The organism is Streptomyces sp. NPDC002785 (assembly GCF_040295565.1).
Classification (GTDB): Bacteria; Actinomycetota; Actinomycetes; order Streptomycetales; family Streptomycetaceae; genus Streptomyces.
Map to the genome: position 1 here is coordinate 1 of NZ_JBEOVN010000039.1, position 44,994 is coordinate 44,994.

General features: G+C 70.0%; 47 protein-coding genes and 1 pseudogene. 21 read left to right on the forward strand and 27 right to left on the reverse strand.

What is annotated here, in order from left to right; translation table 11 throughout:
* Positions 1 to 1,127 precede the first annotated feature (1,127 nt).
* Positions 1,128 to 1,688 carry a hypothetical protein gene (locus ABTZ94_RS12610; RefSeq protein ID WP_351200290.1) on the forward strand — a complete coding sequence of 187 codons (561 nt, stop codon included), beginning with the start codon at positions 1,128 to 1,130 and terminating at the stop codon, positions 1,686 to 1,688.
* A complete protein-coding gene (locus tag ABTZ94_RS12615) occupies positions 1,685 to 2,155 on the forward strand; it encodes a helix-turn-helix transcriptional regulator (RefSeq protein ID WP_351200292.1) in 471 nt (156 codons plus the stop codon). The genes ABTZ94_RS12610 and ABTZ94_RS12615 overlap by 4 nt, the downstream gene beginning before the upstream one ends.
* Before the next feature lie 498 nt (positions 2,156 to 2,653).
* Here the strand turns inward: ABTZ94_RS12615 and ABTZ94_RS12620 are convergent, their stop codons facing one another.
* Entirely contained in the window at positions 2,654 to 3,439 is a 786-nt protein-coding gene (locus ABTZ94_RS12620) for a hypothetical protein (protein WP_351200294.1), read from the reverse strand.
* Between the two features lie 198 nt (positions 3,440 to 3,637).
* Between ABTZ94_RS12620 and ABTZ94_RS12625 the strand changes: the two genes are divergently transcribed.
* The 4 genes from ABTZ94_RS12625 (at position 3,638) to ABTZ94_RS12640 (ending at position 6,384) form a co-directional block, all read left to right on the forward strand.
* The gene (locus ABTZ94_RS12625) at positions 3,638 to 4,156 is read left to right on the forward strand and encodes a hypothetical protein (RefSeq protein WP_351200296.1); all 519 of its coding nucleotides are present in this window, start codon (positions 3,638 to 3,640) and stop codon (positions 4,154 to 4,156) included.
* A 405-nt stretch (positions 4,157 to 4,561) separates the two neighbouring features.
* Positions 4,562 to 5,119 (forward strand): hypothetical protein, encoded by a 558-nt coding sequence (locus ABTZ94_RS12630; protein WP_351200298.1) that lies wholly within the window; start codon positions 4,562 to 4,564, stop codon positions 5,117 to 5,119.
* Between the two features lie 155 nt (positions 5,120 to 5,274).
* Positions 5,275 to 5,781, forward strand: coding sequence for a hypothetical protein (locus ABTZ94_RS12635; protein WP_351200300.1), 507 nt, complete (start codon positions 5,275 to 5,277; stop codon positions 5,779 to 5,781).
* 114 nt (positions 5,782 to 5,895) lie between these two features.
* Positions 5,896 to 6,384: a hypothetical protein gene (locus ABTZ94_RS12640; protein WP_351200302.1), complete on the forward strand. Its 489-nt coding sequence runs from the start codon at positions 5,896 to 5,898 to the stop codon at positions 6,382 to 6,384.
* Between the two features lie 111 nt (positions 6,385 to 6,495).
* On the opposite strand, the gene ABTZ94_RS12645 is transcribed toward ABTZ94_RS12640, so the two are convergent.
* The 5 genes from ABTZ94_RS12645 to tap form a co-directional block, all read right to left on the reverse strand.
* Complete coding sequence (locus ABTZ94_RS12645; protein WP_351200304.1) at positions 6,496 to 6,756, reverse strand: hypothetical protein; 261 nt, start codon at positions 6,754 to 6,756, stop codon at positions 6,496 to 6,498.
* The gene (locus ABTZ94_RS12650; protein ID WP_351200381.1) at positions 6,753 to 7,058 is read right to left on the reverse strand and encodes a DUF6247 family protein; all 306 of its coding nucleotides are present in this window, start codon (positions 7,056 to 7,058) and stop codon (positions 6,753 to 6,755) included. The genes ABTZ94_RS12645 and ABTZ94_RS12650 overlap by 4 nt, the downstream gene beginning before the upstream one ends.
* Positions 7,059 to 7,134: 76 nt before the next feature.
* On the reverse strand, positions 7,135 to 7,698 hold the full coding sequence (locus ABTZ94_RS12655) for a hypothetical protein (RefSeq protein WP_351200306.1): 564 nt from the start codon (positions 7,696 to 7,698) through the stop codon (positions 7,135 to 7,137).
* A 14-nt stretch (positions 7,699 to 7,712) separates the two neighbouring features.
* Positions 7,713 to 8,270 (reverse strand): telomere-protecting terminal protein Tpg, encoded by a 558-nt coding sequence (gene tpg / locus ABTZ94_RS12660; protein ID WP_351200308.1) that lies wholly within the window; start codon positions 8,268 to 8,270, stop codon positions 7,713 to 7,715.
* Positions 8,271 to 8,275: 5 nt separating this feature from the next.
* A complete protein-coding gene (tap, locus tag ABTZ94_RS12665) occupies positions 8,276 to 10,390 on the reverse strand; it encodes a telomere-associated protein Tap (RefSeq protein ID WP_351200310.1) in 2,115 nt (704 codons plus the stop codon).
* A gap of 310 nt (positions 10,391 to 10,700) precedes the next feature.
* On the opposite strand from tap, the gene ABTZ94_RS12670 reads away from it, so the two are divergent.
* Complete coding sequence (locus tag ABTZ94_RS12670) at positions 10,701 to 11,054, forward strand: hypothetical protein (protein WP_351200312.1); 354 nt, start codon at positions 10,701 to 10,703, stop codon at positions 11,052 to 11,054.
* 109 nt (positions 11,055 to 11,163) lie between these two features.
* Here the strand turns inward: ABTZ94_RS12670 and ABTZ94_RS12675 are convergent, their stop codons facing one another.
* Complete coding sequence (locus ABTZ94_RS12675; RefSeq protein WP_351200314.1) at positions 11,164 to 11,787, reverse strand: zinc finger domain-containing protein; 624 nt, start codon at positions 11,785 to 11,787, stop codon at positions 11,164 to 11,166.
* 304 nt (positions 11,788 to 12,091) lie between these two features.
* Between ABTZ94_RS12675 and ABTZ94_RS12680 the strand changes: the two genes are divergently transcribed.
* The gene (locus tag ABTZ94_RS12680; RefSeq protein ID WP_351200316.1) at positions 12,092 to 13,888 is read left to right on the forward strand and encodes a hypothetical protein; all 1,797 of its coding nucleotides are present in this window, start codon (positions 12,092 to 12,094) and stop codon (positions 13,886 to 13,888) included.
* A gap of 35 nt (positions 13,889 to 13,923) precedes the next feature.
* Complete coding sequence (locus tag ABTZ94_RS12685; RefSeq protein ID WP_351200317.1) at positions 13,924 to 14,322, forward strand: GNAT family N-acetyltransferase; 399 nt, start codon at positions 13,924 to 13,926, stop codon at positions 14,320 to 14,322.
* Between the two features lie 59 nt (positions 14,323 to 14,381).
* Here ABTZ94_RS12685 and ABTZ94_RS12690 read toward each other — a convergent pair whose 3' ends face one another.
* The 3 genes from ABTZ94_RS12690 to ABTZ94_RS12700 form a co-directional block, all read right to left on the reverse strand.
* Positions 14,382 to 14,756 (reverse strand): hypothetical protein, encoded by a 375-nt coding sequence (locus ABTZ94_RS12690; protein WP_351200319.1) that lies wholly within the window; start codon positions 14,754 to 14,756, stop codon positions 14,382 to 14,384.
* 50 nt (positions 14,757 to 14,806) lie between these two features.
* Complete coding sequence (locus ABTZ94_RS12695; RefSeq protein WP_351200321.1) at positions 14,807 to 15,196, reverse strand: hypothetical protein; 390 nt, start codon at positions 15,194 to 15,196, stop codon at positions 14,807 to 14,809.
* 176 nt (positions 15,197 to 15,372) lie between these two features.
* A complete protein-coding gene (locus tag ABTZ94_RS12700) occupies positions 15,373 to 16,263 on the reverse strand; it encodes a DciA family protein (protein ID WP_351200323.1) in 891 nt (296 codons plus the stop codon).
* Between the two features lie 440 nt (positions 16,264 to 16,703).
* Here ABTZ94_RS12700 and ABTZ94_RS12705 point away from each other — a divergent pair, with 440 nt between their 5' ends.
* Both ABTZ94_RS12705 and ABTZ94_RS12710 read left to right on the forward strand, forming a co-directional pair.
* Positions 16,704 to 17,030, forward strand: coding sequence for a hypothetical protein (locus tag ABTZ94_RS12705; protein ID WP_351200325.1), 327 nt, complete (start codon positions 16,704 to 16,706; stop codon positions 17,028 to 17,030).
* Positions 16,985 to 17,338 carry a hypothetical protein gene (locus ABTZ94_RS12710; RefSeq protein WP_351200327.1) on the forward strand — a complete coding sequence of 118 codons (354 nt, stop codon included), beginning with the start codon at positions 16,985 to 16,987 and terminating at the stop codon, positions 17,336 to 17,338. Before ABTZ94_RS12705 ends, ABTZ94_RS12710 begins: the two co-directional genes overlap by 46 nt.
* A gap of 126 nt (positions 17,339 to 17,464) precedes the next feature.
* On the opposite strand, the gene ABTZ94_RS12715 is transcribed toward ABTZ94_RS12710, so the two are convergent.
* Entirely contained in the window at positions 17,465 to 17,758 is a 294-nt protein-coding gene (locus ABTZ94_RS12715; protein ID WP_351200329.1) for a hypothetical protein, read from the reverse strand.
* A 201-nt stretch (positions 17,759 to 17,959) separates the two neighbouring features.
* Between ABTZ94_RS12715 and ku the strand changes: the two genes are divergently transcribed.
* Entirely contained in the window at positions 17,960 to 18,865 is a 906-nt protein-coding gene (ku, locus tag ABTZ94_RS12720) for a non-homologous end joining protein Ku (protein WP_351200331.1), read from the forward strand.
* 106 nt (positions 18,866 to 18,971) lie between these two features.
* Here ku and ABTZ94_RS12725 read toward each other — a convergent pair whose 3' ends face one another.
* From ABTZ94_RS12725 to ABTZ94_RS12775, 11 genes are read right to left on the reverse strand one after another with little or no spacing between them, the layout of a single operon-like run.
* Positions 18,972 to 21,014, reverse strand: coding sequence for a phosphotransferase enzyme family protein (locus ABTZ94_RS12725; protein ID WP_351200333.1), 2,043 nt, complete (start codon positions 21,012 to 21,014; stop codon positions 18,972 to 18,974).
* Positions 21,011 to 22,093: a glycosyltransferase gene (locus ABTZ94_RS12730; RefSeq protein ID WP_351200335.1), complete on the reverse strand. Its 1,083-nt coding sequence runs from the start codon at positions 22,091 to 22,093 to the stop codon at positions 21,011 to 21,013. The genes ABTZ94_RS12725 and ABTZ94_RS12730 overlap by 4 nt, the downstream gene beginning before the upstream one ends.
* Before the next feature lie 60 nt (positions 22,094 to 22,153).
* On the reverse strand, positions 22,154 to 22,921 hold the full coding sequence (locus ABTZ94_RS12735) for an SDR family oxidoreductase (RefSeq protein WP_351200337.1): 768 nt from the start codon (positions 22,919 to 22,921) through the stop codon (positions 22,154 to 22,156).
* Between the two features lie 58 nt (positions 22,922 to 22,979).
* Positions 22,980 to 23,741: a 5-deoxy-glucuronate isomerase gene (locus tag ABTZ94_RS12740; protein WP_351200339.1), complete on the reverse strand. Its 762-nt coding sequence runs from the start codon at positions 23,739 to 23,741 to the stop codon at positions 22,980 to 22,982.
* Positions 23,738 to 24,841: a Gfo/Idh/MocA family protein gene (locus ABTZ94_RS12745; RefSeq protein ID WP_351200341.1), complete on the reverse strand. Its 1,104-nt coding sequence runs from the start codon at positions 24,839 to 24,841 to the stop codon at positions 23,738 to 23,740. Before ABTZ94_RS12745 ends, ABTZ94_RS12740 begins: the two co-directional genes overlap by 4 nt.
* The gene (locus ABTZ94_RS12750; protein ID WP_351200343.1) at positions 24,838 to 26,028 is read right to left on the reverse strand and encodes an N-acetylglucosamine-6-phosphate deacetylase; all 1,191 of its coding nucleotides are present in this window, start codon (positions 26,026 to 26,028) and stop codon (positions 24,838 to 24,840) included. The genes ABTZ94_RS12745 and ABTZ94_RS12750 overlap by 4 nt, the downstream gene beginning before the upstream one ends.
* Entirely contained in the window at positions 26,025 to 27,260 is a 1,236-nt protein-coding gene (locus ABTZ94_RS12755) for a glycosyltransferase family protein (protein WP_351200345.1), read from the reverse strand. The genes ABTZ94_RS12750 and ABTZ94_RS12755 overlap by 4 nt, the downstream gene beginning before the upstream one ends.
* Entirely contained in the window at positions 27,257 to 28,003 is a 747-nt protein-coding gene (locus tag ABTZ94_RS12760; protein WP_351200347.1) for a polysaccharide deacetylase family protein, read from the reverse strand. Before ABTZ94_RS12760 ends, ABTZ94_RS12755 begins: the two co-directional genes overlap by 4 nt.
* Complete coding sequence (locus ABTZ94_RS12765; RefSeq protein ID WP_351200349.1) at positions 28,003 to 29,019, reverse strand: NAD-dependent epimerase/dehydratase family protein; 1,017 nt, start codon at positions 29,017 to 29,019, stop codon at positions 28,003 to 28,005. The genes ABTZ94_RS12760 and ABTZ94_RS12765 overlap by 1 nt, the downstream gene beginning before the upstream one ends.
* Entirely contained in the window at positions 29,016 to 30,335 is a 1,320-nt protein-coding gene (locus ABTZ94_RS12770) for a nucleotide sugar dehydrogenase (RefSeq protein ID WP_502967232.1), read from the reverse strand. Before ABTZ94_RS12770 ends, ABTZ94_RS12765 begins: the two co-directional genes overlap by 4 nt.
* Positions 30,336 to 30,392: 57 nt before the next feature.
* Positions 30,393 to 30,905, reverse strand: coding sequence for an ATP-binding protein (locus ABTZ94_RS12775; RefSeq protein ID WP_351200353.1), 513 nt, complete (start codon positions 30,903 to 30,905; stop codon positions 30,393 to 30,395).
* A gap of 323 nt (positions 30,906 to 31,228) precedes the next feature.
* On the opposite strand from ABTZ94_RS12775, the gene ABTZ94_RS12780 reads away from it, so the two are divergent.
* The 4 genes from ABTZ94_RS12780 (at position 31,229) to ABTZ94_RS12795 (ending at position 32,957) form a co-directional block, all read left to right on the forward strand.
* Complete coding sequence (locus ABTZ94_RS12780) at positions 31,229 to 32,098, forward strand: helix-turn-helix domain-containing protein (protein WP_351200355.1); 870 nt, start codon at positions 31,229 to 31,231, stop codon at positions 32,096 to 32,098.
* Positions 32,095 to 32,319, forward strand: coding sequence for a DUF397 domain-containing protein (locus ABTZ94_RS12785; RefSeq protein ID WP_351200357.1), 225 nt, complete (start codon positions 32,095 to 32,097; stop codon positions 32,317 to 32,319). The genes ABTZ94_RS12780 and ABTZ94_RS12785 overlap by 4 nt, the downstream gene beginning before the upstream one ends.
* A 162-nt stretch (positions 32,320 to 32,481) precedes the next feature.
* The gene (locus ABTZ94_RS12790; RefSeq protein WP_351200359.1) at positions 32,482 to 32,658 is read left to right on the forward strand and encodes a hypothetical protein; all 177 of its coding nucleotides are present in this window, start codon (positions 32,482 to 32,484) and stop codon (positions 32,656 to 32,658) included.
* Positions 32,655 to 32,957 carry a hypothetical protein gene (locus tag ABTZ94_RS12795; protein ID WP_351200361.1) on the forward strand — a complete coding sequence of 101 codons (303 nt, stop codon included), beginning with the start codon at positions 32,655 to 32,657 and terminating at the stop codon, positions 32,955 to 32,957. The genes ABTZ94_RS12790 and ABTZ94_RS12795 overlap by 4 nt, the downstream gene beginning before the upstream one ends.
* Positions 32,958 to 33,070: 113 nt before the next feature.
* On the opposite strand, the gene ABTZ94_RS12800 is transcribed toward ABTZ94_RS12795, so the two are convergent.
* Positions 33,071 to 33,604 carry a hypothetical protein gene (locus ABTZ94_RS12800; RefSeq protein ID WP_351200363.1) on the reverse strand — a complete coding sequence of 178 codons (534 nt, stop codon included), beginning with the start codon at positions 33,602 to 33,604 and terminating at the stop codon, positions 33,071 to 33,073.
* Between the two features lie 39 nt (positions 33,605 to 33,643).
* Here ABTZ94_RS12800 and ABTZ94_RS12805 point away from each other — a divergent pair, with 39 nt between their 5' ends.
* Positions 33,644 to 33,796: a hypothetical protein gene (locus tag ABTZ94_RS12805; RefSeq protein WP_351200365.1), complete on the forward strand. Its 153-nt coding sequence runs from the start codon at positions 33,644 to 33,646 to the stop codon at positions 33,794 to 33,796.
* Positions 33,797 to 33,900: 104 nt separating this feature from the next.
* On the opposite strand, the gene ABTZ94_RS12810 is transcribed toward ABTZ94_RS12805, so the two are convergent.
* On the reverse strand, positions 33,901 to 35,469 hold the full coding sequence (locus ABTZ94_RS12810; protein ID WP_351200367.1) for an ISL3 family transposase: 1,569 nt from the start codon (positions 35,467 to 35,469) through the stop codon (positions 33,901 to 33,903).
* A 179-nt stretch (positions 35,470 to 35,648) separates the two neighbouring features.
* Here ABTZ94_RS12810 and istA point away from each other — a divergent pair, with 179 nt between their 5' ends.
* Both istA and istB read left to right on the forward strand, forming a co-directional pair.
* Entirely contained in the window at positions 35,649 to 37,196 is a 1,548-nt protein-coding gene (gene istA, locus ABTZ94_RS12815) for an IS21 family transposase (protein ID WP_351200369.1), read from the forward strand.
* Positions 37,196 to 37,987: an IS21-like element helper ATPase IstB gene (istB, locus tag ABTZ94_RS12820; protein ID WP_351200371.1), complete on the forward strand. Its 792-nt coding sequence runs from the start codon at positions 37,196 to 37,198 to the stop codon at positions 37,985 to 37,987. Before istA ends, istB begins: the two co-directional genes overlap by 1 nt.
* 140 nt (positions 37,988 to 38,127) lie before the next feature.
* Here the strand turns inward: istB and ABTZ94_RS12825 are convergent, their stop codons facing one another.
* The 3 genes from ABTZ94_RS12825 to ABTZ94_RS12835 all read right to left on the reverse strand — a co-directional run bounded on the left by ABTZ94_RS12825 (position 38,128) and on the right by ABTZ94_RS12835 (position 42,375).
* Positions 38,128 to 39,696 (reverse strand): ISL3 family transposase, encoded by a 1,569-nt coding sequence (locus ABTZ94_RS12825; RefSeq protein WP_351200367.1) that lies wholly within the window; start codon positions 39,694 to 39,696, stop codon positions 38,128 to 38,130.
* Between the two features lie 394 nt (positions 39,697 to 40,090).
* Positions 40,091 to 41,212, reverse strand: coding sequence for a ParB/RepB/Spo0J family partition protein (locus ABTZ94_RS12830; protein WP_351200373.1), 1,122 nt, complete (start codon positions 41,210 to 41,212; stop codon positions 40,091 to 40,093).
* A complete protein-coding gene (locus ABTZ94_RS12835; RefSeq protein ID WP_351200375.1) occupies positions 41,206 to 42,375 on the reverse strand; it encodes a ParA family protein in 1,170 nt (389 codons plus the stop codon). Before ABTZ94_RS12835 ends, ABTZ94_RS12830 begins: the two co-directional genes overlap by 7 nt.
* Positions 42,376 to 42,725: 350 nt before the next feature.
* Between ABTZ94_RS12835 and ABTZ94_RS12840 the strand changes: the two are divergent.
* Together ABTZ94_RS12840 and ABTZ94_RS12845 are read left to right on the forward strand one after the other, a co-directional pair.
* A pseudogene (locus ABTZ94_RS12840) lies at positions 42,726 to 43,223 on the forward strand (transposase); the annotation flags it as partial.
* A gap of 764 nt (positions 43,224 to 43,987) precedes the next feature.
* Positions 43,988 to 44,994: MFS transporter (locus tag ABTZ94_RS12845; protein WP_351200379.1), on the forward strand; the 1,007-nt coding region annotated here is incomplete at its 3' end.

Sequence of the window (44,994 nt, forward strand, 5' to 3'; positions counted from 1 at the left end):
ATATCCCGCTCCGCGGGATATGCCCCGGCTTGCCGGGGCATAGAGCGCGAATTGCGCAAGCGCAATTCGAATTCCGGCGCAAGCGCCGGAATTGAATTCCGCAAGCGGAATTCAAAAGGCAGGGCATTCGCGCAAGCGCGAATTGGAGGCGACCGCGCAAGCGCGATCACCCGGGCTGGCTACGGGGGAAGGTGCATCACGCGCGAGGCTGTGTAGGGCTTGGGAATCCCAGCCACCACCCCCGCAACGAGAGTGACGGACCATCGGGCCGCATGGGTACCGGCCTCGCCGCAGCGAAGGGTTCCGCTGCGCTCCACCCTGACCCCTCCCCCACTCCCGAACTTGCTCGCTCGCGTTCACCAATACCCCGCCAGCATACACGCCAACCGGCCACCGTGGGACAGAATCCGACGAGACGTCACCTGAGGGGGCGAACATGCTAAGTAGGCGATGCATCACGTAAATGCACTGTGTAGCGTTTGGGTCCGTGCCGCGCCACCCCTGCCCCGGCCAATCAACTTCCGGTTGAATTCAGAATTGCGCGGCCCGAAATAGTTCAGCCACGGAAAGGACGCTCCGATATGGGACCGGTTGAATTCGACGTGCGGAGGTACCGGAGCCGATCGGCCGCTAGGCCGGGCGGCGGAACCGCCTACCGGCACCAGCCACGCTTCCTTGGTTTTGATCGTCGCGGCCGGTACCACCCGAGACTCAGAGCCGCTGCTGCCGCCTACAGTCCGCCACCGGTCCCGCGCAGCCGCGCGCGAAGCCGCCTCAGCCCCGCTCGCGAACCGACGCGCAGCAGCTGGTGGGCCGCCGCCGGATGGAGATCCTGCGGCCTTGCCCGGCTGGTCGCAGCCTCGCCGCTACATGCAGCGGTTGGAGGGCACAGTCGCGGTCGTGGGGGGCGCGCCTCTAACTACCAGATAGGCGCGAAGCTGTGACCTGCGGAAACGCGAAAGTTGTATTCCCCTGCACGCATAGATCGCGGTCGACCGGCCGGAGATCTATGCGGCCTAGCCGACTAGATCTCTCCTGGCTAGGGACACGTCGAAAGTGAATGGATCTCACGCATAACATCACTCGTGAGGTATGTTATGCGCCTCAGTGATCATGAAGGAGAGTCAGTGGCTCAGCGCGTGAGAAGCAGTGCGTCGGTGCCGTCGAGGACGACGCCGCTGGCTCCTGTCCCGGAGCCGGAGCGGGATTACGTCAACGGTCTCGAGTCCGCTGCGGCCCTGCTCACCAAGTTCAAGGAGTTGTCCAAGGGCGGGACGCTCACCTACGACCGCAAGCGCCGTCCCTACGCGTTTTACGGGACGAACCACCACAGCGTCTCGGACGTGCTTCAGGCGAACCTGTGGAAGTTCCGGCTGACGACGGTGGCCCGGGACGTGCTGGACTACATGGTCACGCACCATGACAAGAAGGGCTTGGTGGCGACCACCCAGGCGAAGCTGGGCGAGCACTTCTGCTGCTCACAGACCAAGGTCAGTAAGGCCATCGGAGAGCTGAGCCGCCACAACTTCACCTGGAAGGAGAAGCGCGGCGTGTACCAGCTCAACCCGCTCTACGCTTTTAGGTGGGGCAGCGACCGTCACCGGGAGCTGGTCGTGGGGCTGCAGGACGTATTGCTGGAGCACCAGATCGAGATTCCGACGGTTGGGAAGAAGGAGACTTCGCGATGAGCAGCACGATTGCCGGATTCCGCGACCCGCAGATGTACGAGGTCCTGCCCAACGCGTGCCTGTCGTCGACGGCCCGCGACATTTTTGACGTGCTCACCGCTCGCCAGGAGCCCGGCGGCCTGGTCCACATCCGTCAGCAGGAACTCGCCGAGCGCCTGGGCCTGTCGCAGTCCGCGGTCTCCCGCGCGATCGGGCAGCTGCGCGACAAGGGCATCATCAGCGAGCGCCAGCGCAAGGGCACACTGCTCATCCACCCGCTGCTGGCCAGCTACGAGTCGCTCGCCCATATGATCAACCACATCGAGGCCCCGGACACCCACGTGTGGCCCATCAACTTCCCCGTCGGTGACATCCGCCCGCCCCGCGTACGGGACGGGCGCACCGGCACCGACTTCGACCCCGACCCGGACGGCGGTGAGGACGCGCCCGCCCCCGACGTGCGGCCCGCCCTCCGGCTAGCCGGCTGAACCGCCGCCGTACGTCGCGCACCACCACGGCGCCCCCCGATGCCAGGAGGGCGCCGTCGTCGTTCCCGGCCGGGACAGGGCAGCGCCGGTAGCACCAGATAGACCGGATCGTTCTGGAGCAGCAGAACAACCAGCAGCCAGCCGGACCGCAGGCACTGCATGCAGCAGGGCGAGCAGCGTGCAGCAGCTGGCCGTGCTGCACCGGCCGGGGCCGGCCTGCTACCCGTGCAGCACCCGTGTGCCGCCTGGCCCATGCAAATGCTGCGCTGCACCCGCGACACCACCCTGCTGCACCCCGACGACCACCACCAGGACGACGGCTACCACCCCCGCTACCCATCGAGCAGCACCCGCTGTGCACCCTGGCGAGCAGCACGGCCAAGAGCAGCGGCATCCTGTTGCCGCAGGCCCTCGACTCACACCTCACACCCTCACAGCGCGCCTCGCCCACCTGGGGAAACGGGCTGTGTGCCACGCAGGAGCGCCGGGGTGAGTGGTCTATAGGACGGTGCCGTGCAGGGCGCGGCGGTCGCCGGACATTGCGTAGCGGCGGGCGGCGAGGCCGTTGTCGAGGTTCTCGCCGATCTGCTCGCACAGTGGCGCCAGGACGTCGGCGGCCGCGGCGTCGGACAGGTAGGCCGGGGCGACTTCGAGCATCAGCTCACCGAGCTGATGGGTGTGGGCGGCGAGCTCGTCGACGACGCGGCGGAGTTCGACGAGCGCGGGATCAGCCGGCGGATCGGCGGGCGGCGGAGGCGGGGCGGTGCGGAGGTCGCGGACGGCCTGGAGGACCACGGCGCGCACGGTGGGCTCATCAAGGGCCGTCAGGCCGCTGTGAGCGAGCGCGACGAGTCGGCGGGTGATCAACTGCGCGACGGTGTCCGTACGGCCGGAGACGGCGATCAGGGCGCGTTGGGACAGGCCGTAGTCGAGCGCGGCTGCGGCGGCCGGGTCGCTGTCTCGCGTGCGAGACGTCCCGGGGCCGGCTGCGACGGCGTCGTGGATCGCGGCCAGGGCGCGGGCGACGTCGAGCAGCCGGTACGCGTGGGCGCGGCTGATGCCGAACTCCGTGGCGCAGTACGACTCCCACGAGGTGAAGCCCAGGGGGAGCCAGACCTTGGCGGCGTGCGCGGCGCGGACCCGGGCGGCGAGCACCGCGACGGAGCGCCGGACGTCGTCCATCGCCGCGCGCAGCCCGGCCGTCATGTCGCGGGCCTGCGTCGTGGTCAGCGTCGGCCGTGCCGGTTCGGCGACGTCGTCCTGGTCCTCGTTGTGCTCGCCCATGACTCCATCGTCCTCCGCGGCGCCGGGCCCGAATAGGGCGTGCGGAAGCACCGGCGCGAGCCCTGTCTCACAGCCTCACAGCTCAGCGCGTCCACCTGGAAAACGCCCTGTGAGGCTCATAGACCTCACAGGGCGGGGCTGTGCGTGACTCCGGTGCCGGTCTTCGCGGATCAAGTCGTCTCGCCTACGGTCGCCTTCATGAGCAGCGACGGCGTAGTGGTGGATGAGGCGGTCCGTGCGGCATGGAACACCTACCGGGTCCTGGAGAAGCGGACGCCCGCCAAGGAGCGCCAGGAGGCGCAGCAGCGGGTGAAGGCGGCGATGGACTCCGTCGGGCGTGAGGAAGTCTCCCGGGGCACGGTGTTCCTGGTGGGGGTGCTGACCGGGTACTTGATCGCTGAGCCGCCCGGGGGCGGGGAGCAGCTCGATCCGCTGAACGACCTCATCCCTGCCGTGATCCGGCGGCTGCCCTCCTTCGAGATGGCCGACCCGGAGCAGGTGCCGATGGTGACCGGAGTCCTCATGGCCGCCGCCATGGGCATGGACACCGTGGCCTGGCGCGACCGGTTCGGGACGATCGAGCCGAAGGAGGCCATGGTCCACGGCTTCGTGCTGTGGCTGCTCGCGGACCTCTTCGACTCCCTGGTCGACAAGCCAGGAACCATAGACGAGCTGATGCGCGAAACCTTCGGGACCATGGGCACCTTGGAAGGCTGACGTAGCACGAACGGCGGTCGGCGTAGCTCTGGTGGGCCGGGCTCATTGAGCAGCGGAAGGCGACCGTGACGTCGCCCAAGCCGTCGACCGAGCTGTGGGCGCGGGCTCCTGGTTCCCGGTGTGCTCGCCCACGACTCCATCGTCCTCCGGAACGGAGGGTGTGCCACCAGGGCGTGCGGCAGTGAGCCGACGAGTCGGTCTCACGGCTCTGCTGATCAGCGGTTCACCGGATCGAGGGGTGGGCGTGCTGGATGCTGACGGAGGGGAGGGTGACGATGCATCGCCGGGATGGACCTCACAGGCTCATAGCCTTACAGGTCAGCACGTTCACCTGGGGAAACGGGGTGTGAGCCTCACACATGGCAGGTGGCTGAGGGGCGTCAGCACCGTCCTACGATCCGCGTCATGAACAACGAGACCGACGCGGTCCGGGTGGACCCGCGACAGTTGCCGCCTGACAGCTTCACCGACTCCGACGTCGTCAGGATCGAGCTGGTGAGCTCGGCCGCATCCATCGCACGCCGCCTCGTCCGCTACGTGCAGATGGTGGGCGAGGACCAAGCACAGGCGGGTGATTACGTGCGTCTGGCGAAGGTCCATTACGCGAATGACTCCCTGATGAAGGAGGCGGTGGTTGCCGAGCGGGTCCGCGGTACGAGCTGGGAGGTTCTCGCAGAGGCTCTTGGGGTGACTCCGGAAGAGGCGGAGAAGGAGTGGGGCGGCGCGGAAGCGAGATGGCGTCGCGAGACCCCCGTCACCAGCGTCTATCGCAAGGACCCTGGGTATTTCGCGGCAGCCGCCGACGAGTACATCACCACGGACAACCCGGGGCGGATCGGCCCCGCCGGGGGCCGGCCGTTGTCAGCTTCCCTGGACGCGGCAGCTCACGTCACCGGCCGGGATATCGCCGCAGCGGATCAGGCGTTCGCAGGCGCTCCTGTCTGCGCGCACTGTTCCCGCTGAGCCCTGCCTCCCTGTCGTACGCCTTCATTTGCCGGGCAGGCGCTGTCGGTTCTTCTCCTTCCCGGCCGCCTTCCACACCTGGGCGCATGAGCATCCGGCCGCACTGTAGGCCCTGTGGTGGGCGCTGACCGCCTTAGCAACGCGAACGAGGACCGATGCCGAAGAAGCCACCGCACGATTTGACGTACGGCTACAACCCGGAGACGAAGACGGTCCGGGTCGATCAGCACGACCTGGCGCGGCTGCTGTTGATGTTCCGCTCGCTGATGCGCGAGCGGAAGCCTGACTCGTGGGATCACATGAGGGACTACGACCTGTCCTTCGAGCGCCTCGCGGACGCGGTTGATGCCAGCTCGCAGATCCGGTACGGCAAGCGCTGGACAGGGCCTGATCTGCGGATGCGCTGCACCACGACCGAGGCGGTCTACGACTGGCCGAACGGCGCCCCGTACAACGGGGAGGCGACGTTCACCTGGCTGGTACCGGGTTACGGCTCGCACGCCACCAAGGACGAACGCTTCCGGGGCGTCACGCACCAGGCGCTGTGCGGGTTCAGCTGGGCGAAGGACGACAGGCCGCGCCGGGTGGAGGGTCCGCCGGACTGCCCCGAGTGTCGACGCGAGGTTCAGCTTGGTGCCGACCGCCCCCGTGGCAACTGGTGACTACTGGGCGGATATGCGTTGCCGCCCAGGTGGCACCTGGTGGATACGGCCCCTCGGGCTGCGGGTTCCCCGGCACACTCGGCCCACCAGCCTGCGTGGACGAGGAGAAGTGCGATGCCCAAGAAGACCGCCCCGGACGACGCGTACGACCCCCAGAGCAACACGGTCCGCGTCGGGCGGCACGACCTGGAGCGGCTGTTGCTGGAGTTCCGCTCGCTGGAGAGCCAGCAGGCGCCCGGCAGCTGGGAGCACATGGGTGACTACGACTTGTCCTTCGAGCGGCTGGCCGACATCGTCGACGCCGCCGCTCAGGCCCGTCAGGGTGCCCGCTGGGAGGGTCCTGACCTCCGGATGCGCTGCACCACGACCGAAGACGTCTACGCCTGGCCGGAGGGCGCGCCCTATGAGGGCGGGACGACGGCCACGTGGAACGTGCCGGGCCATGGTTCCCACGCCACCGATCCCACCGAGGATCTGACCATGTCGCTGTGCGGCTTCAGCTGGGCGGAGGGGGAAGGGCGGGGTGTGAGCGGCCTGCCGGACTGCCGCGAGTGCCGACGGGAGGTACAGCTCGGTGCCGACCGCCCCCGCGGCACCTGGTGACCCCGGCGCGGATCCACGGTCCCGTCCAGGTGGATACGGCTGCGGCTACGATGCGGAACGCCACGACCCCGGCAGTTGCGATGCCGGGGTCGTGGCGTTGTCACCGGGTGGCTATCCGAGCCAGACGATGTTCAGCACGGTCAGCCGGCGCAGCGTCCGGTTCACCCAGTAGGTGAGGGAGAGCTGGCCGACGGACGCGTAGCGCACGTCCTCGCCCTCGAGGTCCTCCGCGTTCCACTGGCCGAAGCCCCACGGGTCGCCGGCGGCCGCGCCCAGGATGTTCCACACGGTGTCTTCGACGTGCTCGGGCAGGGTGTCGAGGACCTTGGCGGCCGGTGCGGAGAAGCGGACCGCGTACGGCTGTCCGCTCACCGGCGCCTTCCCCGCAGCTCCGCCATGTCGATGGCCTCGCTGTCGTCGTAGCCGGAGGCGACGAACGCGTCGACGGCCGGGGCGTGGGCGAGTCGGCCCTGCCAGTCCTGGACGACCGCGTACAGCCCGCCGAGGGAGAACGTCCGGCGGGACTCCTCCAGTGCCGCCGCCCACTCCCGTTCGAAGGCCGGCACCCACTGCGGAGCGCGCCGGTCGGCGCGCAGCTGGGCGAGGAGTTCGGCTGGAGCTCCCGGGGCGGGGGCGTACGGCGTGACGGGGGCGTGGTCGGGCTGCGCGCTCATCTGGTCCTCCCGGCGGGTCGTCACCTCACCGTACGCGCGCCGGGTGGCCGTGGAAGCGGACATGCGGTGATCCCTCCTACCGGGTGCCCAGGGCGCGGGCGACGGCCTGGGCGTGCTGGCGCAGCGCCAGGTCCTGCTTCTCCCATGTGGCGGCCACGTAGTTGAGCAGTCCGGCCGTGGCGCGCTCTGAGTCGCTTGGGTCGCTGGTCAGCAGCCGGTCGGCGGCGTACGAGACGTCTTCGGCCGGGGTGGGGTAGTCGTCGGCGTCGGCGTCCGGGTCGACGTCCAGGACCAGGAGGTAGCGCACGCCGCCGCGGGTCTGGACGGTGATGGTGTCCTCGCGCGGGGAGTCCGGCGTGGCAACGTAGAAGTCGGGGTGGTTGAGGATCGCTGCGGCGAGGGCCTCGGTGAGCGCCGGCGCGGGCAGGATGTCGTCCGTGGTCGGTTCGGCGTCCTGCAGGGTGAGGTCGAAGCCGTTGCCCGCGAGCGTGGTGAAGGTGACGCGGTCGGAGCCGGGTTCGGCGTGGGCACCGAGGATGTGCGGGCTGCCGCGCAGCGCGTCGGCGATGCGGACCGGGTCGTGGTCGGCGTCGAGCAGCGGGCTCTTGTCGTGGTCGATGGCCGGGAATTGAGCGGTCATGCTTTCGCTCCTCATTAGTAGTCCAGGTCCAAATAGTCGATGTCGGAAATGGAGACTTCCGAGAGTCCCATAGCCCGGCCTCCGCCGTCCTGGAAATACACGTCTTTCAGTCCCTCGGCAATAATTTCGCGCATCTGCTGGTCGCTGGCCCCGGCGTCGCGGGCGTCGAACAGGCGCTGCGCGTACACCGGAGGGAGGTGCACGGTGAGTCGCCGGAAGCGGCCGTCGTCGGTCGTGCCGACCGGCGCGGTGTAGCCGAACCGGGCCCGCGTCTCCACCGTGACCCCGCCCGTGGCGGCCGCCTGCTTGCGTCGACGCTTGCGGATCAGCGGCTGCCAGCGGGAGCGTACGGTCGCGTCGATCTTCGCGGCGATGCCCTTCGGCGGGTGCTTGCGCTCGCCCTTGCGGTAGCGCTCCACCGACCGCTGGCTGATCCCGAGCTCCGCCGCGACGGCCTTGGTCGTCTTGAGCTGCTTCATCAGGAAGTTGATGCGGCCCTGGAGGGTCTTGGGCGGCTCCTTGGTGAACGCTTCCCGGTCGGCGCGCTCGATGGCGTCTTCGATCTCTCCCACGGCCTTTACTCGCCTTCGTCCAGGACGGCGTCGTGGCCGTCGCCCTTGATGTGCCGGGCCGGGTTCAGGCCCCTCTCCATCCAGTCGACGGCGAGGGCCATCTCCTGCACTCCCTCCACCTTCGCCAGACCCGGCGTGGGCCCGAGGCGGAACCCGCCGGGCTGCGGCTTGCCGGACGCGGCGTACGGCAGGAAGTCCAGCGGCGAGGCGCCCGGCGAGGGATAGACGACGCAGTCCGAGAGCACGGCGAGGGGGTACAGGCCCGTCATCGACGCCATGTTGCGCAGCTTGCGGTGCATGTTGACCCGGGCCTTGCTGATGACGGCGGCGCGGATGTCCGGACGCCAGGTGGGCCGCTCCAGCGCCGGCCACCGCTCGCCCTCCTTGTAGTGCTTGCCCTGCGGGCGCTCGCGGAGCTTGCCGACGCCGCCCTTCACCGTGGCCTTGATGGCGGACAGGACGGCGGCCAGGGCCGGGTCGACCTGCTTGTGCTGCTCCATCGCCGCCAGGAACTCCGTGTCGGTGAGGTCCTTGGTGACGCCGAGGTCGGCGAGGGTGTCGACGTAGGCGTTCTTGAGGCGGTCGTGCCACGGGTCCAGGTACGCGCCGGTCTCGCGGCGCAGGTACGCCTCGATCGGGTGTACGTCGTGCCCGAGCTCCTGGGCGTAGGCGACGGTGTGCGTCTGGTACCAGGCCGGGCCCGTCGGACGGGTGCCGTCCGGGGTGAACGGCGACGGGAGGCGCGGGTCCAGCTCGATGTGGGAAAGGTCGACCAACCAGCTTCCGGGGATCTTGGGGTTGAACTTCGGGGCGTGGAAGTGGTCGGGCGCGGACAGGCCGACGACCAGGCGGGCCGCGGCGGCGAGGAAGGCGGTGTTGAGGTCCAGGCCGACCGCGAAGGGCAGCATGCACTCCTCATCGGTGAGCGTGTCCACCGACCGCACCCACTGGTACGCCTCCTCGTTGAGGAAGCCGCCGGTCCAGCCGCTGTTCACGACGACGGGGTGTTCCGGGGTGGCCTCCGGCGGTGCCGGGTCCATCGGCTTGGTGCCGAGCGAGCCGGGGTTGTGGCCGGACACCCAGTTGCCGGTCTCCGGGTCCTGCACGGCCTTGGTCGGCGGGCGCAGCGCGGTCATCAGCTCCAGGCCGGAGACAGCGGTGGAGCCGCGCGGGGTGATGACCCGCTGGGCGTACACCCCGAGGACGCGGGCGATGTCGGCCGGCTCCATGTCGGTGACGCCGGGCCAGGACCGCTCATCGAGGGCGTCCCAGGACAGGATCGCCAGCTGCACGCACTGCCGGTCGCGGCCCTGCGCCTTGCGGTAGATCCGCGCCCACGGGCCGAAGCCCCGCTGGGTGAGCTGCCACTTCGCCTTGGCCACCTGCTTGACCACGGGGTGGTCCTCCGGCAGGCGCAGGGAGCGACGCTGCTCGTGGCCCTCCAGGCGCTCCGGCAGCCCGAGCTTCACCGCGGCCGCCGCCGTGAGCACGATCAGCGGGTCGCTGTCCTTGCCGTACCGGTTGAGCTTCGCGGCACCGAGGCCGGACTCCTTGAGGGTCCACTCCACCAGCTCCGGCACCGTGGTCGCCGGGCAGTCCAGCACGATGCCGTCGACGCCGTACGCGGAGCCGTCACCGTCCAGAACGGCGAGCGGGCCGTGCGGAAAGCGCGGGTCGACGGCGGGCTTGGCGGCCTTCTTCGCTGCCGGACGCCGCGATGTCGCCGGGCGCGCGGGACGCTCGGGCGCGGCAGCGGCGGCCGGGGCCTGTGCCGGGTCGACCGTGTCGGTGGCCTCGGGCGCGGTCGGACCGGTGAACGTCTTGGGCACCGGAGCGGGCTGCGGCACGGAGGCCGGAGCGGAAACAGCGTGCGCGGGGTACTTCGCGGCCCACCCGTTCAGCAGCCGCTGGTACGCCGACAGGCGCGGCTCCTTGGGCTCGCTCCGGCCGTTCTCGTAGTTCTTCACCGTCTGCACGGTCGACTTCAACGCCTGCGCGAGGCGGGCCTGCGTGATGCCGGCGGCCTCACGCAGCCGGGCGCGCTCTGCCGGGGGCGGGAGCTGCGGCTCCTCCTCCAGCAATGCGTCGATGTTCGCAAACAGCTCTTCCTCGGATGCCATGTGGAGCTCCTTTCGTACCGCCACCCTAGCATCATTTACCCTAGTCTTTAGCCCATTTTTTTAACCCGTTCGGATTCCCTGGAGGGTGGGGGTGGACATGCAAGAAGGCCGCCCAGCGGATGCCGGACGGCCTTCGATGAAGTCTGAACCCTGGGCGTGTGGCCTGCCCCTTTCGGGGCTACCAGGGACAAATCCAAGGTCTTCCCCAACAGCGTACTCGCGCAGTGCGCCCGCCCGCAGGGGGATGCCCGCAGAAGCCGCGCGAGCGGCGAGTCACGCAAGAGCCCGCTGCGCAGGTGGCCGTCATTCCTTGGGATTCAGGGCGTGGCTCGACATCATCGAGAGCGTCTGCACCGACGTCATCGGCCCCGGCTACCGCCAGGAGCACGGACCCGTCGCCCACCCCGCCGAAGGCCGGGACGACGCCCTCGCCCGTTCCGCGTTCTCCCGCATCGAGACAGCCCGCTGGGACCAGACCTTCACCCGCACCCTGGACGAGCTCGTCGGCCTGCAGTCCTCCTTCTCCTACTCCAGCCCCGCCGTCCTCGGCACCCGGCAGGCCGCCTTCGAAGAACGCCTGCGCCGCGAGCTCACCGCGTTCAGCCCGAACGGCACCTTCGAGAACACCGTCCCCATCGAAGCCGTCATCGCCACCAGGCCGTAGCCGTCCGGCCGGTTGAAGAACCGCCGCCCGCCGCCCCCCTCTGCCCGCGACGCACGATCGGGCAGGCCGGCCCGCGGCGGGGAGCGGCCGACTGGGGTGACACCGGCCTTCAGTCCTCTGGCGTCGCCTGTTCGCTCTCAAGATCGGAAAGGAGGCGCTCAAGGCGCTGGTGGGCGCGGGCGTACGAGATCTGCTTGGTCACCGCTTCGGTGTACGCCGCGTCGGGTGCTTTGGGGTTCGCGCCCTTCAAGAGGCTCGCGAGCTGCCCGGCGAGGACGGTGACGATCTCCGTACTGCCCTCGGGTCCGCGGGCCAGGAGCAGCGCGCGTACCTCCTGGTCGTAGTGGTCGAGGACCTCCTCGCTCACCGTTTCCTGACCGGCCCGGTCGGCCAGGAAACGGCGGACCAGCGCCACGGCGTCGCCGAGGGGCTGGTCGACCCGGAACTCCTGCTGGGCCGCCTGCGCGGCCTGGGTGAGGGCCGTGGCCGGGCGCGGCTCCGGGGTGTTGATGAGGCCCTGGGCTCGCCATTCCTTGTAGGGGGGAGCTCCGGCGGCGGCGCGGCGGGCCTTGTGGTGGTTGGTCGGGTAACCGCCGGCGCTCCGGCACGCCCGGCCGACGACCGCACCACACGCCGTGCACTCCACCCGCCGGAACCAGCTCTTGGTCAACTCGGTCAGCTGGCCCGACTTGAGTTGCGGCCGCCAGTACCCCCAGCTCTCCTGCTGCGTCATGAGCCCTCCCCTCGCTCCGCTCCATCCTGGTCCGCCGGGCGACCGCCGTGCAGGCGAAACGACGGTTCCGGCCACGGCGAGGAAGACTCGCCGGTCTTCCGCCGGGCGGGCGACCTGGAAGCGGCGGTGCGCGCCCAGACTGTGCGGCCCGGTCCGTACGCCGCTTCCCCGCCGCCCCGGACTGGGCACGAGGCGAGGCGACTTCGCGGATCGCGCCCCGCTCGGGCCCGGCTGCGCCGTACGGTCGTTCCACGGATGGCGACCAGGCGGTGACGCCAGGTCAGGAATGGGAGGGGATCCGAGGATGGTCAACGCCCGTACGTACCCGCTGTGGCGGGAGCTCGCGATGAGCGAGGACCTCCCCAAGGAAGCCCTCAAGACGGTGATCGAGGCTCTGTGCACCCCGGCGACGACGCCGAACGGCTTCGACTCGCGCGCCGACCGGTGGCGGGAGGAAGCCCTCACGGCCGCACTGCCCGCGCTGCTGTCCCGGACGTCGGCCAAGCGGCTGCGCGGCCGGCTCCTGATGCACGCCGACGAGAAGACGCTGGCCGCCCTGGCGGCCGCGGGCACGGTGACCGCCGCCGACGTGCCCGCCATCCTGCGGCACCGCCGGGCCTGGGCCGGGCTGGTCTCCGCTCTGGCACGGCACCCCGGGCAGGTCGAGGCCGCTATCGCCCTCCTGCCCCGGCTCTCCAGCTACGAGGTGGAGCAGGTCGTCCGGTCCTGGGATCCCGACCACTTCACCCGCACCGAAGCGGACGCACCGGCCCCGCCCGTGCCACAGGAACTGTTCAATGCCGTCCTGGAAGCGTGCCTGACCCCGCTCGCCGCGTTCCTGCTCCACCCGGAGCCCGAAGAGGGCTGGGAGGCCGTGTCCGACTTCTCGAAGGACTGGTCGCTGGACCTTGCCGGCCACAGCGGCGGCTGGGCGATGCTGGCCCGGTGCCCCGAGCGGTGGGCGGAGCTCGCCGCACACCCCACGCTCGGGGCGGCCGTCCAGCACCTGCTGCTGGACCAGGCCGAGACCCAGGCCCTCGAGGACGCCCGTCTCCGCGCCGCCGGCGCCGACCCGGACAGCGAGGAACATCCTGCCGATCCGGCTCCCGTTCTGAGCGAAGCGCTGCTGCTCGCCTGCCTCCCGGCACTATGCCTGCCTGAGCTGGCCGAGCTGCCCAACCCGCAGGTGACAGCCCGCAGGACCCTGCACCACATCGCCAACCGCGTCCACAAGAACCCCCGCCTCGCGACCCTGGCCGCCGACCAGCTGCACGCGGCCACCGACGCCCTCGTGGCCCACGGCCAGCTGCTCAGCCCGCCCGAGAAGCAGGACGGCGACCACGACTTCGACGGCCGCGTCCTGCGCCTCGCCGAGGACCTGGCCCTCCTCAGCGCCAACCCCGACCATCTCGCCGGGGCCTGCGCCCAGCTCGCCGGCCTGGATCAGCCGGCCGTCGTCTCCCCCGCGCCGAGCCGGACCCTGATCCGCATCATCGACAACGTCGATCCCGACCACGACCGCCCGGCCCGGCTACTGGAACGCCACAACGAGCACCGCCGCGTCCAGGCCCTGGCCGCCCTCGCCGCCAACCCGCACACCCCGCACGCCGCCGTCACCGACGTCCTGGACGGGCTGCACCCCGCGGAGCTGGCCTGGATCGCCGAGAGGGCCGACGGCCCCGACTGGCTCCTGGACGCGGCAGCGTCCGTCCCGGCCGACGAGGACGAAGACGACGGTGTGCTGCGCCTGGTGAGCGACGACGAACTCGCCAAGCACCCCGACCCCGCGGCCGTCCTGCAGTCCTGGCTCGACTCCCCCGCCACCGGCGACATCCTCTCCCGCTCCGAGATCTACCGGGCCGTCGTCAAGTCCCGCCACCACACCCCGGAGCACCTGCTCCAGATCCCCGCCGACGAGATCCTCTCCCGCAGCGAACCCGAAGTCGCGCTGCAGATCCTGCTGGACCGCTGCGGACGAAACACCGACCGGTGGGCAGCGCTCGCCGCCGCGATGACCTTCGAGTACGACGAAGAGAAGATCACCTTCGGACAGCTCCTCGACTCCCTGGACCGCATACCCGCCGATGCGCAGACCTCCTGACCTCCATCGCCCGCCTCACGCGAAAGCAGCGCCACGTGACGGACCAAGAAGGATCATGGGCCGAGGCTCTGGCCGAAGAGATACGGGCCACCTACCCGAGCGTGCGCCTTGAACTGGGAATCGATCACGGCCCGTACCTCGTGCTCTTCTCGATCGTCGTCCCGGAGAGCCGGCGAGGGAATGGGATTGGCAGCCGCGTCATGCAACACATCACCGCCGCAGCGGACCTGCGGGGCGTACCCGTGACGCTCAGCCCGAGTGACGCCTTCGGCGGGGACCCGGTCCGGCTGGATGCGTTCTATCGACGTTTCGGCTTGATCACCAACACCTGGCGCGGTGAGATCGGCGCCCCAAGAGAGAGCATGGTCCGCGTGCCGCCCGGCTCCGCCGCAGCGGGTGAAGCCCCGCCGGTATATCCGTGGCAAACCTACTGACGTTCTCGTGGCCGAGGAAGCCGCGCTGCGCGGGCCGAAGGCCGGCGTCTGGGCTCTGGTCAGTTCGCGGCCCGACGGTCGTCGTCGAGGTGGACCATGGCGTAGACGTGTTCGTCCGGATGCCGGGCCAGGCGGGCCATCACCCACGCGGTCCGGGCGTCCATCCCCTCGCCGAAGTCGGCGGCCAGGCGGCGTGCCTGCCACGTCGTCTGCGGGGCCAGGACCCACCGCGTGAACGAGAAGCGGACACGGCCGGTGCCGGCTGTGGTCCGGCCCGCCCTGTCGGGGAGGTCCTCGGGGGCGGCACCGGGGAGATTCAGGTCGGTCACGATCGCGAGTGTGGCGACGGCCAGGACGTCATGGCCGTCGCCGGGCCAGAGACCACCAAAACGGGCGACGCTGCCGGGGTCGGGTTGACGCCCAGAGAGCCCCATGTTCTTTACGCCGTACATCGGACACAGGGCGGTCTTGTGGCAGCGGGCGGTCAGGCGTCAGGGTCGACTTCGCGGTGCGTGAACCGCAGGGGCTTGCTCAGCGACCGGGCGTAGGCGATTTCGGCTCGGGTGCTGTCTCCGATGTAGTCGCCGACCACGAGCACCTCATCAGCGAGCCGGATCTTCGCCCGGTGAAGATCGTCGAGTCGAACCTTCAGCGCCTCGGCCTCGACAGGATCGGACCAAAGTTCGTGGGGCGACTTCATGTCAATGCCCGGTTTGACGACGATCTTTCCGGCTTTGGTTTCCCGCAGATCGGCCTCGTTCATCTCGGTCATGAAGCGGGTGGAGCCGCAGATCACGACGATACGCGGGAGGCTCAACAGCTTCTTCGCGTCGGCGAGCTTCTCCTCGGGGGTGAGCGGCTGCGGGTATGACACTGGTTCCTCCTGGTGGTGTGGTCGAAGGGCTGCTTGCGGAAACGAGAACGAGGGCGCACTCGGCCTGGACGCCCCGGACGACGACGAAGACCTGCGGGACGTCGTCGAAGCCGACGCCGAACACGTCTTCACCGACTGGCGCTTCCGCCGAAGCCGGCCGAACGGAGCGCACGAGCTCACCCGGCCTGACGCAGCGCCGGAGCCCTGGCCGCACCGACCTGCCCGGCACGCTCGGCGCGGGCGCGGCGGATGGCGGCGTCCTGGACGGCGGAGGCGGTCTCGCGGGCCTGGGCGCGATAGTCGGCGAAGGCCGCTTGGGCGTCGGCGGGAATGTGGGAGGGGTCGCTGTCGTCGGGCGCGTCGGGACGCTGGTGGGCGGGGTCGACGGCGGCGAGGTGCGCTTCGAGGGCGAGGCGGTAGCCGGCTGATGCGGTCTCCCTGGTCTTCACCGGCCCGGCCGCGGCCGCGGCCGCGCCCGGGGTGGGGCGGTCGGCGGTCGGGGGCGGGGTGGTGTCGACGGTGCCGGGCGGCAGGACTCGCAGTGCCCGTACGGCGGAGGAGCCCACATGTTCGTTGGCGGTGGCGATGATCCGGGCGGTCAGGAGGCGGAGCTGGGTGGCGTAGGCGGGTGAGTCGGGGCGCAGGTCGAGGCGGCCGGTCTCGGGGTCGTAGCCGGTGGCCTGGACGTGGGCGGGCAGGGTCGGGGAGACGGCCGTGGCGATGCCGGGCCACTGGGCCAGGACGGTGCCGCCGGCAGCGGGCATGTCCCACGCGCGCTCGGCCATCAGGTGCTGCAGGACGGCGGCGAACCCGGCCGGGTCGCGCCGGTCGGGCAGCGCGGCGTTGGGCCGGGGGCGGCGGCGGGGTGTGCGGGTGGCCTGGCCGCGGGCCTTCGCGGCGGCGCGGGCCTGGTGCAGGGCGATCCGGGCCAGGTCGGCGCCGGCCCCCGGCGCCCCGGCCGCACCGGACCCTTCCATCGGGGCCGAACCCGCGGCCGGGGCCGGGGCGGGCGTCGTGGAGGAGGGCGCGGCCGGCGGGGTGGGCGGCTGGGTGAGGGTGTCGGTCATCGCTGGGTCCCGTCGATTGTGACGTGGCAGCTGGCGTGCGCGAGACGCAGGGCGTGGCGGACGAGGCCGGGGCCGTAGAGGCGGTCGGCGCTCTCGCGGCCGCAGGCGTCGACGAGCGGGGGGCTGGAGCGCGCCTTCGCCCTGGCCGAGCCGGTGCGCCGGATCGCCCAGCCGCTGACGGTGCCCCCCGGCGTCGACTACCACCGCCTGTCCGCCAGCGAACACCGGTGGATCTTCGACGAGCTGATCATCCCGATGTACCTGAGCGCCATCACCCCGCAGGACGACCCCGTCAGCCTGTACGTGATGGGCCCGCAGGGGGCGGGAAAGTCCTACATGGCGCGCATGCTGCGCCGTGCGTTACGCCAGCGCAGACCCACCGGGATCGAGGGCGGCACCTTCTCGCCGGCGAGCTCGGCAGGACCCTGCCGTCCTTCGACGTGGCACTGCGGACCTACTGGGAGGCGGCCCACCCCGGCGAGCCCCTCGACGAGTACATCCGGCGGACCGGGATCGCGGGCCGGGTCACCAACATGCTGCCTGGCCAACTCCAGGCCGGAGTAGGGGAGGTCGCGGCCGCCCTCCAACTGCCCGGCCTGGCCGGCTCGGCCGCCGGACAGCTCACCTCAGCCCTGGTCACCGCACTGCGCGAACGCCACGAGCGCGCCCAGGCCCTTGCGGGCGCTGCACGGACCGCGGCCCTGCTGGAGGCACCCCGGACTTGGAAGCCTTGTCTTACTACCCGCATCTTCTGGCCTGGGACCTGAGCCGGCTGCCCGCGAAGAAGGCGGTGACGCCGGTGGTCCTGCTGGACACCTTCGAGGACACCGCGGACCGCCACCGCGACCTTGAGCGGCTCCTGCAACGGCTGGTCTGGCTCATGCCGAACGTGTTCTTCATCCTCGCCGGGCGCAGCCGCCTGCAGTGGGCCGACCCGGGCCTCCACGTCGCCCACCACATGGCCGGCCTGCCCCTGCCCGGTCCCACCACCACGCAGTGGATCGACAGCCCCGACGCCGTCCGCGCCCGCTGGCAGCACCTCGTCCACACCCGACGTACCCGTACCGGCCGATAGCCGCAGCCTCATCGCGGCGCCGAGGCAGAGGTTCGTGGGTCCGGACCGCACACGGATCGAGGCCCGGACCTCATGTGGTCCGGGCCCCGATTTCACCCTGGCCTGTTCAGCCGCAGGGCCGTGAGGTCACTGGGTGTCGGTACTCTTGCCCACGAGCGAGGACAGCAGCTCGACCATGGTCGCGTTGACCGTGCACTGCTCGTCGATGAAGCCGTCGATCTTCCGCTCCAGCCCGTCCAGACGCTGGGTCATGTGGCCGCTGAGGTTCTCGACCTTCTGGTCCAGGTTCCCGACCTGCAGGCGCACCGCGGTGAGGTCGGACTTGATGATCCCGAACTCGCGGGAGTCCTGAGCCGAGCCCTCTTCGAAGCGCCGGGTCAGGGCAGCGAGCTCGCTGTGGGCAATGGGGTCCTCAGGCACGCGGCACGCTCCCGCCAGATCATGAAAAACAACAGACATCAGGAGCCTCACGATATCGCGGGCACCGGACACCGAACCCCAGCCCATCGAACCCGCTGCCGCGACAGCGCCGGCAGCTTCAGCCGGGCCCGCAAAGATGCGCCGGCTCCACCCCGGCATGACGATCGGAATACACGAAGACCCAGCCCGCGGGAGGCCCACATGCCGTCGACGATTTGGTCCGGCGCGATCTCGTTCGGCCTGGTCACCATCCCGGTCCAGGTGTCATCCGCCACCGAGGACCGGTCCGTCAAGTTCCACCAGTACCACCTGGCCGACGGCGGCCGGATCCGCACCCGGAAGGTCTGCGAGATCGACGGCGAAACCCTCAGCCAGGAACAGATCGGCAAGGGTTACGAACTCACCAAGGACCAAGTCGTCCCCGTCACGGACGAGGAACTCGACCTGATGCCGCTCCCCACCGCAAGAGCGATCGAAATCGTCGCGTTTGTCGACCGCGAGTCCATCGATCCCATTCGGATTGCCGACAGCTACTACCTCTCGGCCGCCGGAGCCGTGGCCACGAAGCCCTACGTCCTGCTGCGCCGAGCCCTGGAACGGAACTCGAAGGCGGCCATCGCGAAGTTCTCCTGGCACAACCGGGAACGCCTGGGCCTGCTCAGCATCCGCGACAACGCCCTCGTCCTGCACTCCATGAAGTGGCCCGACGAAGTCCGCTCCCCCGACGGACTGGCCCCGAAGGACACCGGCCTGGACGAGGACGAGATCGCCCAGGCCATGAAACTGATCGACTCGATGACGACCGACGACATCAGCGCCTTCCGCGACCACTACCGCGAGGCGCTGGAAGAGGTCATCAAGGCCAAGAGCGACGGCAACGCCCCGTCCGCACCGGCCGACGAGGAGCGCAAGGATACCGGCGGTGTCATCGACCTGATGGCGGCACTGAACGCCAGCGTGCAGAAGGCCAGGGAATCCCGCGGAGAAACAGGTGAACGCGCCACCGTCCACGAGATGAAGCCCCGCAAGAAGGCGGCAAAAACAGCCCCGGCCAAGAAGACCCCGGCGAACAAGAAGACAAGCAGCCGGAAACCCAGGAGCGCTTAGAGACACGCCGTGAAGGCGCCGTTCAGCCGATCGATCGCCGAAGTTCCCGGGTTCCACGACCGTAGCTGGACCGGGCACGGCGGGATGGGGGACCCCGTTCAGGCGCTCAGGACTGCTCAGAGGTGATGACGCCCGGGTAGGGGCGCCCCTTCACGTACGCCTGCATGTTCGCCACGATGCCGGCGATGCGGCCCGGTCCCCACGAGGCGACACCGGCGTTGACTGGTGCCGCGGTGGTGACGAAATTGAGGATGAAAACGTCGCGCAGCAACAGGTAGGGCTCCAGGAGCCGGGCCAAGTCGATTGGCAGGGGTCGCACCTGGGCGTAGCCGGCCAGGAACGCGCGGGTGAACTCCTCGTAGGAGCCCGGTTCCCGTGCGATCCGGTGGACGGACGAGAGGACGGTGGCGATGTCGAGGAGGAAGTGGCCGGTGCCGCAGTCGTCAAAGTCGATAATGCCGACGCGGCCGTCGGACATGGCGATCATGTTTTCGCGGTGCAGGTCGCCGTGGATACGTCCTCGGTCGTCCTGACCGCCCTCTTGGAGTGCTGGGGTGATCAACTCGGCGACCCTGCGGAGCGCGGCGGTGCCTTCGGTGCCCAGCTGTGCCTGGGCGGTCGGAGCGGTGAGGGCGTGCCCCTTGAGGAGGATGGTCTCCGCGTCCCAGACCGGCCGGTCAAACTCCGGCAGCGACACCGTCGCGGCGTGCTCGTGCAGGCGGGCGGTCGCGTTGCCCATCTGCTGCGCCACGCCGGGCTGGCGGTAGGGGGGCTCTGCTGTGCCGGGGAGCCAGTGGAGCAGGGCGAGGGTGGACGGCTCGTCGTGGCCGGGGACCGCGACAGGGACCACGTAGTGGCCGTCGGCGGTGGTGACGGGCTCGGGGACGGCGACCGTGCCGGTGGTGGCCAGGCTCTCCAGCCATCGCATCTCGCTGCGCTGCTGGTGGGCGGGGCGTCCGTCGCGTACGGACAGGCGTGCGACGTAGGAATCTTGGCCTGCCGGGGTGACGCGCCAGACGGCGTTGTCCTCGTACTGCTGGACTTCCATTCGTACGGCCGCGCCGTTGAGTCCGTAGTGCTCGGCCAGCGCGGACCGGGTCAGTCCTTCGAGCAGGTCGAGCTGCGCGGCGTGGGGAAGGCGGGAGAACGACGGCACGGGGGGCACGGGCTTCCTCGGTGGTCGGGAGTGGGAAAAATCGTAGCGCGGGCCGGCCAGCACGCTGTTCACGAGGGCTGTCATTCCGGGCCGGTTCAATGCGCTCGGTGCCCGGGGCGCGTGATGCGCTGGGGGGAGCAGGAAGCGTTCGCGGTACAGGCGGTCCTGGAAGTCGTCGATGTCGTGCGCGGCAGGATGGGTCAGCGGGGTGGGCAAGGCGGTGCAGGGGAGTTCTGCTTCGCTGTCGTCGATGTTGGTGGTGTGGGTGGCGTCGGGCCGGAATCCGAGGTTGGAGACGAGGTTGACGGCGGGGACGATCGCTTTTCCGCCGTGCATGAGGCAGGTCAGGAACCACTGGTGGTTCCAGTTCTCCCGGTGCTCTCCCCCGTGGATGGCGTCCCAGCGGTCTTCCCAGAGGCGGCGTTCGGCGGGGTCGGGGAAGTGGGGGTGGTGTGCGCGCTGCGCTTTCCATTCGGGCCAGCTGCGGATGGCGGGGTCGTGGTGCTGCCAGGCCCGGGCCCAGGTGGCCCAGCCCCAGATGCGGTTGTACCTGGAGAAGTGGTACGAGGACGAATCGGTGTAGGGAAGCGGGTTGGTGGCGCTGATGTGCATGACGGTGGGGTCGTCGGCGTAGCGGGTGAGGAGTTCGGTGGCGTAGGGGAAGAAGCTGGGGTGGGGCAGGCAGTCGTCTTCCAGGATGATGCCGGCGGCGGTGTGGGTGAAGAACCAGTTGACGGCGTTGACGACGCCGTCCCGGCAGCCTTGGTTGTGTGCGGTGTAGCGGCGTGTGATGGTGCACGGCCAGTCGATGGTGTCGAGCAGGGTGTGGACGGCGGTGGTGCGTGCGGTGTCCTGGGGGGTGGGCCGGGGGCCGTCGGCTGCGAGGAAGAGGCGGGTGGGACGGAGTTCGCGGAGCCGTTGCAGGGTGATGGCGGTCAGGTCGGGGCGGTTGTAGGCGAGGTAGAGGATCGGGGTGGGAAAGCCGTTGTTCACCGGGGGTGCCTCCTGGTGACGATGTCGAGGAACTTGCGGGTGTAGCGCTCCCATTCGCCCTGGAGGGCGGTGGTATCGGGTTGGTGGGGGCGGGGGTCGCTGAGCAGGGTGAGGGTGTGCTGGGCGAAGGCATCGGTGTCGTCGACCGGTACGAAGGCGGCCGGGGAGGTGCCGGCGCCGTCGCGGTGGCCGGGGATGTCGGTGAGCACCAGCGGGAGACCGTGCTGGCGGGCTTCGAGGATGGAGATCGGCACGCCCTCGAAGCGGCTCATGGACACGAAGCCGCTCGCGCCGGCTAGCACACTGTCCACGAGGTCCTTGTGCCATACGGCGCCGAGCCAGATGACGTGTTCGGTGATGCCGAGCCGGTCGGCGAGCATGCGCAGGGGGATCGTCTGGTCTCCGTCGCCGATGATGACGAGGCGGACGGGCCCGTGGGCGCGGGCGACGACGCGGGCGAAGGCGTGCAGCAGGGCGTCGTGGCCCTTGTGGGGGTACAGGCTCTGGACGGCGACCAGGTAGGGATCGCGTGCCCAGTTCCAGGTCGGGGCCGCAGCGGCGGTGCGGGGCTCGGTGGCGTTGGTCAGCGTGCTGACCTTGTCCGCTCGCACGCCGACGTCTTCGAGGAGGAAGCGGGTGGAGCGGCCTCCCACGGCCACGATGCTGTCCTCGAAGCGCGCGAGGATCCGGTCAAGGCGGTTCTTCGCGCGGGTTCGCAGGTGGGAGTAGTCGGAGTGGCAGAAGCGGACCACGGTGCGCGCTGTGCGGAGGGCCGGTCGGATGGAGGGGTACAGGCGGCCGTCGCCGAACTGGATCAGGACGGTCGTGCCGCGAACCAGGCGGGCGAGGAAGACGATGCGTCCGGTGCGGGTGCGGGGTGCGATGACGAGCCGGGCCTGTGGCGGAAGTTCGGCGACGAGGGCGTTGTCGCGGCCGGGGTCCAGGACACAGACGGTGACCTCGTACCCGGCGGACAACAGGATACGGACGTGCGAGAGCAGGACGCGCTCAAGGCCACCGACAGTGAAGTGACGCAGGATCATCACCACGCGGGTGGTGGACGGCTGGGCGGAGGGCATGGCGGTCTCCCAGGGGTAGGGCCGGGCCGGGGCCTGATGCAGGCCCCGGCCCGGGTGCGGTCAGCTCGTGCGGTGCACCTTGTGCTGGGCGGCCTGGGCCAGGGGCCGGAGCTCCATCAGGTCGATGTCCACGTGGGCGGGGCGGGTGGCGCACCACACCACGCACTCGGCGATGTCCTGAGGGGTGAGCGGGCGTTCGACGCCCTGGTAGACGGCGGCGATGGCCGCCTCGTCGTTGTTGAACCGCTCCCGCATGAACTCGCCGCCGGCCTCGTCGCCGCGCATCATGCCGGGGGCGATCTCGGTGATGCGGACGGGCTCGCCGTTCAGTTCCAGGCGCAGGGTCTGCACGAGGGCGGTCAGCGCGTACTTGCTGGCGGCGTAGGCGGCTCCGCGCTCGTAGGGGACTCGGCCGACGGTGGAGCCGATGAACTGGACGTGGCCGCGGTTGCGGATCAGGTGGGGCAGCAGGGCCTGGGTGGTCTGGACGGTGCCGACGACGTTGGTCTCATAGGTGCCGCGCCAGTCGGTGAGGTCGCTGTCGGCGATGGTGGCGGCGTGGGTGGGGATGCCGGCGTTGTTTACCAGCAGCGTCAGCTCGGCGGGGTGCTCGGCGACGGTGCGCTCCAGGGCGGCCACCGAGTCGGCGTCGGTGACGTCGAGCCGGTGCGTGGTGGTGCCGGTGGGGGCGGATGGGACGGTGGGCAGGCGACGGGATGCGGAGATGACGGTGTACCCGGCCTTCTCCAGGGCCTCGGCGGTGGCCAGACCGATGCCGACGCTGGCACCGGTGACGACGGCGAGGCCGCGGGGTGACTGAGTGCTCACGGGATTTCCCTTCATGGCGGTTGGCTGATCAGGGATGGAGCGGCATGGACTCCTGCAGTCAGGAGTCCAGGAGCCAGGCGTGGGCCGGGTCGGTGTGCATGGCCAGGCGGGTGTCGGCTTCGCCGTGCGCGGCCCACAGGTAGTAGAGGTCGTGTCCCGCCGCGGCGGCGATGGTGTGGTAGCCGCTGGGGACGGTGGCCAGGCTGGTGTCGGTGATCACCGTGCTGTGGGCGTCGTGAACGCTCTCGTCGTAGGTGAGCAGGACACCGAAGCCGCTGGAGGGGCGGACCCGGAAGGCGAACGCCTCCTGGAGCGCGGTTTCGGCGGGCGGGTTGCTGTGCTGGTGGCGGTGCGGCGGGTAGGTGGACCAACGGCCGTCCCGCGCGAGGGTTTCGCCCAGCAGCAGACCGGAGGTCTGCGGCGGCTGGAGCAGGGTGGTGACGTGGCGCTCGAACGATTGGCTGCCGCGGACCTCCCGTTCGGGCGCGGTGATCGCGGTGATCGCGGTGGTGTCCTTGGCCTCGGGGGGCGCTGCGGTGATCGGTGAGTGCACCTCGACCACCTCGGCGCCGTTGGGGCCGGCGGTCGCGGTCGCCTCCGTGCCGGGCGGCAGGTGCCAGCCGGCCGCGGGCGCGGTGAAGGGGTCGGTGCGCTCGACCGTGTGGTCACCGTCGGGCAGGGCTGCGGTGAGCTGGCCGGAGAGCAGGATCAGCGCAGTCTCCTGCTCGGGGCGGGCGCTCAGGGCGAGCCGCTCGCCTGGGGGGATCTGGTGGTAGGTCAGGTCCAGGCCGTTGGGGGTGCGTGCGGTGGTGGGGTTCATCGTGGCTCTCCTGGGGCGGTGGGCTGGGGAACCGGCAGGCGTCGGCCCTGGCGGCTGGAGTCGTACATGGTGGTGCCGGTGGCGACGGCGAGGGCCGCCTCGGCGGCGGTGGCGAAGTTCGGCGGGGTGCCGGGCGCCACAGCTTGAGGCAGCGCCATGAGCATGCGGCGGTCCGCGCCCGCGTGGGTTCCCTCCTCCCGGGCGATCCGCCAGCGGGCACCGTCCCCGCCGGAGTTGGTGTGCAGGTGCACGGTGTGAGGGCCGGACCGGGCGTCGTAGTGGACGGTGCAGACCCCCTCGGTTCCGCGGAGGGTGCAGGTGTAGCCCTCGGCGGGCGCGTTCAGGGTCAGCGCGTAGTGGACGGTGGCGCCGGAGGTGTACTGGATTAGGGCGTGCAGGCTGTCGTGGATGTCGGCGTCGGCCGGGATGCCGTCCTTGCCGGGCAGGTAGTGGCGGTGCTCCAGCAGGGCGGTGACCGCGATGGGGTGTGCGCCGAGCCACCAGGCCAGCAGGTCCAGGTGGTGGCTGGCCTTGGTGACCTGCAGTCCGCCGGAGGCGGCGCGGGTGCGGTGCCAGCGGGTGAAGTAGCTGCGGGAGTGCGACATGCCCAGGGTGTAGTGGAAGTCGGCGCCGGTCACCGTCCCGATGTGACCGCTGGCCAGCAGGGCGCGGACCTGGCTGTGGACGTTGGTGAAGCGGAGGTTGTGGCCGACCAGCAGCCGCGCGGAGGTGTCTTCGGCGGCGTGGACGAGGGCGAAGGCGTCCTCGACGGTGGTCGCCAGCGGCTTCTCCACCAGCGTCGTGCAGCCCGCGGCGAGGGCGCGGGCTACGTAGTCGCGGTGGCTCGCGTCGGGGGTGGCGACGACCACCAGGTCGGGCCGGCTGCCGGTCAGGATGCGGTCCAGGTCCTGCGGACGGGCGGCGGCCGCGCCGGGCAGATCGCGGGCCACGTTCCGGGCGGCTTCCGTGTCGGTGTCCAGCACGGCCAGCGGCCGGACCGGCTCCGCCTGGTAGGGCGGCAGGCCGGACAGCCAGGGGCCGTAGACCTTTCGGGTCCGGGTGCCGGCCCCGATCAGCAGAACCTGCAGCGGCTGCTTCACCGGTCACCGTCCGGGAGGGCACCGGTGACCGGGCGCCCGCCGAGTACGACCGCGCGCACGCTCAGGTCCGGGCCGAACAGGACGACATCGCCGTCTGCCCCGGGAAGCAGGCTGCCCTTGCGCGGGTACAGGCTGGCCGCGCGGGCGGGGGTGGCGGTCGCCATCGTCACCACGTCCTCGACCGAGGCGCCGGTCAGCTCCCGCATCCGGGCGACGGTGACCGCCAGGGGCGTGACGCTGCCGCACAGGCTGGTGTGGTCCTCGGTGGCGGCGTAGCCGTCGTGGACCCGTCCGGTGCTCGCCCCGGTGCGGAAGGCTGATCCGGGGGCCAGTCCGGTTCCGGCGGTGGCGTCGGAGACCAGGCACAGCCGGTCCGGCCCCAGGCAGCGCAGGGCGATGGTCAGCAGGGCCGGGGGCAGGTGGTGGCCGTCCGCGATGACTTCGGCCGTCAGCTCGTCGGACGCGAGTGACGCTTCCAGCAGGCCCGGGAGCCGGTGCAGCGCTGGGCGGGTCAGCGCGGACTGGCCGCTCCACAGGTGCGCGAGGTGGCTCAAGCCGAGCCGGCGGGCGCGGGCCAGGTGCTCGGGGGTGGCGCTGCTGTGCCCGGCCGCCACCCGTACCCCCTGTTCGACCAGGTAGGTGATCAGCGCGTCGGCGCCGGGTAGTTCCGGCGCGAGGGTCACCATGTGCAGGGCCTCGGGCAGCGGCGTCAGCTCGCGCAGGACCTGCGCGGCCGGGCGCAGGTGAGCGCGGTCGTGTGCGCCGCGCTGCTCGGGGGCCAGGCACGGGCCTTCCAGGTGGACCCCGGCCAGGGTGGGGGCCTGCTGATCGGCGATCAGCTTGGCGGCGGTGGCCAGCGCGGCGGCCGTCTCGGCGGGGCCGGTGCTCGCCAGGGTGGCCAGCACGGTGGTCGTGCCCGCGTGCAGGTGCGCTTCGAGTACTCGGCGCCAGGCGGCCGGTTCGGGTTCGGTCAGGTCGTGGCCGAGCGCGCCGTGGACGTGGATGTCCACCAGGCCGGGGCTGACCAGGCAGCCGCTGGCGTCGATCGGCACCGGGTCGTGGGGGCAGTCGCGGCTCACGCGGCCCCGGCAGATCAGCACGTGGCCGGTGCGCGTCTGCCCGGGGGCGGCGTGGATCACGGTGCCGGAGTGGACGACCGCACAGCTGGTGGTCCCCAGGCCGGTCACAGGCGTCCTCCCGGCACGGCTGAGGCGGATCGGGCGGTGGTGCAGGCGCACGCGGTGCCGCGGGGGCCGCCGGGAAGGTGGCGGTCGTAGGCTCCGCCGTCCCACAGGTAGCGGGTTCCGTCCGGGGCCAGCGGCTCGGTGAAGGCCAGCTGGACCGCGCGGTCCAGCGCGCCGCCCAGGACGTCCGGGAGATCGACCTTCCGCAGCAGGCCCAGCTCGTGCAGGCGCTGGGAGTGAACCTGCTGTTCGATCTCCCGGACCTGCCGGGGGATGGCGATGGCGTTGGCGCCGGTGGCCAGGACTTCGCCCAGGCTGTTCGCCCCGGCGGCGCCGACGAACAGGTTGGAGGCCCGCATCCACGGCAGCAGGTCCGGCTCGTAGGTCCGGATCTCCACTGCCGGGTCGCTCTCCCACAACTGCCGCAACGCCCGCTGGGCTTCGGGTTCCAGGTAGGGGCCGGTGACCAGCAGGGCCCGGTCGAACAGGTCGCGTCGGCCGCGCAAGGCCGCGGACAGGGCACGCCACACATCCCCGGCGCCCTGGCCGCCGCCCATCGCGGCGACGATCAGCCGCTCGTCGGGGCCGACTCCGACCTGCTCGCGGGCCTGGTCCCGGGGCAGCGTGTACGGCTCGGCAAGGTAGCCGGTGTAGTGCAGGCGGTCGGCGGCCTCCTGCGGAATCGTGTAGTAGTCCGCAAGGTCGAAGACCTCCGGGTGGGTGTGCACGTTGAACTGGCAGTAGTGGTCCAGCACCCACGGGCCGCGTCCCGGGTCGCCGAAGTACTTGCGCAACGTCTTGTCCCGGTCGAACAGCACACCGCGCAGGCTGAGCACGGCATGCTCGGCGTACCGGGCCTGAAGCGCGGGCACCAGCTCGTCGTCGGTGCCGCGGGGGATGTGGTCGCTCATCAGCACCTCGGGCCGGTAGCGGCGCAGGAAGGCGGTGATGAGGTCGGCGCGGACCTGGTGGAGGGCACCCTGATCCATGGCCAGGCGCGGGCGCAGGTTCCAGCCGGACGGGTCGTCGAAGTTCGCGAACGACGGGACCTTGATGATGTCCACCTCGGGCGGGAGCAGGTCCAGGCCCCGGTAGGCGCCGGTGATCCCGGCGATCGAGTACGGCTCGGGCGAGCGCAACAGGTAGCGGGTCACCTTCGCCGTACGGGAGGTGTGGCCCAGGGAGCGGCCGTTGTGCCAGTACAGGGCGACGGTGCGGGCACCGGTGTTCGTCATCGGCTGCGCTCCTCGGGGCAGGTTCGGGCGTCGGTTTCACGGGCGGCACGCTGGGCGGCGGCCGGGTCGGTGTCGCTGGCCAGAGCCGCCCGGAACGCGGCCGGACTCCAGCCGGGATCGACCTGGATGCGGGACAGGGCGTAGGGATGGTGCAGGTCGGCGCGGTGGTGCTCGTCGGTGGCCAGCGCCAGCGGGTACAGCTCGGCGACGGCCCGCTGCACGCGGGCGTCATAGGCGCCGTAGGGGTAGGCGAACGTGTGCGGCGCCCGGCCCAGCAGCTCGGTCAGCACCTCGCGGTCGCCGGCAGTCTGCCAGGCCAGAGCCAGATCGCTGACGGCGGTCAGCCGCTGGTGGGTGTAGCTGTGCGCGGCGACGGCGCGCCCGGAAGCCGCCCACTGCTGCACCTGGTCGAGATCGGCCATCTCCTGCACCGGATGCCGGACGTGGCGCGGCCGGTCCCCGGCGAGGTAGCCGCCGCACACCGCCATTACGGCGGGCAGGCCGAGCCGTTCCAGCACCGGCAGCGCGGTGGTGACGGTGTTGGCGTAGCCGTCGTCGAAGGTGATCAGAACGGCGTTCGCCTGCAGGGGGACGCCGCGGGTGACCATCGTGTGCAGGTCGCCCTCGGCCATTACCGTGTAGGGGCCGGTCGCCAGTAGCTTCATCTGTCCGGCGAAGCGGTCCGGTGGCACGGCCATCGGACCGGGCAGCTCCTGGACCAGGTGGTACATCAGGATGTGCATCAGCTCCCCCCGGCGTGCGAGCCACCGGCGGGCCGCTGCCCGGCCTGCCCGGAGCGGGCGCCCGCGGCGCGCTGCTCGCGGTGCCAGGCGACGGTGCGCTCCAGTCCCTCGCGCAGCGGAACCGCGGCCGCGCCCGGGAACAGGCCGAGCAGCCGGGAGGGATCGGCCTGCGAGTGGGCCACGTCCCCAGGCCGGGGCCCGGTGTGCTCGACCCGCAGCGGGGAGCCGAGCACGTCCCCCAACAGGTCGATCAGGTCCAGCAGCGAGGTCCGGGTGCCCAGCGCCAGGTTCACCGGCCACGGCGACGTCACCCGGTCGGTGATCGCGGTCGTGATCACCTGGCACACCGTGTCCACGCACGTCAGATCACGACTCTGGGTGCCGTCGCCGTGGACGGTGACCGCCCGGCCGGACAGGGCGGCGTCGATCCAGGTCGGCACGACGGCCGCGTACGGGTGCCCGGCCTGCTGCCGGGGGCCGTAGACGTTGAAGAACCGCAGCGGCAGCACCGGCAGGCCGTAACAGGCTTGGTAGGCCCCGAGATACGCCTCGGTCGCCAGCTTCGTGACCGCGTACGGGCTCAGCGGCATCGCCCGGCTGTCTTCCGACTTGGGCAGGATCGGCTGAGCGCCGTAGACGGACGACGACGAAGCCGCCACCACCAGCGGCCCGCCGGCGCGGCGGGCTGCCTCCAGGACCTGGAGCGTGCCGGTGGCGTTCGCGTGGTGGCTGGCCAACGGGTCGAGCACCGACCGGAGAACGGACGGCAGCGCGGCCAGATGCACCACGGCGTCGGCGCGGGCCACGGCCTGGTCCAACAGGCCCGCATCGAGCACGCTTCCACGGCGGAAGTCGGTGTCCGTCAGGTCGCTGCCCAGCAGGCTCATGCTGCCGGTGGAGCAGTCGTCCACGACCGTGACCCGGCCGATCGCCGGGTGCCGCAGCAGCCAGGAGACCAGGTTCGAACCGATGAATCCGGCCCCGCCGGTGACGGTAACCCGCAGTCCGCCGCTCACAACTGCTCCACGGTGACGGTGGCCGCGGCGGTCAGGCGGTCGGCCAGCCGGCCCCGGCAGTCCAGCACGAAGGGGGAGCGGGCTGCCACCTGGTCGTAGTCGAAGACCTCGTGGTCGGTCAGCAGTACCACGGCGTCCGCGGCAGCCAGCTCGTCATCGGTCGCGCACACCAGCCGTACGCCGTCGAGCGCGGCCGGGGCGGCGGCCGGGTCCACGAAGGGGTCCGTCGCGCTGACCTGCGCGCCGCGGGCCGCCAGCAGACGGGCCACCTCCAGCGCCGGGGACTCGCGCAGATCACTGCTGCCGGGCTTGTAGGCCAGGCCCAACAGCAGCACCCGCGCGCCGTCGAGCGACCGGCCCCGCGAGGCGAGGCGCTGCCTCACCCGGTTCACCACGTAGGCGGGGCGAGCGCCGTTGATCCGCGCGGCGAGGTCGATCAGGCGCGAGCCCTGGCCACGGGCCTGAGCCGCCCACCACGACAGATACACGGGGTCGATCGGCAGGCAGTGGCCCCCGATGCCGGGACCGGGGTCGAAGCGCATGAACCCGAACGGCTTCGTCGCCGCAGCAGCCACCGCCTCGCGCAAGTCCAGGCCGGTATCGCGGGCCAACTCCGCCAGCTCGTTGACCAACGCGATATTCACAGCCCTGAAGGTGTTCTCCAGCAGCTTCGCGAGCTCCGCCTCCTCGCACCGGCCCACCGGCACGACGCGCTCGACCAACCCACCGTAGAAGGCGGCCGTGCGCTCCAGCGACGCCGCGTCGATGCCGCTGACGATCTTCGGTGTCGTCGCCAGCGTCCACAGCCGGTTGCCCGGGTCAATCCGTTCCGGGCTGAACCCCAGGGCGAACTGGCTGCCCATCCGCAGCCCGGAGACCTCCTCCAGCACCGGGCCCAGGACGGTCCGAGTCGTGCCCGGGTAGCTGGTGGACTCCAGCACCACCAACGCCCCCTCGCGCAGGTAGCGGCCCACAGTCCGGCCGGCCGCAATCACGTACGACAGATCAGGGACGCCCTCGTGCAGCGGAGTCGGTACCGCGATCACCGCCACGTCGAACCCCGCCGCGTCGTCCAGCGTCGCGGTGGGGTGGTAGGTGCCGTCACGCAGCAGCAACCCCAACTGCGCCGCGGTGATGTCCTCGACCGGTGAACTGCCGCACGCCAAAGCCTCGGCGCGCTGTACATCGGTGTCGAGACCCACCACACGGTGGCCCATCTGGGCGGCGCGTAACGCCAGTGGAAGACCCACGTAGCCCTGGCCGACGACCAGGACCCGCTGGGAACTCACGTCAGCGGGGCGGTCGGCTTCCTGCACAACCTCCCCGGCCGCAAACGGTGTTCGCGGACTCGCCGGTGTGGACACACTGAACATTCAGGTGCTCCTCAAGATCGAAGAAGGGCGGGGCCCGTGGGGGTATCGCTGCGATTCCCGCCCCGCACCAGGTGTCGTGGGCCGGTGCCCGGCTCCGGGGATGCGCAGGTCCGCCCAGGTCCGTTTGCCCCAGCGGAAGGTGTCGGCGCCGGTGGTCTCGGTGAGGGCGGCGACGACCGCCAGGCCACGGCCGTTCTCGGCGTCGGCGGTGGCGGTGCGCGGAGCGGGCTTGGTCACGGACTTGTCGATGACGGCGACACGTACGCGGTCGGGGCTAAGGCGGGTGACGGTGACGCGGATGAGGTGGCAGCCGGTGTGCTTCGCCGAGTTGCCGACGAACTCGGACACGACGAGCTTGGCGTCGTCGAGGAGCTCGTCCAGGTCCCACGCGGACAGCGCCAGGGTGAGGAGCATCCGGGCCTTGCGGGCGCTTTCGGGCCGGCAAGGCATGGTCTCGGTGTAGGCGGGGTGGCCGGTCGCCGCGGCGTGCACGGCGGTCGTCGTCATCGTCATGTGAGGGCCTTTGGCCGGAGCGGACATGCGTGACTGAACGTCAAAGAGTGATCAAGGAATGACGAGCCGTCACTTTCCTGTCCCGGCAGGATGCACCTCTGGGGTCAATGGATGCAACCTTGGGGTTGGAATCCCCAAAAGAAGAACATGAGTTCCATCGACTTGCACCCCTGTATGGCGTCACACCACACTGCCCCCGTAACGCGCTCACCAGCGCCCGAATGGAAGGGAGTTGCACCCGACTCCGGGCGGCCGACACCCGGAAGGGAGCGTGCCGTACCCCACCACCACTCCGGACACGCACAGAGAGATGACCCCTTTACATGCCTACCGTTCCCCTGATTCCCACGGTCCGCAGACGCCGCCTCGGCGGCATGCTGCGACGCCTGCGCAATGACGCCTCAATGAGTCTGGAAGCCGCCGCGGCGGCGATGGGCTGGGACTCCAGCAAGCTCTCCCGGATCGAGAACGCCAAGGCGCACATCCGCCCGCCGGTCGTCGCCCCGCTGCTGAAGGAGTACGGCGTCACCGACCCCGAGGTGGTCACCGCCCTGGAGGGCCTGGCCAAGGACGCCTCCAAGACCGGGTGGTGGCAGACCTACGGGGTGGTTGCCCCCGCCTACTCCGACTACATCTCGCTGGAGTCGGACGCCGAGAGCCTCCAGATCTACGCGCCCCTGCTCATCCCCGGCCTGCTCCAGACCGCCGTCTACGCCCGCGAGACCATCGCTGCGAACGCCATCACCCGCACTCCCGAGGAGGTCACCGCGCTCACCGAAGTGCGCCTGGCCCGCCAGGCCATCCTCAGCCGGCCCGAACGCCCCCTGAAACTCTGGGCGGTCATCGACGAAGCCGTGCTCCACCGGCGCTTCTCCGACCGCCCGCACATCATGCGCGACCAGCTCCAGCGCCTGCTCGATGCCTCCGAGGTACCCGGCGTCACCATCCAGGTCATGCCGCTGGACGCCACCCCGCACCCCGGCGGCGCCGGAGCCTTCGACCTGGTCTCCTTCCCCGCCCCCATGCCGACCGTTGTCCAGTTCGAAAACCTCACGGGCACCAGCTACGTCGAGGGCACCAACGCCGTGAAGCTCTACGACGACGCGTTCGGCCAGATCGTCGCCGCAGCCCTGCCGGTCAGTGACTCACTGGCCCGCATCACCAACCGAATGAAAGAAGGAAACCCCACATGAACCGCATCACCGCCAAGGCCGACCTGCACGCCCACGACCTCACCGACGCAGAGTGGCGCAAGTCCCCGTACAGCGCCGGAGAAGGCCAGTGCGTGGAGATCACCGACCTGCCTGGCGGCATCGCCCTGCGCGATTCGAAGAACAAGCACCTGCCCGCTCTGCGCTACACCGCCCCAGAGTGGAACGCGTTCCGCCAGGCCGTGATCGACGGCGCCATGTGAGCCCGGCCGGCTGTAGGTGAAGCTGCCCGGCGGGCGGCAGCTGCGAAGCGCATCGGACCCCGCCCGCCGCGAACACCCCGCCCCAGGAAGGCGGACACTCTGTACTCGCTCAACCCGCCCGGCAAGTACTACGAGGACTGGGCCGACCCTGGCCCCCGCCTGATGGGCGGCGAGCCTAACGCCCTGCTGGCGGCAGCCACTGAGGAGTACGGGCCCGACGCCCCCGAACTCGACACGGTGAGGATCCTGGTCCGGTACAGCGAGATCTACGGATTCCCCACGCCAGCGCGCCAGCAACCCAGTCGTCACGCGAACAACCAGCAAGGAGTGAGCACATGAACCAGGAACAGCAGATCAGGGCGGCAGCATTCGCCGCCGCAGCGGCGGCCATCGGCCCCTACATCGCCGCCCGAGCCACTACACCCGAGCAGGCGATCGATACCGTCAGCCTGGAGCTGCCCGAACTTGCCCGAGAAATCGCCATACAGATCCGGGACGGGATCCCCGGGCCGCAGGCGCACGCCGACCGCAAAGAAGACGAGTGGTGCGGCACCTGCAAGACAGACCGCACTGTTGGCAGTGCGGGATTGCTGAACATGCGGCTCACCTGCGAGGAATGCCCCACAGTGAAGGAGTAAGTGGTGAAAGCAGGACCGGCACCAGCGCTGGGGAACCCGCGTCTCAGTCGACCGGACTGAGGTAGCCGAGCCGCTTCTGGATGCGCCGGGAGTTAATGAAGCCGCTCAGGCTCTTACCACTGGCGGCGCAGCTGGACGCATTCCGCAGTGATCTGGGCGTGGAGGTCGCGCAACTGCTCCAGGCGCGCCGTCAGCAGGTACTGCGCCGTGCGCTCCCGGGCCGTGTCGGCGGCCTTCGTCGCGGCGGCGATGGCGTCCGCGCCGTTCGGGTTGTGCTGGAACCAGCGGCGGCCCTGCTCGGTCTTGTACGCCCGGCGCGCCTCCGCTTCGGCTTCCTCGGTCCGACCCAGCCGCCCCAGCGCGCTGCTGCGGTACTCCGGCAGCGCCTGCTCCACGGCCTGGAGCGCGGCGAAGGCGAGCACGGATGCCGCACCGGCCGGGTCCGTGTCCAGCTCGCCCGGCTCCATCATCGCCATGAACTCGCCCTGAGCCTTCGCGATGTCGGCCTCCAGGGACGCCCGGACGTGGTCGGTGACGGCGGCGACGTCGCCTTGGTCGTTCAGGTCGGCCGCCCAGGTCGCGGCAACCAGTCCGGCCTCCACCGTCAGGGCCTCGGTCCGGCGCCGGTAGATGGTTCCGGCGGGCACCAGTACCCCAACCGACGGCGTCATCTCGTGTGCCGGGGCTTGGCCCGCTGCCTGTACCGGGAGCCCGGCCACCGCACCGGCCGCATCGACTACTCCACCACCACCGAGCGGGAGATCGAGTACACGGCGCTCTTCCTCGGACGCCACGTCGAAGACGCCCAGCAGGGCCGGGCCCGGAGTGGTGCGGCCTGACACCTCCGGCAAGCGCCCGGCGTGGGCGCCACGTTGCGGCGGGTGACCGTGGCCAAGACATACTGGCTCTGTCGCGAGTTCCGTGATTCCCGAGATGTTGATCTTCAGTGGCAGAGGAGTACGCGTTTGCGGAGGAGGTCAGGCTTGGCCCGGCCGTACATCTGCCGCTTGAGCATCTTGATCCGGTTGACGTGTCCTTCGACGGGGCCGGAGTTCCAGTGCAGGCTGAGGCCGGCCATGACAGCGCCCCAGTCCTTGCGCAGGCCCGTCGCGAACCCCCGCAGCTCAGGCAGGGTGCTCGCCTCGGCGTCGGTGGTCCACTGCGCGAGCTTCTCCTGGCCGCGGAGATTGACGAGGATGTCGGCGAACCGGGCGACGAGGTCGCAGGCGGCGTCGAGATCGGGGCAGCGGTCGCGGAGTTCCTTGAGAGTGACGCGGTCATCTTCGGTGCGGTTGTCGGGGTGGGTGAGGACGATGGTGGTGACCTCGCGGGCCTTGGGGGCGAGGGGCGCGCTGGCGGGCTGGTTGTTCTTCTTGAGGTCGTGGACGAAGCGGCGGACGGTGCGCTCGCTGACCGGAACGCCGCGTGCGACGAGCTCCTGGTGGAGGCGGTCGGAGCTGGTGCAGCCCTCGGTGAACCGGGCGATCAGGTAGGCGGCGTGGTTGTCGAGGATGCTGCGTCGGCCGGTGGGGCCGCTGCTGATCAGCTCCTCCGGGGTGGCTGCGCGCATGAACTTGCGGACGGTCTTGGGGTCGAGCCGGAGCTCGGCGACGATGCCGGAGTGGTTGACGCCCTTGTCCATGAGCGCGTGCACGGCGGTATGCCGTTCACGGGCCAGCCGGGCGCGTGGTCCCTCGGGCTTCTCGGGCAGCGTGGCCTGCTCCTTCTCAGGTGGTAGTGGGGTCCATTGCGAGCGGAGGCGTTTGACCAGGCGTTCGGTGGCCTCGCCCAGGTTCTTCCAGAGGTGGAAGCGGTCGGCGACTTGGGTAGCGGTGCCGGCGCCCCGGTCTGCGCCCTCGGCGTAGCAGTGGGCGCGGTCACGGCAGATGATCTCGGTGCCGGGGTGGGCGGTGAGCCATGCGGCCAGGGAGTCGGCGGAGCGTTCGGGCAGGAGGTCGACGGGGCGTCGCTTCTCCATGTCGATCAGGATCGTTCCGTAGTGGTGGCCGCGTTTCAGCGCGAAGTCGTCGACGCCCAGGGCCCGGACGGCCTTCACGTCGGGGTCGGGCAGGGCGCGGATCAGCCGGAGCAGGGCGTCCTTGCCGAGGCCGATGGCCTGCAGCTCGGTCAGCCGGGCGCCGGCCCTGCCGCCGAGCGCGAGGGCGATCGCCTCCCTGATCGTGCGCAGCAGCACGGTGCAGCGTCCATACCGGAAGGTCAGCTCGGGTATCTGCTCGACGAAGGTCCGCCGTTCGCAGCCGGCGCTGTCGCAGAAGAACCGGCGAACTTGCAGATGGATCAGGGCCTGCTGGTTCGAGATCGCGGTATCGGAGATCTTGCGCTCGTACCGGCTGTGCACCCGCCTCGACACTGTGTCGCACCCCGGGCAGGCCGCCGAGGGCTCCTGGCCTCGCGCCCGAATGCGGACCGTACGGCCCACGACGTCCATGGACTCGACGCGCAGACGCGCGAAGTGCGGGAACAGGACGGCGAGAAGATCAGCGATGAGCATCCGGCATGATCACGAGCCGGGGAGATCAACATCTCGGGAATCACGGAACTCGCGACAGAGCCGACATACTCCCCATAGGCGGCCATTTGCGGCCCCACTGATGGCCACGGGTTTCCCCGCGGATGGCCAGATATCTCCCCGCTCGCCCCAGACCTACCCGGTCGGCGAAGCTCGAGCGGGTGAAGAACAGCAGGGAGATCATGGAAATCCTCGAGGCGTACGACCTCACGGGCAGTTACCGTCAGGCGGCCGAGCTCGCCGGGTGCGACCACCACACGGTGGCCCGATATGTGAAGATGCGGGCCGCCGGGCAGCACCCGCAGGCCCGTCGCCACCGCGATCGTGCGATCGACGCGTACCTGCCGAAGATCGAAGAGCTGGTGGTCCGCTCGAACGGCAGGATCCGGGCCGACGTCGTGCACAAGCGGATATCCGCGATGGGCTTCACGGGCGGGGAGCGCACGACCCGCCGCACGGTCGCCGAGGCGAAAGCCCAGTTCAGGGCGGGTCAGCGGCGGGTCTACCGGCCATGGATCACGGAGCCGGGGCTCTGGATCCAATGGGACTGGGGCGAGGGCCCGCAGATCAACGGGCGACGGACCTCGCTGTGGTGCGCGTGGGTGGCCTGGTCCCGCTTCCGCGTCGTGATCCCGGTCTGGGACAAGACTCTGCCGACGATCACTGCTTGCCTGGACGCCACGTTGCGGCGGATCGGCGGGGTGCCGGCCTACGCGCTGACGGACAACGAGAAGACCGTCACCACCAGCCACATCGCGGGGATCGCGGTCCGCAACCCCGAGATCGTCGAGGTCGCCAAGCACTACGGGATGACGATCCGCACGTGTCTGCCCGCCGACCCCGAGACCAAGGGCGGCAGCGAGGCGACCGTCCGTATCGCCAAGGCCGATCTGGTACCCAAGGACGTCAACCTCCTTGAAGAGTACGGGAGTTTCGCTTCTCTGGAGCGGGCCTGCCGCACGTTCTGTGAAGAGGTGAACAACCGGGTCCACCGCGAGACCAAGCGCACTCCCGTCGAGATGCTCGCCGAGGAACGCACCCGCCTGCACCCGCTGCCCAAGCAGCCCTTCACCGTCGCCTTCGGCACGACCCGCCGGGTCTGCTGGGACGCCACGATCTCCGTCGAAGGCGTGCGCTACTCAGTCCCGCACGAGCTGATCGACACCCGGGTCTGGGCCCGCTTCCACGGCGACGAGCTGATCGTGACCGCCGTCGACGCGGCCGACGGCCACGCACTCGAGGTCGCCCGCCACCCGCGCGGCAGTGCGGGGACCCCGGTCCTTGACGACGCGCACTACCCGCCGCGGGAGAACAAGGAGAGCGACCGCACCCCCAAGGCCACCAACGCCTTCGATGCCGCCTTCTTGATGATCGGGCCGGGCGCCGCGACCTGGCTGGTCGAGGCCGCGACCGCCGGGACCCGCAAGGTCGAGGCGAAGATGGCCGAGGCCGTCGCCCTCTCCAAGCTCTACTCCACCGCGCAGGTCGACCGGGCGCTGGGCACCGCCGCACTCACCGGCCGGTTCGCCGAGAAGGACCTGCTCTCCATCCTCGACTACCAGGTCGGTCACGAGGCCCTGGAGCCCACCCGCGCCAGCGAGAGGCACAGTTTGCAGCCCGGCACCTCGGCCTGGTCCCGCTTCGGTGCATCCGCCCCCACCGGCGAGCACGACACCGACGACGAGCACGAAGAAGAAGGCACCCGCTGATGGCCACCGCGCTCCGCACTGTCTCCGCCAGCAACGGCGACCCGCTCGCCGAGGCGATCGAGCTGACCCGCCGCCTCAAACTCCCCCATATCCGCAAGGCGTTGACTGACATTGTCCCCACCGCGAAGGCCCAGCGATGGGATCCCGCCGAAGTCGTCCGCGTCCTGCTCTCGGAGGAAGCCGCCGGCCGCGACCGCGCGAACCTGCACACCCGCCGCAAGCGGGCCGGCTTCCCCGCCGGCAAGACCTTCGGCGACTGGGAGGAGTCCGCGTCCTCCATCCCCCGCGCCACCCAGGACGCGATCAAGAGTCTGGAATGGGTCCAACGCAGGGAAAATCTTTGTGTAGTTGGCCCCTCGGGCACGGGCAAGAGCCACTGGTGCGAGGCGCTTGGCCAGGCCGCGGTCGAGGCCGGCATGGCGGTCGCCTGGTTCTCCATCGAGGACCTCGGCGCCCTTGTCCGCCGCCACCGCGCCGACGACTCCATCGCCAAGGCGCTGACCCGGCTGATCCGCTCCGACCTGATCATCATCGATGATATTGGCCTCCTGCCGGTCTCCCCGGATGCCGCCGAGGGCTTCTACCGCCTGGTCGATGCCGCCTACGAAAGGAGGGCGCTGGCCGTGAGCAGCAACCTTCATCCGTCCGGATTCGACGAGATCATGCCCAAGACTCTGGCCACCGCGACCGTCGACCGGCTCATGCACCACGCTCACATCGTGGTCACTCAGGGTGACAGTTTCCGGCTCACCCAGGCCACTTCCGGACAGGGGGTGAAGCCCTTCAGCTGAGCACGACCCCCTTGACGGCGGGGAGATATCTGGCCGCCGTCGGGGAGAACTCGCAGGCCGCCAGTGGGGACAAAACCTGGCCGCCTACGGGGAGAACTTCGGCTCTGTCGCGAGTTCCGTGATTCCCGAGATGTTGATCTTCAGTGGCAGAGGAGTACGCGTTTGCGGAGGAGGTCAGGCTTGGCCCGGCCGTACATCTGCCGCTTGAGCATCTTGATCCGGTTGACGTGTCCTTCGACGGGGCCGGAGTTCCAGTGCAGGCTGAGGCCGGCCATGACAGCGCCCCAGTCCTTGCGCAGGCCCGTCGCGAACCCCCGCAGCTCAGGCAGGGTGCTCGCCTCGGCGTCGGTGGTCCACTGCGCGAGCTTCTCCTGGCCGCGGAGATTGACGAGGATGTCGGCGAACCGGGCGACGAGGTCGCAGGCGGCGTCGAGATCGGGGCAGCGGTCGCGGAGTTCCTTGAGAGTGACGCGGTCATCTTCGGTGCGGTTGTCGGGGTGGGTGAGGACGATGGTGGTGACCTCGCGGGCCTTGGGGGCGAGGGGCGCGCTGGCGGGCTGGTTGTTCTTCTTGAGGTCGTGGACGAAGCGGCGGACGGTGCGCTCGCTGACCGGAACGCCGCGTGCGACGAGCTCCTGGTGGAGGCGGTCGGAGCTGGTGCAGCCCTCGGTGAACCGGGCGATCAGGTAGGCGGCGTGGTTGTCGAGGATGCTGCGTCGGCCGGTGGGGCCGCTGCTGATCAGCTCCTCCGGGGTGGCTGCGCGCATGAACTTGCGGACGGTCTTGGGGTCGAGCCGGAGCTCGGCGACGATGCCGGAGTGGTTGACGCCCTTGTCCATGAGCGCGTGCACGGCGGTATGCCGTTCACGGGCCAGCCGGGCGCGTGGTCCCTCGGGCTTCTCGGGCAGCGTGGCCTGCTCCTTCTCAGGTGGTAGTGGGGTCCATTGCGAGCGGAGGCGTTTGACCAGGCGTTCGGTGGCCTCGCCCAGGTTCTTCCAGAGGTGGAAGCGGTCGGCGACTTGGGTAGCGGTGCCGGCGCCCCGGTCTGCGCCCTCGGCGTAGCAGTGGGCGCGGTCACGGCAGATGATCTCGGTGCCGGGGTGGGCGGTGAGCCATGCGGCCAGGGAGTCGGCGGAGCGTTCGGGCAGGAGGTCGACGGGGCGTCGCTTCTCCATGTCGATCAGGATCGTTCCGTAGTGGTGGCCGCGTTTCAGCGCGAAGTCGTCGACGCCCAGGGCCCGGACGGCCTTCACGTCGGGGTCGGGCAGGGCGCGGATCAGCCGGAGCAGGGCGTCCTTGCCGAGGCCGATGGCCTGCAGCTCGGTCAGCCGGGCGCCGGCCCTGCCGCCGAGCGCGAGGGCGATCGCCTCCCTGATCGTGCGCAGCAGCACGGTGCAGCGTCCATACCGGAAGGTCAGCTCGGGTATCTGCTCGACGAAGGTCCGCCGTTCGCAGCCGGCGCTGTCGCAGAAGAACCGGCGAACTTGCAGATGGATCAGGGCCTGCTGGTTCGAGATCGCGGTATCGGAGATCTTGCGCTCGTACCGGCTGTGCACCCGCCTCGACACTGTGTCGCACCCCGGGCAGGCCGCCGAGGGCTCCTGGCCTCGCGCCCGAATGCGGACCGTACGGCCCACGACGTCCATGGACTCGACGCGCAGACGCGCGAAGTGCGGGAACAGGACGGCGAGAAGATCAGCGATGAGCATCCGGCATGATCACGAGCCGGGGAGATCAACATCTCGGGAATCACGGAACTCGCGACAGAGCCAGAACTTCAAGGCCATTGACACATCACCGTCAGCTCCGCGAAGGCAAGGACACACATCCCTCCCAGGTTGCTTCTCATACCTCCGCACATCGCCGGACCTCGTCCACCCGGGACGCGAGTCCGGTCGATCTGATGACAGGCCTCGCGCTCCGCTGACCCCACTGCGCCCGGCAACGGGAGCGCCTCAGGCGCCGGCGCGCCACCGTGACCGTCGCCGCGTCGGCGGTGGTCCCAACTGCGGCAAGGGGAAGGAATTCGACCGGAACCGGCCGGACACGACAACGGCCCCGCTCCCCACCGGCAGGCGGGAGAACGGGGCCGGCTTTGCAAGGTCACGTGCCAGCAGGCGCAGGTGCCTCTCTGGTGTCCGATTGGGTGTCCTCAGTAGTCATGTACCGAAGGAGTTTCCGCGTCAGGTCACGACGTGCTCTCTTCGGCAACTCCGCGATGACCAACTCCTTGAGTTCATCCGGATCCTGGGACGGCAGGCGGCGCGCAGCCTGATCCGAGACCTCCTCGGTGGCGGGGGAGCTCACTGCGGCCAGCCGAGGCTCGGGAACCTCCACAGATTCGTTGGCCGTCTCCGATCCCCTGCCCGTAGCGGGCACTCGGGGCTGCTCCGGCAGCGGCGGCGTTGCCGCGTCCGCTACGGAAGGTGGAGCTTCCGATGGGTCGATTATCACGGCGTGATAATCCTGCGGTTCCGTCTTCGCCTGAGGCTCGGGCTGAACCGGCCTGGTGGCTTTCTCTGGGCGCTGGCGGGCTTCCGCAGCACGCGCATCAGCCTGCGCGCGCTGTTCCTCAGGGCTCAGCTTGCCAAGGTTGCGAAGCTGCTCGCCTGTCCGTCGCCCCTCTGCCAGGTCGGCCTGCAGTTCGGGGCTGAGCTTCAGGAACGACAACTTGGACGAGATCGTGGACTGTCCGATACCCAGGCGCTTCGCTGCCTTCGACTGGCCGCCGTAGAACTTCACGAGCTTCTCGAGAGCGATCGCTTCCTCGAGCTCCGTCATGTTGTCGCGGTGGTAATTCGATACGAACGCGGCCTCGAGGAGCGATTCGTCGGTGGAGACCAGGGCGTCGTGGACCGTCACCTTGATGGTGTCCAGGCCTGCGCGGCGTGCGGCCTCGAGCCGGCGGTGGCCGTCGATGACGAGGTGGGTGGTGCCCGGGTCGAGGGTTCCGGCACGTTCGGGCCGCTCGGCAAGGTAGGCGTCGATTGTGGCGACTGTGATGGCGTTGACGACCCCGACGTGCCGGACGGTCTCCGTCATGTCGTTCAGGTCCCGCAGGTGATCGCGCGGGTTGTCGGGGTTCTGGGAGATGAGCCCGACCGGGAGTTCGGTGGGCGCGGGCTTCTGCCCTATGGCATCGATCGCGTTGCGTCGGGCGCTTCGGGCTCCGCCGGCTCGGCTGAACGCGGAGGACCGGGCGAACTGTTCTGACTTGGTCACCATGCGGCGCCCCGGGCGATCTGGCGCATGGCTTCGGCCTGGCCGCTGTGCGGCGCGTAGGAGAGGAGCGGCTTTCGCATCCTGACGGCTTCGCGCTGTTCCTTGAGGTCTCCGATGATGGCGAGGACGCGGGGGTCTCCGATGTCGCGCCACTGCTGCAGGGATGAGGTGGCGACGACGCCGCGGCGGCTGTCGTAGAGGTTCACGACGAGGCCGAGGTAGTCGATGTCGAGTTGGAAGTCGTCGCGGATGTCCTCGATCTGTCCGGCCAGCATGGAGTACGCGGTGGCGGAGGAGTCTTCGGCGAGCACGGGGATGATGACGCCGGAAGCGCCTTGGGGTTCTCCTTGGCGGCGGCGTCCGTAGTACAGGGCGGCGTCCATGGCGATGCCGAGGCTGGGCGGGCAGTCGACGACGATGACGTCGAAGTCCGCTTCGACTTTGATCAGTGCGCGTTCCAGGGCGCTTTCCTTCTGGACGCCGCGCTTGCTGCGGTCCATGGACTGGATCGCGATCTTCGCGTCCAGGAGGAAGCCGTCGAAGCAGGCGGGCAGCAGGTTGAGTCGCTTTTCGAACCGCGGATCGTCTATGACGACGATTAGGTCGCGGAGGTCGCCGGAACCTTCGTCGCACATGTGGGAGACGAGGCTGTCGTGGCCGGGCGGGATCTGCTCGACAGCGAGTTGCTGACTGAGGTGACCCTGCGGGTCGTAGTCGACGAGGAGGACCCTCTTGCCTTCCTCGGCGTAGGCCTGGGCGATGCCTGCGGAGACGGCGGTCTTGCCGACGCCGCCCTTCTGGTTGCACACGATTTTTCGCTGGGGGATGTCGCCTGTGGGGGCGCCGCCGGGGGAGGGGTGTGCGTCGAGCCAGCGGCGTACTGACTGGGCAAGGCCCTGAGTGTAGGAGACGCCGCGCTCGGTGCAAGTGCTCTTGAAGTCGTCGTAGAGGCCGACAGGCAGCCAGGTGCTGTACGACTCGGCGCCGGACGTATCGACCGCCGGGCCTCCGTGGGGGAGTTGCCGCCAGTCCTGCACAGCTGCGGTGACGGCGTCCTGGATGTCCAGGCTGAGTTCAGCGGCACGGATCTTGAGTTCTTGGCGGAGCACCGAGGGCAGCTTGGACGCCACCTTTTCCCGGTCGCCGTCAGGGTAGGGAGAGGCCATGGCGTCACCTTACTGACTTTCGGTGGATGGGTGATACCCGGATAGTCGTTTCTGATGGCGTTTCGCCCATCCAGCGGCAGCAAATATCACGGCGTGATAATCCCGGGCTGAGCTGCGGTCACCCTCACCGCCCGCTGCGGATTATCACGGCGTGATAATCCGTTTCGGCTCCTCCAGCTCGAGAAAGGCTTCGTCGTCGCTTGCCCCCTGCCGGGAGTTGCGGTTCGACGAACAGCCCCTCATAGGGCGCTGTCACGTTGCTGGCTGCTTGGGTCTCTGACGGTGCGTCGGGGCGTGGTGGGGGCCAGGGTTTCGTGTCCCGCCCCACCGTGACGCCGACCGCGGCCGCCATACGTGGACGGGCTGAGCCTGGACCTGCTGGACGCGCTGACGCTGCTGGCCCACCCGGCGGCGGGCTGAGGCCGGTCGGCGAGGACGGTCTGCTGCCCGCGGTCACGCAGCACCTGATGCAGGCCGCTCTGGAGGCCGAGCTGGATGAGCATCTGGCCGCCGAGGCCGAGCGCGGCGGCGGGCGGGGCTCGCGTACGGGCGGCAACGGCCGCAACGGGTATCGCACGAAAAAGGTGATGAGCGAGGTCGGGCCGATCACGCTGCAGATCCCCCGTGACCGGCTGGGCACCTTCCGGCCCCGCATCCTGCCCAAAAGTGCCCGTCGCACCGGCGCGCTGGACGAGATGGTGCTCTCGCTGACCGCCCGCGGCATGGCCTCGGGGGAGATCGTCGCGCACCTCGAGGAGGTGTACGGGATGAAGACCTCCAAGGAGACGATCTCCACGATCACCGACAAGGCCCTGGACTCGATGAACGAGTGGCGTACCCGCCCGCTCGGTCGGCTCACTCTCTCGCGGTGCGGTGCTGCAGGAGGATCCCGTGGGAGTGGCTTTGTCCATGAGATCGGGTCCGTCACGTCTGCGATGGACGGGAACAACAGCTTCTCCAGCCGGAGCAACGTCTCTTTCACAACGCCACACTGTCGGCCATACCGAGATCGGCGTGGGTCAATTTCAGGCAGCTTTCCGGAGGCCGATCCGAGCTTCGGTTGTCACTCAGCGTGCGCGCGTCACGGAAGTTGAGCCAGAACCTGAGAACGGACAGCAGATGTTCACCGCTTCGGGAGGCACCAGAGCACACCGAGGATTCGAACGCTGCGTGAGTTTCGACCCGAGAGGCGGCCGCCGTTATCTCCGGTGCCGATCGAACGTCAGGCATGTAAGAGATCGCGCGGATAGGTGCTCCGCGGCGACGAGCTTCCCGTGCCCAGGAAGCTCTGCAGAACGGGCCTACGAGTGAAGAGATGAGACGTCAGACAGGTGCCTGAACCGGGCGTCTCCGCCCTGGTAGCGTTCACGGCATGTCTGCTGCTTCGTGTGCGGCCGCTTGCGCCGCAGTGACCAGGACGTCCCGCTAGCGGCGGGACGTTCGACTCACACACTCCTCCTGGACGTCCAGCCGCTTCGTGATCAGACCGGAGCGGCACGTTTGTGCTGCTCAGAACTTCTTCTGAGCGACGGAGCACCTGATGCTTCCAGGCATCCTTTCTTCCCGCGGGCATAGCCCGTCCCCGGCACACGCATGGCTGATGCTGTGCGCAGTGTCCATGCTGCAGTTCTTCATCGCGGTCGACGTGACCGTGGTCAACATCGCCCTGCCCTCGATCGGCGCTGACTTCGACGTTGACGGGCACGCTCTGACCTGGGTCGTGGTCGGGTACACGGTCGCCGGTGGTGGGCTGCTGATGCTCGGTGGCCGGCTGGGCGACCTGCTCGGGCGGCGGCGCGTGCTGCTGCTCGGCACCGGCCTGTTCGGCGCCGCGTCGCTGCTGGCGGGCCTGGCCCCCACGTTTGCGCTGCTGGTGGTCGCGCGCCTGTTGCAGGGCGCCGGTGAGGCCATCGCGCTGCCTGCTGCAATGGCCACCATCGTCCTGATGTTCCCCGAAGGTCCGCGCCGGTCGCGGGCCCTGAGCGTGTGGGCGGCGGTGGCCAGCTGCGGTCTCGTGCTCGGATTCGCCCTGTCCGGAATCATCACCGCCCACCTCGGATGGCGGTGGATCTTCCTGGTCTCGGTCCCGTTCGTCCTGATCGTGCTGCTGGCCGCTGTCTTCCTGGTCGAGGGGGACCGGCCCGTAGCCAAGGACGCCCCGCGGCTGGACCTTCCCGGCGCGCTGTTGCTGACCGCTTGCCCGCTGCTGTTCATCTTCGGCGTAGTCGAGGCCGGCGAACCCAAAACGCCCGCATGGGTGGTCCTGGGGGCGCTGGCCGGGGCGGTGGCCGCCGGAGCCGGATTCGTGAGGGTCGAGACACGCTCGCGCAACCCGCTGCTGCCGCTGCGCTTCTTCGCCAACCGCACGCGTGTGGCAGCCAACCTGGCCACGATGCTGCTGAGCGGGGCGCTGTCGACCTCGTTTCTGCTGTTCACCTTCTATCTGCAGGACCGGTTGGGCATCGGCCCGCTCGGCGCGGGTCTGACGATGCTGCCTCTGGCCCTCTCGCTGATCGTTTTCTCCATGCTCGTGCCCCGCCTGCTGGGCCGGTGGGGAACACGCGCGTGCGTGCTCGCCGGCATCGGGTTCACTGCGGCCGCGATGGCCGCGATCGCGGC

Excerpts from the sequence above, each read along its gene's own strand:
- ABTZ94_RS12615 (WP_351200292.1), top strand. The coding sequence starts at position 1,685 with ATGAGCAGCACGATTGCCGGATTCCGCGACCCGCAGATGTACGAGGTC.
- ABTZ94_RS12620 (WP_351200294.1), bottom strand. The coding sequence starts at position 3,439 with ATGGGCGAGCACAACGAGGACCAGGACGACGTCGCCGAACCGGCACGG.
- ABTZ94_RS12625 (WP_351200296.1), top strand. The coding sequence starts at position 3,638 with ATGAGCAGCGACGGCGTAGTGGTGGATGAGGCGGTCCGTGCGGCATGG.
- ABTZ94_RS12630 (WP_351200298.1), top strand. The coding sequence starts at position 4,562 with ATGAACAACGAGACCGACGCGGTCCGGGTGGACCCGCGACAGTTGCCG.
- ABTZ94_RS12635 (WP_351200300.1), top strand. The coding sequence starts at position 5,275 with ATGCCGAAGAAGCCACCGCACGATTTGACGTACGGCTACAACCCGGAG.
- ABTZ94_RS12640 (WP_351200302.1), top strand. The coding sequence starts at position 5,896 with ATGCCCAAGAAGACCGCCCCGGACGACGCGTACGACCCCCAGAGCAAC.
- ABTZ94_RS12650 (WP_351200381.1), bottom strand. The coding sequence starts at position 7,058 with ATGAGCGCGCAGCCCGACCACGCCCCCGTCACGCCGTACGCCCCCGCC.
- ABTZ94_RS12655 (WP_351200306.1), bottom strand. The coding sequence starts at position 7,698 with ATGACCGCTCAATTCCCGGCCATCGACCACGACAAGAGCCCGCTGCTC.
- tap (WP_351200310.1), bottom strand. The coding sequence starts at position 10,390 with ATGGCATCCGAGGAAGAGCTGTTTGCGAACATCGACGCATTGCTGGAG.
- ABTZ94_RS12675 (WP_351200314.1), bottom strand. The coding sequence starts at position 11,787 with ATGACGCAGCAGGAGAGCTGGGGGTACTGGCGGCCGCAACTCAAGTCG.
- ABTZ94_RS12680 (WP_351200316.1), top strand. The coding sequence starts at position 12,092 with ATGGTCAACGCCCGTACGTACCCGCTGTGGCGGGAGCTCGCGATGAGC.
- ABTZ94_RS12690 (WP_351200319.1), bottom strand. The coding sequence starts at position 14,756 with ATGGGGCTCTCTGGGCGTCAACCCGACCCCGGCAGCGTCGCCCGTTTT.
- ABTZ94_RS12700 (WP_351200323.1), bottom strand. The coding sequence starts at position 16,263 with ATGACCGACACCCTCACCCAGCCGCCCACCCCGCCGGCCGCGCCCTCC.
- ku (WP_351200331.1), top strand. The coding sequence starts at position 17,960 with ATGCCGTCGACGATTTGGTCCGGCGCGATCTCGTTCGGCCTGGTCACC.
- ABTZ94_RS12730 (WP_351200335.1), bottom strand. The coding sequence starts at position 22,093 with ATGCCCTCCGCCCAGCCGTCCACCACCCGCGTGGTGATGATCCTGCGT.
- ABTZ94_RS12740 (WP_351200339.1), bottom strand. The coding sequence starts at position 23,741 with ATGAACCCCACCACCGCACGCACCCCCAACGGCCTGGACCTGACCTAC.
- ABTZ94_RS12755 (WP_351200345.1), bottom strand. The coding sequence starts at position 27,260 with ATGACGAACACCGGTGCCCGCACCGTCGCCCTGTACTGGCACAACGGC.
- ABTZ94_RS12760 (WP_351200347.1), bottom strand. The coding sequence starts at position 28,003 with ATGCACATCCTGATGTACCACCTGGTCCAGGAGCTGCCCGGTCCGATG.
- ABTZ94_RS12775 (WP_351200353.1), bottom strand. The coding sequence starts at position 30,905 with ATGACGATGACGACGACCGCCGTGCACGCCGCGGCGACCGGCCACCCC.
- ABTZ94_RS12780 (WP_351200355.1), top strand. The coding sequence starts at position 31,229 with ATGCCTACCGTTCCCCTGATTCCCACGGTCCGCAGACGCCGCCTCGGC.
- ABTZ94_RS12785 (WP_351200357.1), top strand. The coding sequence starts at position 32,095 with ATGAACCGCATCACCGCCAAGGCCGACCTGCACGCCCACGACCTCACC.
- ABTZ94_RS12790 (WP_351200359.1), top strand. The coding sequence starts at position 32,482 with ATGGGCGGCGAGCCTAACGCCCTGCTGGCGGCAGCCACTGAGGAGTAC.
- ABTZ94_RS12795 (WP_351200361.1), top strand. The coding sequence starts at position 32,655 with ATGAACCAGGAACAGCAGATCAGGGCGGCAGCATTCGCCGCCGCAGCG.
- ABTZ94_RS12810 (WP_351200367.1), bottom strand. The coding sequence starts at position 35,469 with ATGCTCATCGCTGATCTTCTCGCCGTCCTGTTCCCGCACTTCGCGCGT.
- istB (WP_351200371.1), top strand. The coding sequence starts at position 37,196 with ATGGCCACCGCGCTCCGCACTGTCTCCGCCAGCAACGGCGACCCGCTC.
- ABTZ94_RS12825 (WP_351200367.1), bottom strand. The coding sequence starts at position 39,696 with ATGCTCATCGCTGATCTTCTCGCCGTCCTGTTCCCGCACTTCGCGCGT.
- ABTZ94_RS12830 (WP_351200373.1), bottom strand. The coding sequence starts at position 41,212 with ATGGTGACCAAGTCAGAACAGTTCGCCCGGTCCTCCGCGTTCAGCCGA.
- ABTZ94_RS12835 (WP_351200375.1), bottom strand. The coding sequence starts at position 42,375 with ATGGCCTCTCCCTACCCTGACGGCGACCGGGAAAAGGTGGCGTCCAAG.